Raw genomic sequence first — 57,671 nt, 5'->3', positions numbered from 1 at the left:
AAAATGGATCTTTCAGCACTTCTCCCTATAATTCGACAGTAATTACTCTCACTTTTTCATTATATCCTACTATTTCCAAAAGTGTAAGTAAAAAATTGTAAAATGGAGGGGAATGTTCAGAAAAGTTTCAGAACTATAGAAGCTCTTTACGCAGTTCTGCTGCGGATTTTGGTGAAAGGTAGCCGTATGGAATGTCGAATACGGTTTTGGCTCCAGACTGTCCTTCACGAGCAAATTTATAAGCTGCTCTAGCATAAGCAACAAGCACGCTAGCCGTGAATTCAGGGTTGCTGTCAAGCTTCAAACCGAACTCGATAATTTGAGTGCTGTTCTCGCCTGTTTTGCCACTGCGAAGCACCATACCACCATGAGGCATTGTGGAATGCTCGGCTTTCAATGTTGCTTCATCAATGAAATGAACCGTCGTATTATAATCGGAGAAATAGTTCGGCATCGTACGGATTTCCTCAGCAATCGCGTCTTGATCAGCACCCTCTTCTGCTACGATGTAGCAATCACGGACGTGCTTCTCACGCGTTGTAAGCTCTGGATTTTCACCGTTACGAACTCGTGCTACTGCCTCTTCACTAGGAATGGTGTATTGAACGCCGTTCTTAACACCTTTCACGCGGCGAATTGCATCTGAATGGCCTTGGCTTACACCTTTGCCCCAGAATGTATATTCCTTGCCTTCTGGCAATATTGCCTCAGCAAGCAGACGATTCAATGAGAACAAGCCTGGGTCCCAGCCTGTGGATATTACACTTACTTTATTGCTCGTTTTGGCAACTGCATCTACCTGATCAAAAAATTCAGGAATACGCGCATGCGTATCGAAGCTGTCAACCGTATGGAACAAGCGGGCAAAAGCTGGAACCTGCTCTGGCAAATCTGTTGCTGAGCCGCCGCAAAGAATCATAACGTCGATATCATCGACAAAGCGCTCAGCATCTTCAATTTTATATGCTTTTGTTTCAGACGGAATAGATGCTGGGTCTCTGCGAGTAAAGATCGCATCCAATCTCATATCCGCACTTTGTTTAATTGCAAGCTCTACGCCGCGTCCAAGATTGCCGTAACCAACAATACCGATGCGAATCTGTTCTGTCATGACGCCGCCACCTCTTCTTGTTTTATAAATATATTAGATCCAGCCTCTAGCTTCCATTGCTGCTGCGATCCGTTTGATCGAAATCATATAAGCAGCTGTACGAAGGTCAGTGTCATGTTCCTTAGCAAGATCACGAACAGCTACGTAAGAAAGAATCATATTCGTCTCAAGCTTCTCAAGAACCTCTGCTTCGCTCCAGTAGTAGTTAGCCAAGTTTTGTACCCACTCGAAGTACGAAACCGTAACGCCGCCTGCATTTGCAAGTACGTCTGGAATAACTGTGATGCCGTGGCTCCAAAGTACGCGATCCGCTTCTGGTGTTGTTGGTCCGTTTGCAGCTTCTGCAACGATTTTCGCTTTAATGCGATCTGCATTTTTAGCAGTAATTACGTTTTCTAGAGCAGCTGGCACCAAAACATCAACATCAAGCTCAAGCAAATCTTCATTAGAAATATAGTACTTCTCGCCATACTCACGGATGGAAGTCGTATCCTTTAGTATGGAGATCTGTTCGATATCCAATCCATTCGGATCGTAAATTCCGCCCCTGGAGTCGCTGACTGCTACAACTTTAATGCCTGCTTCGCTAAGCAAACGAGCAGCAATGCGACCAGCGTTGCCGTAACCTTGAATCGCTGCAGTAGCCGTTTCAATAGGAATATTCTTATCTTGAAGTGCTGCCAAGATTGTGTACACACAGCCTTGTGCTGTTGCTTCATTACGACCTTGGGATCCGCCAAGAATAAGCGGTTTACCTGTAATAACGCCAGGTGAGTTAACGCCTTTTAGTCTGCTGTACGTATCCATCATCCAACCCATGATTTGTGGAGTCGTGTATACGTCCGGTGCAGGAATATCTTTGTCAGGACCTACAAAATCAGCGATAGCTTCCATGAAAGCACGGCTAACACGCTCTAGCTCGCCTTTGCTAAGAAGATGTGGATCACAAATAACTCCGCCCTTGCCGCCGCCGTACGGAAGGCCAACAACGCCACATTTAAAGCTCATCCACATGGAAAGTGCTTTTACTTCATCAAGCGTTACATCGGGGTGAAAGCGAATGCCGCCCTTAGTCGGTCCAATCGCGTCATTATGCTGGGAACGGTAACCTTCGAACACTCGAATTGAGCCATCATCCATACGAACTGGGAAGTTAACCGACAGCACGCGCTTCGGCTGCTTCAAGATGTCTGTAACATGCTTAGGCAATTGTAGATGGGCCGCTGCAGTATCGATTTGCTGTTGTGCGATTTGGTACGGATTTAACGTTTCTTCTACTATACTCACTGTCATTTTAAGTTCAGTCCTTCTTCGTAGAGTCCGACTCCCATTCCATGGATTAGCCGCTTTTTTGATTTTACCTTTTTCATCACTATTTTAAAAGAAAAATTTCGTTATTTAGTGCAAAAATTCTACATTTTTATCCATTGTCATGTTAGGTTTCACGTGATGGGAGTTACCATAACACACACTGTTCTTTAATAATCCTTTTTATGTAAAAAATAAAAGAGTTTCGCACTAAGTTAGTCTAACTTAGTACGAAACCCTCACATGATACATTTTTATACAATTCGAATTCGATCTCATAAACTAGCAACCGCAATTATGAATCACAAGAATTAACCATTCGTCTCCACTGTCTTCACGGACGATTTGCTTCGTGATTTGCTCTCGATGCTGATCCATATCAGCCCAGCGGCCATGCAACCTGCGCCGCACATTTGCAGCAGCGCGATCTTCTCATCGAACATCACATACCCAGCTACAACAGCCGCCGCCGGAACCGCATAACGGAAAAAGTTAGAGCGCGTTGCGCCAACCTTGAACATACATGCATTCCAAACTACAAAAGCGACAACAGTGCAAATCAATACATTATAGCCAATGGATAAATAATGCCCCGCCTGAAGAGCCGACCAGTCCGTTTGCCCCCAAGCCCCAAAGGTGAGCGGCAGCATAAACAACGATCCAAAAGCTATCGTCCACGTACTTACACGCAGAGCAGAGTATTGCTTCATTAGCGACATGGAGCTTAGATTAAATAACGGACCGACAATGCTGACTCCAAGCGCCATTAAGTTGCCGATCATATCGTCAGATGAGAGACTGAAGCTTTCACCGCCGCCCAGTATGACGAAACATACTCCAACAATGGATATCGCTCCGCCAACAATGAGTCTCTTCGTGATGGTTTCGCGCATGAATAAAGGGGCAAACAATGCAGCGAAGATCGGCCACGGCGCTACGTTCAGCAGCGACGCATTGGCTAAGGTCGTATATTTAATCGAGTACATTACCGTAATTTCGAGCAGTGTAATGCCAACTAGCCCAATGAGAGCAAGCTTCGGCACGATTCGCCACGGAATGCCCACACTGCCCTCTCTTAGCTTAAGAATGAGAAAGAAAAACGGAATAGCCAATCCAAATCTCAAAAACGAGAAAACGATGGGATTAAACGACTCCATAGCTAACCGCGATATGCCGAAGTTCGCTCCCCACACAACAGCGATTAGTATAAGACCGCCGTAATTCATCCATCTGCTATTCATGCTCTCCGCCCCATCTATTCACATTTGCCGCCTCATCTGGAAATATCTCATCCAGCATAGCATGGGAATCATTAGAAAAACGCTATCTCTTTTGTTTATTTCTTATGCATTTTAAACTCGAGGAACAACTCGTTATAGTGGGCCAGCATTCTTTTGCCGAGGTTGTCGTAAACCTCAAGCCTTTCAGTCAGCTCTTCATCTGGGTAAAAACGCTCATCGGTCGCAATCTCCTCAGGCAGCAACGCCAGCGCCGCCTCATTCGGAGTCGAGTAACCGACATATTCCGCATTCTGAGCAGCCACTTCAGGGTCCAGCATGAAGTTGATAAATTGATGCGCACCTTCGATATTTTTGGCCGTCTTCGGAATAACCATATTATCAAACCAAAGATTCGAGCCTTCCTCTGGCACGATATAATCAAGCTTATCGTTCTCATCCATAATTTCCGATGCATCACCCGACCAAACAAGACCGACTGCCGCTTCTTCGTTTGCAAGCAGCATCTTGATTTCGTCTCCGACAATCGCCTTCACGTTAGGCGTCATCTGGAGCAGCTTCGCTTTCGCCTCCTGCAAATGAGCCTCTTCCGTATCATTCAGCGAATAACCTAAAGAGTTAAGCCCCATGCCCATAACCTCGCGAGCACCGTCCAGTAGCAGGATCTGGTTGCGCAGGCTTTTATCCCATAGATCATTCCAACTGGAGAAGGTCAGGTCCCCGACTAGCTCTGGATTGAACACAATTCCGACAGTCCCCCAAAAATAAGGAATGGAATAAGCGTTGCCTTGATCAAATGATAAATTCATGAAACGCGGATCGATATATTTTAAATTCGGGAGTTTCGAATGATCGAGCTTTAAGAGCAAACCATCCTCTTTCATCTTGCTAATCGCATACTCAGAGGGAATGCTCACATCAAACGTCGTACCGCCTTGTCCAATCTTGGTCATCATCGCTTCATTCGAATCGAAGGTTTGGTAAATGACCTTAATGCCCGTCTCATCTTCAAAGCGGCCAAGCAGCTCGGGATCAACATAATCGCCCCAGTTGTAAATCGTCAGTGTATTGCTTCCGCTGTAGCCTTCACTATCATTCAAATACGAAGTCAGGTAGATGAGGCCAAATGAAACAACAAACACGATTACGAACATACGCACCAGCTGTGTCATTAGTGCCCCTCCTTGCTTGACGGCTTCATATTTCGTTGATTAATGAAGTAATAACCAACAACCAGAATGATCGTAAATAAGAAAATAAGTGTCGACAACGCATTAATCGATAGCGACACACCTTGGCGCGCCCGTGAATAGATCTCAACAGACAGCGTCGAGAAGCCGTTGCCGGTTACAAAAAACGTTACCGCAAAGTCATCTAGCGAATACGTCAGCGCCATGAAGAACCCTGCGAATATGCCCGGTCTGATGAATGGAAGCACGACGCGCGTCAGCACCTGCCACGAGCTGGCACCAAGATCATGCGCCGCATCAATCAACGTTGAGCTCATTTCCTGCAGCTTCGGCAGAACCATAATAACGACAATCGGAACACTGAACGCAATATGCGACAGCAAGACGGACACAAAGCCCAGCTTGATGCCAATCATCGTAAATAGGATAAGAAAGGACGCACCGATAATAACATCGGGACTTACGATCAAAACATTATTGAGCGTCAAAAGCGATTGTTTCGGTCGATTGCTGCGAATGTGATGAATAGCTATCGCACCAATAACACCAAGAATCGTCGAAATTGCAGCGGACAGCAGCGCAATAACGAACGTGTTCAGGACAATAATGAGTAAACGCGTATCCGCAAAAACCTCTTTGTAATAATCAAGGGTGAAGCTCTCGAAATTACGCATCGAGCCGCCGCTATTGAACGAATAAAACATTAAATAGAAAATAGGCGCATAGAGTACTGCAAACACGAGTACGAGATAGATGTTCGACCATTTATTTTTTCCGCGCATCTGCCGCACCTCGCTTTCGATTGCCAGTTAACAGCATCATCGCCGCCATTGCTAGAATCAAGAACACAGCAATCGTCGAACCCATACCCCAGTCCTGCGTCACGAGAAAATGCTGCTCGATTGCTGTACCTAGCGTAATAACCCGATTGCCGGCAATAAGCCTCGTAATCATGAACAGAGATAATGCAGGTATAAATACAGCCATACAGCCGGACTTCACACCACTGATCGTTAGCGGAAAAATAACACGCCGGAACGTCGTCCACGCAGATGCGCCAAGGTCACGCGCCGCATACACAAGCGTCGGATTCATTTCCTCCAATGCATTGAAGATCGGCAAAATCATGAATGGGATAAAGATATATACGGATACAAAGATAAAGCTAAAGTCCGTAAACAAAATTTGCTGTTTCGGAATGCCGATCGCTTCCAGTACGGAATTTGCAAAGCCGTATGTACCGAACAAGCCAATAAACGCATATGCCTTTAGCAGCAAATTGATCCAGCTAGGCAGTATAATAAGCAGCAGCCAGAGCTGTTTATGCTTAGTTTTTGTCAATAAATAAGCAGCCGGATACGCGACAAACAATGATATTGCGGTTATCAGAAACGCGTACCAGAAGGAGCTAAGCGTCATTTTCATATAAACCGGCGTAAAGAACTTCACATAATTGTCCAGCGTGAAGTTGCCCTCTACATCAAAGAAGGAGTAATAGGCAATTAACACGATCGGCGCTATAACAAATAACACAATCCAAGCCATATACGGTATGAGATAAAAACTACGTGATTTATTCGACATCTGCGGCCTCGCTGTATGCTTCAAGACGCTTATCGAATTCTTCTTCCGTTTCACCTAGTCTCATAACATGGATGGCTTCTGGGTCAAAGGTTAATCCGATCTGCTCCCCTACTGTAGCTTTGCGAGTGGAATGGACAAGCCACTCATTGCCTGATTCATCGTAACAGCAAATCTCGTAATGTACGCCGCGGAACAATTGTGAATCTACACGTACTTGCAGCTTACCGTTCTCTGAAGAAGTTATTTCCAAATCCTCTGGCCTGATTACAATATCAACAGCCTCATTTGGCGTGAGCCCTTGATCGACGCATTCAAATGAACGACCAGCGAACTCCACCTCGAAGTCACGTGCCATTCGGCCGGGTACAATATTGGATTCACCAATAAAATCCGCAACAAAGCGATTGATCGGCTCATCGTAAATATCTGTTGGCGTTCCGCTTTGTTGAATTTTTCCTTCATTAATAACAAAAATTTCGTCAGACATCGCCAGCGCTTCCTCTTGGTCATGCGTAACAAATATAAATGTGATGCCAAGTCGGCGCTGCAGCTCGCGCAGCTCGTACTGCATTTCCGTACGAAGCTTAAGGTCAAGTGCGGATAACGGCTCGTCCAGCAAAATAATTTCCGGTTCGTTCACGATCGCCCGCGCGATGGCAACACGCTGCCGCTGACCGCCGGACATCTCCGAAATCTCCCGTGATTCGTAACCGTCCAAGTTTACGAAACGAAGAGCATCCTTCACTTTATTCGTCACATCCGCATTTTTCATCTTCTTGATTCGCAGGCCAAAGGCAACATTCTCGAACACATTAAGATGAGGAAAAAGAGCGTAATCCTGGAAAACCGTATTCACTTGACGTTCATTCGCAGGAACCCGGTTTATCACTTTATTATGGAAATAGATTTGACCCTCTGATGGTTCAGTGAAGCCAGCTATTAGCCGGAGCACCGTCGTCTTGCCGCAGCCGGACGGACCAAGCAGCGTATAAAATTTGCCTCGCTCTATTGTAAAGCTGACATCTTTGAGGACAGCAGCAGCATTATGAGCATATTGTTTTGTCACATGTTCAAAACGAATAATCGTTTGGTCTTGCATATCGCATTCCCCTTTGCAGTTTTAGAAGAAACAATAGTGATTATACAGCATCCCCGAAAATCAGCAATACTAAAAGGAAAAATGATGTCAACAATGCTCATGACGCAACCTGTTTTTCAATTCATTGAATATGAAAGCGCTATACATTACGATTAATTCAGGTTCAGTTAGTGAACATTATTATAAATTGGAGGTTTAAGCATGAGTAAACTGACATCCGAGCAACCGGTATCCGGCGGAGTTAAAGTTTCCGTACAACGATTTGGTCGTTTTCTAAGCGGCATGGTCATGCCGAATATTGGCGCTTTTATTGCATGGGGACTCATTACGGCACTATTTATTCCAACAGGCTGGTTTCCGAACGAAAGCCTAGCAACACTTGTTGGACCGATGATTACCTACTTGCTCCCTATACTCATCGGCTATACCGGTGGTCAAATGATTCACGGCGTACGCGGAGGCGTAGTCGGCGCAATAGTCACACTCGGAGTTATTGCTGGGGCGGACATTCCAATGTTCCTCGGAGCCATGATCGTTGGCCCGCTAGCCGCATGGGTGCTGAAGAAATTCGATCAATCTATTGAAGGAAAGATTCCTTCGGGCTTTGAAATGCTCATCAACAATTTCTCGTCCGGCATTATTGGCGGCGGTCTTGCACTGATTGCCTTCAAAGGAATCGGGCCGGTCGTAGCCGCATTAAGCAAAGTACTCGCTTCAGGTGTGGAGTGGCTGATCAACACAGGTTTCCTGCCGCTTGCGAACATTTTGATCGAGCCAGCTAAAGTACTGTTTCTCAACAACGCGATTAACCACGGCATACTAGGTCCGCTCGCGCTGGATCAAGCATCACAAGCCGGCAAATCCATCATTTACATGCTGGAATCCAACCCAGGACCTGGCCTTGGCATTTTGCTTGCTTATTGGGTATTCGGAAAAGGAATGGTTAAGCAATCGGCGCCAGGCGCTGTTGTCATTCATTTCTTCGGCGGTATTCACGAGATTTACTTCCCGTATATTCTAATGAATCCGCGTTTGATTATCGCAGCTATCGCTGGGGGTGTCGCTGGTACATTCACCTTCTCCATCTTCGGAGCTGGTCTTGTCGCCGCGCCATCACCAGGCAGCATTATCGCCTATATCACCATGACGCCAAAAGGCGGACTACTAGCCATGCTAAGCGGTGTAGTCGTCGCAACAATCGTTTCATTCCTTGTCTCTGCCGTACTTCTGAAAACAAGCAAGCAGGCAGAAGATAACGACAACGAGCTTGAGCTCGCTGCACAAAAAGTTCAGCAAATGAAAGCTGAATCCAAAGGCAATGCTGCTTCACCTGCCGCAGAACAAGTACAGCTAACGAAAGAGCAAGTGAACAAAATTGTATTTTCCTGCGATGCGGGTATGGGCTCAAGCGCGATGGGCGCTTCCATATTGCGCAAAAAAATAAATGCAGCCGAGCTGCCGATTACCGTTATCAACACGGCCATCAACGATATTCCAGGCGATGCCGACATCGTTATCACCCATAAAACATTGACTGACCGCGCACGCCTAAAGGCGCCAAACGCAGAGCATATTTCCATTGATAATTTCCTTAAAAGTCCAGAGTATGACTTGCTCGTACAAAGACTAAGTTCATGACTTCATACTTAACGCTGACAGTTTACTGTCGGCGTTAAGTCCATTCTTCTGCTAAGGAGGATAGCCTATCAAAGCCTCAACTAGGCAACGTCGAATTATCGAACTGCTGCTGAGTCAAAAGCAAGAAATTACCGCAGCCGATATCGCGTCCATTGTCGGTACGAGCACAAGGACGATCCATCGCGAGCTTGTCGATATCGAATCGTTACTTGCCGCAAACGGCATTGCACTTCACAAAATAGCAGGGCTTGGTATTCAAGTAGAAGCAGACTCGGATACTCTTGAGCGATTCAAACAATCGTTTGAGCCATCTGATTACTTTGAATATTCGGCTGAAGAACGAAAAATCGTTATTCTCTGCAGGCTGCTTGAGCATGACGAGCCGATAAAGCTGTTTGCACTCGCCCATGAGCTGCGCGTAACGATGCCGACCATCAGCCATGATCTCGATGAGCTGGAGGAACTGATCAATAAACATGGGATGACCCTTGTTCGCAGAAGAGGGTATGGCGTTGAAATTATTGGATCTGAAGAAGATAAGCGTCATTCGATTAGCTTGCTTGCCATAAATCATCTCGACGATTCCGATCTATTCGGTCAATTCAAGAACCTTACAGTCTCAAACCCGATCACAGCACAGCTGCTCGACATGATCGGCAAAGAAAACTTTAAGCGGCTCGAGCATGCGCTATGGGAACTAAATGACGAATGGCCACACACGTTGTCCGAATCTAACTATACAAGATTGCTTATTAAGCTGTCGGTTGCGTTAACCCGAATAGAGAACAACTGCTTTGTCTCAGCAAGCGAATATCGTCATTCTGATGAAATCATTCCATTGCTGCGAAGCTTGCTGGGTGTGCTCAATCTACAGCTCCCAATAGAAGAAAAAACATATCTTTCACAATTGCTGAATAGCGAAGCTTTTCTAGATAACGGTCTGTTGATTCATCATGAAGATATGCCGACCATTGAAGGCGTCAAACTGCTCATCCGTTATGTCGAGGATCAGCTTAACATGTCGCTCATGGAGGATCGGTCGCTAGAGGAAGGACTTATTCAGCATATAAAGCCAGCCTTTCAGCGCATTAAGGATGGTATCGCCATCCGCAATCCGATGTTAGTGCCGATCAAAAAAGATTACGCTATATTGTTTTCCATTGTTCAAAGCGCTGTACAACAGGTTTATCCGCTTCTACAAGTGCCTGACGAGGAGATCGGTTATATCGTTATGCATTTTGGAGCTTCCCTTGAGCGGTTAAAGCCTTTTCCAAGAAAAATAAGAGCTGTTCTCGTTTGCACGAGCGGCATCGGTTCATCCAAGCTTTTAGCTGTCAAAATTGCTAATGTACTGCCGCAAATCGACTTGATCGGTCATTATTCATGGTATGAAGCGACAAGGCTTCCGCCGAGCCGCTATGATTTGATCATTTCAACTGTTGACTTGCCGTTAGAGCCCGACCGCTATATTAAGCTGAGTCCTCTGCTCACGTCGGAAGAAACAAATAAGCTTCGCAGCTATATAGAGGGCACTACCTTGAAGAAGGCCGCTCCCTCCCTATCTGCAAATGAAGAGACGGCAGGCCAGTCACCTCTGGATCGCTTGCTTCAGCTTCAGCTGTATTCCGGCATCGTTCTTCAGCTGCTTGACGGCTTCCATGTGCATGATTTAACGCTGTTGCCAGATCAAGATCGATTGGAACACCAGCTGCCGAGCATGCTTTCCTTAATCGGAAAGCCATATATCGATGCAAATCGCGAAAAAATAGCCGATCAGCTGCTCGCAAGAGAGCTGCAAGGAAGTCTGGTCATACCAGATACCGAGCTTGCCCTGCTTCATACACGCAGTGAATGGATTAAAGAGCCACTGCTTGCTTTATATCGATATGATCGAACTTTGCAGCTAGGCGAGGATGAAGATGCGCAGGCCAAGCACCTGTTGATGATGCTCGGCCCTCTCAAGCTTGATTCCTATAGCCTTGAGCTGCTAAGTGAAATTAGCGCAATGCTGCTGCTGCCGGATCTGCTTGCTTTATTAGCGCATGGCGATGCGGCAAGCATTAAGCTGTTTATTTCAAAGAAGCTGGAACAATATATAAAAACCAAATTGGATTGGAGAGAATAATCATGACCATTCTATCTACAGAGAAAGTAAAATTAAACGTTAACCTTAAGGACAAATACGAAGCGATCCGCATGGTTGGACAAATGCTTGTTGACGCAGGGCATGCTCCGCAGTCGTATATCGACAAAATGATTGAGCGTGAGGAGTCTCTATCCACTTATATCGGCGGAGGGCTTGCCATGCCTCATGGCACGAATGAATCGAAAGCACTTATTAAATCCACAGGCATGGCCATTATTACCGTACCGGCTGGCGTAGACTTCGGCGGCGAAGAGCCTGCTCAATTAATTATCGGCCTAGCGGCTGTAGGCGACGATCACCTTGATATTTTGACCAATGTTGCTGTACTCGTGTCTGAGGAAGAAGATATGCAGCGCATCTTGAACGCTTCATCGGAGCAAGAATTGATTTCTATCTTTGAATCGGGGATGGAATCATGAAGGCCGTTCACTTCGGCGCAGGCAACATAGGCAGAGGTTTTATCGGCTTACTGCTGCATAACGCAGGCTACGAGGTATGTTTTGTTGATGTAAATGATTCGCTTGTCTCGCAGCTGCAGGAAAAAGGGCAATATGCGGTTAAGATTGCAAACGAGCAAGGCGACACGTATCTAGTTGACCATATAACTGCTATTGACGGTAAAAATATAGATTTAGTCGCTAAGACTATCGCAGAAGCGGATATCGTCACAACCGCTGTTGGCGTATCAGTACTGAAGCATATCGCCGCTGCGGTTGCTAAAGGAATTGAGCTTAGAATCGAGAGCGGCAAAGCCGCTCTTCCGGTTATTGCGTGCGAGAATGCCCTTGGCGGCAGCACGATTTTGAAGCAATTCGTTTATGGCCATCTATCTGCGGATGTACAGGAGAAAGCCGATCAGCATATCGTTTTCCCTGACGCCGCCGTTGACCGTATCGTTCCGCTGCAGCAAAATGAAGACCCTCTTGAAGTTATGGTCGAGCCTTTCTATGAGTGGACTGTAGAGCGTTCCCCATTGCTTAATTCGCTTAAGGAAATTGACGGAGTACACTACGTCGATCAACTGGAGCCGTATATCGAGCGCAAGCTGTTCACTGTTAATACAGGGCATTGCGTTGCAGCGTATCACGGTTTCCTTAAAGGCTGCGAGACGATTCAAGAAGCGATGAACAACAAAGAGATATTGGCAGAGGTACGAGGCGCATTGCAGGAATCAGGAGCTGCGCTTATCAAAACGTATCAATTCGATGAGAAAGAGCATTCGCTTTATGTTGAGCAAATTTTGGAGCGCTTTGTTAATCCTCACTTGGTAGATGAGGTTGTTCGAATCGGCCGCTCGCCTATTCGCAAGATTTCTCCGAATGACCGTCTAGTTAGACCGGCCTCATTAGCTTATAAATACGGCATGCCTGCCATTCATTTGACCACGGCTATGGCAGCGGCTTTACATTTTAATGCTGTAGATGATCCCGAAGCTGCCGAGCTGCAAGCTTCCATTAAAGAACTAGGCCTTCATTCTACGATAACAAAATATACAGGTTTAGATGAGCAGCATCCGCTTCATATACAAGCGGCAGAGCAATACCGCAAGCTGGAGCAATCCCTCCAATCTGCGGCGAAAGGAGTCTGAAGTTAATGACATTAGCACTTAAAGGGATAGCAGCATCACCGGGTATCGCCATTGCCCCGGTCTTCCATCTCGCATCCGAGCGTTTCATACCGACTGAGCAATCTGTGCAAGACAGTGCGTTGGAAATAGAAACGTTCCGCCGTGCTGTTGCAAGCACCCGTGAAGAGGTTGAAGCGATTCGCACAAAAACAGAGGAGCGCCTCGGAGCAGACAAAGCCGAAATATTCGAAGGTCATCTGATGATTTTGGAAGATCCTGATTTCATTGAAGCGATTGAGCAGAAAATAGCCGAAGAATCCATAGATGCTCAATTTGCGCTCCATGAGATAGCTAAACATTTTATCGACCTTCTGCAATCGATGGCTGATGAACTGCTAAGAGGACGCGCCGTTGATATTGAGGACGTATCCGGACGCATCATGAGTCATTTGCGCGGCGTTCCACATACTGACCTAGCCAATCTGTCGGAGGAGTGTATTATCGTTGCGCGCGATCTGACGCCTTCAGATACCGCTCAGCTTAATTTGAACTTCGTACGCGGTTTTGTCACAGAGATAGGCAGCCGCACCTCGCATTCTGCCATTATGGCGCGGTCATTGGAAATACCAGCAATCGTAGGGATTGGCCAAGCGATTCACGATATGAAAGAGCAAGCCGTCATTATCGTTGATGCGGCTGAAGGCATTGTCCTAATTGAGCCTACGGAAGAAGAGCTGGCAGCCTATCAAGAAAAGAAACAAAAGGATGATCTGCGCAGAGCGGAATTAAGCAAGCTGAAGGATAAGCTCACTTTCTCCAAGGATGGCAAGCAAGTAGAGCTGGCAGCCAACATCGGCAGCTTGGAAGATATTCAGCGGGCAATCGACAACGGCGCCGAAGGAATTGGACTTTTTCGTACCGAATTTCTATATATGGGGCGCAGCTCCCTCCCAACGGAGGAGGAGCAGTTCACCAGCTACAAATATGCACTTGAGAAAATGAGCCCTAAGCCAGTCGTCATCAGGACGCTTGATATAGGCGGAGACAAGGAGCTCCCCTACATGGAGCTGCCAAAGGAAAGCAACCCATTCTTAGGACAGCGCGCGCTGCGCCTATGTCTCGATAGACAAGACTTGTTCCGTACGCAGCTGCGGGCGCTTCTCCGCGCCAGCCGTTACGGCAATTTGAAAATCATGTTCCCGATGATTGCCGTATTAGAGGAGCTCCTCGAGGCAAAGAAGCTGCTTGAGGAAGAAAAGCAGAAGCTCATCGCCGAAGGCGTACAGCTTGCCGAGCATATCGAAATTGGCATGATGGTCGAAATTCCAGCCGCGGCAGTCGCTGCCGATCTTTTCGCTCCTGAAGTTGATTTCTTTAGCATCGGCACTAATGATTTGATTCAATATACAATGGCGGCAGACCGTATGAACGAAACGGTATCGTACCTATACCAGCCATGGCATCCATCCTTGCTTCGCCTCATCAGCTTCGTTATTCAAGCGGCTGAGAAGGAAGGCAAATGGGTGGGCATGTGCGGCGAGATGGCAGGCGATCAGACGGCAATCCCCTTGCTGCTCGGCCTTGGCCTGCATGAATTCAGCATGAGCGCAGGTTCGATTCTGCAAGCAAGAGAGCTGATCGGACAGCTTGACCAGTCCGAATGGTCGGTTCATGCCAATCAAGCTCTGACTATGCGGAGCACTCAGGAAATTACACAATTCGTAGAACGTACAAGAAACGGAGTGATACATCATGATTAGCAAAACTTACACTATCATCAATCCGACGGGCTTTCATGTACGCCCAACTAAAACCTTCGTCCAAACAGCAAACACCTTTCCTTGTAAAATCAGCGTCATCGCCAAAGGGAAAAAAGTAAACGGCAAAAGCTCGCTTAGCATGCTGACACTTGGTATTGCGATGAATGAAGAAGTGACTTTGGAAATTGACGGCGAACAGGAAGAGCAAGCGCTCGAGACGCTTGGTCAATTGCTCACTGAAATTCACGAATAGCAGATAATTAACGGCTGGCCGAATGAGAAGAGATCATCTTAAATGATCCCTTCCAAAATGGTCAGCCGTTTTTATATGACTCTGCTGAGTTAGTCCGGCTCACCTCACTTCCTTGCGCTACATTTGCATACAAAAAAAAGACGCTCTCATCCACTTTTCATCGTGTTTGAGAGCGTCTTTGCATATTGGGCTGTGTCACGGATTATCCGAGACTAGCCCTTTTTTAAATTAAACAGATGCCGGAACTGCTGGTTCCAACTGATCGTCCTTCGTTTTCCGATGGGACAAAGTAAAGTACAGATAAGAAAGCACTGCGAACAGAATAGCAATGCCCGCCATAATTGCAACATATCCAGCCATCGAGCTGAAATCTCCGCTTGAGATAATATCTCTAAAGCCTTTGACCGAGTAAGTCATTGGCAGGAACGGCGATACTTTTTGCAACCATCCAGGTACAAGCTCGATAGGGAATGTGCCCGCAGAGCTCGTTAATTGGAAAATAAGCAAAATAACTGCGATAAATCGTCCCGGATTGCCCATTGAAGCAACTAGGAATTGAATAATCATCATAAACGTAATGCTGGTTAGTATGGAGTACATGACGAACAAGCCCATGCTTTGCACTTCCAGCTTCAGCACATAAATAAGAGCAGCATCCGCAATCAATGCCTGAATGGTGCCGATTAGCGCTAAAGTGAGTGCTTTACTCAAAAACCAGCTCCAGCCGTTAACTGGACGAACAGCCGGTTCACGAACCGAATATACAATCGTTAATAGCATAGCTCCTACATATAATCCAAGCGATAGGAAATACGGCGCAAGACCCGTACCGTAGTTATCTACCTTCGTTACTTTTTCTACATCAAGTTTCACTGGATCGGAGAACATATCCACCATCGTATCGGTCAGCTTTAGATCAGACGTCTTATCCGACGCTTCATTCAGCTTGCCTGACAGCTCCTGAGTGCCATCCTCCAATTTCAACAAACCTGAAGCTACTTGCTGCGCACCATCCTCCAGTTCTACCGACCCATTAACAAATGGCGTAATGCTTGAGGACAACTGGGAAAGTCCGGACGTAAGCGTTGCTGCCCCGCTGTTCAGCTGTTTGGCACCTGCCGCAAGCTTTGTTCCGCCGGCACTTGCTTCAGCAAGCTTCGAGCCGAACTGATTCATGCCGGTTGAAAATTTCTTCGCACCAGCGACTACTTGCTCTGCGCCTGCACCAAGTTGCTTGCCGCCGGCCGCTGCTTCCTCGACTTTTTTATCGAAGGTTCCTAGTCCATCAGATACTTTGACTAGGCCGTCACTCAGCTTAGACGCCCCGTCTCTTAGCTGTTTCTGTCCTTCTGAAGACTTCTCCAGACCCGCCGCAAGCTCTCGGCTCGCTTTGAGCAAAGACGCAAAGCTTTCGCTCTCCGCCAGCTCGGGATTCGCCTGACCCAGCTGCGCCAGCCCATTCGCCAGCTGCGACGCTCCTGCCTTCAGCTGCTCCTCGCCCGCAGCTGATTCCTTAAGACCGCCTGCTAGCTGCCCCGCAGCCTGCTGCGCGTCCGACGCGCCTCCCGCCAGCTGTCCGCTCGCTCCGGCTAATTGCGACAAGCCGTCGCTAAGCTTCACCGCTCCGGCTCCAAGCGAGCCCGCGCCGTCACCGAGCGATGCTGCTCCCGCACCAAGCTCCTTCTGCGCTGCCAGCAGCTGCGCCAGGCCGCTAGATAGGTCAGACGTGCCCGTGCTAAGCTCGGCACTGCCTTTGCCAAGCGCCTTGCCGCCATCGTTCAGCTTAGCGACTCCCTCTTTGAGCGTAAGCGATCCGCTGACCAGCTTCGCTAAGTTCTTCTCGATGAGTACGGCTCCGTCCTTCGCCTTCGTCGTCCCATCAGCAATTTCACCTGCACCGTCGCTCGCTTTGCTTATGCCGTTCACGAGCTCCTCCATTTGCTCAAACACAGTGCGCGTATAAGCCGACGTCACTTCTTTGTTAAGCTCCATTTTCATGGTGTCGACTGCTTTGCTGCCAATCTGAGAAGCTAAAAAGTTATAGCTCTCATTAGCTAAATACGTAAGCTTAGCCGGCGTTGGCTTATCTGAAGTTAAAGTGGTTGTTTTCTCCGAGAAATCAGAAGGAATCTCAATGGCCAAATAGTAGCTATGATCTTCCATTCCCGCCTCGGCTTCCTCTTTACTTACGAAATGCCATTCTAATTTTTCATTTCCCTTTAGCTCTGCCTCAAAATCATCGCCAATATGCATCATCTCGCCGTTAAATTCATACCCTTTATCCGCATTAACGACAGCTACCGGCATCTTATCCAAATTTCCGTACGGGTCCCAAAACGCCCCCAGAAACATCGATGAGTACATAACGGGAATCATCAGCACGCCAATTACCGATATCAACAACATTTTGTTGCGGCCGATTCCGGACAATTCTTTACCAAACTGCTTTAAACCTTTGAACTTCAAATCGTCCACTCTCCCAGTTACTGATTGACCAGTTCTCTCATTCGGTCATTTCTTTGTGTAAAAAAAGGCATCCAGGTTATTCCGGAGCCAATCCTACTTGCATATAGAATCGCAATTTTTCCGCTACTTGCTGTTTGTTCAGCGGTTCATGCGTTTTTTTCCATTCTACCGTAAGCGCCATATACAAGCGGAGCATAACAAACGCAGTCATTTCTGGATCACAAGGCTTAATCTCGCCCTTATCGATCGCCAGCTGGATTTGATGTTGAATATAACCAACGACTGCCTTCTCTATTTGCTGTATACCCTCCAGCGCCATGGGCGTACCAATCTCGCGTACCTCATGCGATAGCTTAAGTGCAAGCTCATGTTCCTCGCGAAAATCGAGCAGCTGCTCGAGCGCAGCGTTCAAATTATCGAAGAATAATCGATTAGGATCAACAACTTTTTCTGCAACCTGCTTCATTTCAATAATAAGCTTCTTCATAATTTCGTGGAACAACTCTTCTTTATTCGTAAAGAACGTGTAGATAGTCCCTTTGCCTACATTCGCAATTTTCGCTACCTGATCCATGGTCGTCGCCTTATACCCAAACAATGCAAACGACTTCCCCGCAGCATTCACAATCTGCTGTCGTCGATCAATGGCCATTCCTTCACCTCCGAGCATTTCATTCCTTTATCACTTTAAAAACTGACCAAAAAACTAAAATGGTCATTTCGACTTCCGTTATCATAGCACGCTCCAATTCCGATTGCAATACCCGATTCATACAATAGCAATATGGCTCAGGGCATAACGACAAAAAAATGACTTTACTCGTCAAAAAGCGCTATACTATATGTACGGTTTTAATTAATTTCTGCACAGCAGATTAAAAGGAGTGTTCCCCTTATGTCATACAAAGAAATCACGTCCATTGAAGAATGGAACAACGTCTATGAAGCTTCAGCTACTCGTCCACTTGTTATATTCAAGCACAGCACCACTTGCCCGGTCAGCGCTAATGCTTACCAAGAATTCAATCAATATCTTGATGGGAAACCAAGAGAAGATGTGGAATACGTGCTTGTAAAAGTTATCGAATCGCGTCCGGTTTCCAACCAAATCGCTGAAGATACTTCCGTTAAGCATGAGTCCCCGCAAATTATTTTTATCGAGAAAAAAGAAAAAGTGTGGACGACGTCCCACTGGTCGATTACTAAAGCTCATATTACAGCTGTACTCGACTAATTTTTTTATCAATTTTATTAAAAAAGCTTCCAGCCTTATGCCTCAGCGCATAACGGTTGGGAGCTTTTTTTCAGACTATTCCTCCGGATCTAGCTTACATTCTGCCAGCGTCAGCATTCGAGTACGATACTTCCATTTGTGTCCGATAAAGATGGCAAGGAAAAGGGGAATGCCAATGTAGGAGGCGAAGATATAAGCCCAATCAATACGGCCATCCTTGAGCGCGCCGATAAACTGACCGCCAATCACAACAATACAGAGCAGCATAGCTAGGATCGGACCAATCGGAAACCATTTCGCCAAATAGGCCAGATCCTCAAGCTTGTGGCCTTGTGATACATAAGCTCTGCGAAAGCGATAATGGCTAATTGCAATGCCAAGCCAAACGATAAAGCCAGACATCCCCGAAGCATTCAGCAGCCACACGTAGACGACGCCGTCACCGAAGAAGGAAGCTAAGAAAGCGAGCATGCCAAGAGCCCCCGTCGCAAGGAGCGCCGCTACAGGAACCCCGCGCACGTTCAGCTTAGCCAGAAAACGAGGGGCCTTCCCCTCCTTCGCCAGCACCCAAAGCATCCGCGTAGAGGCATACATACCGGAATTGCCTGCTGACAATACCGAGGTCAAAATGACCGCATTCATAATTGAAGCCGCTACGGCAAGACCTGCTCTCTCGAAAATGATCGTAAATGGACTCGTCGAAATGTCCCCGCTCGCGAGCTGCGCATTTGAATAAGGGATCAACATGCCAATTAGCAATATCGCCAATATGTAGAACAAGAGGATTCTCCAAAAAATAGAACGGATGGCACGCGGGATATTCTCTCTAGGATTCTCACTCTCGCCAGCCGTGACTCCAATTAGCTCCGTTCCTTGAAAAGAGAAGCCCGCAGCCATAAATACGCCTAACGTAGCTAGAAAACCAGCAGGAAACGGATTGTCCGTCAGATTGCTTATGCCCACCGCTTTCCCATTCCAAATGCCGATCACCATCATCAAGCCGATAGCGATAAACACGATTACCGTTACAATTTTGATCATGGCAAGCCAGTATTCCGATTCGCCGTAACCCTTAACAGACAGAAGGTTAAGGCTAAGCATTAACAATAGAAATAGACCGCTCCACAAAATAGACGGACTGTTCGGAAACCAAAACTTCATAATAAGCGTGGCTGCAGACAGCTCCGCCGCAATCGTTATCGCCCAGTTGTACCAATAGTTCCAGCCAAGCGCAAAGCCAAGCGAAGGATCAACAAAACGTGCTGCATAGGTGCTGAACGTTCCAGATACAGGCATATAGGTAGCCATTTCCCCTAAGCTTGTCATCAGAAAATATACCATAATGCCAATCAGCGAATAAGCAAGCACCGCTCCTCCCGGCCCAGCAGAGTGAATGGCACCGCCACTCGCAAGGAACAAACCCGTACCAATAGAACCTCCAAGCGATATCATTGTCATATGCCGAGCCTTCAAACCTCTGCGCAGCGTGTTCGAATCCTCTCGTTGCTCACTCAATGTCACGTTCCTCCTTTCCATCTCCTCAGTTTGTTGAATTTCCCGTTTTTTATCCATCCGATAAAAAATTTAGTAAGACGATTGATTGAAGTATAGTAAGATAAGCCTCTCTATATAAACGCAGCAAAAGTTTGTGAATAAGCCGCTAATAAAACAGATGATTATCCAGTATCACACAACGCTAAAATACGACAAATGGACTATCATATTTTCCATTTTTTAATATATAATGAGTAGGTGTGAATTCCACGCAACGATGAGAGGAATGGTAAAATGTTTGGTAAATTAGCAGCAGATGCCCTTGGAATAAGTGATATTGGCGCGATCATCAAGCCCGCAGATTTCAGCAAAGCCGATTCTGACGATTACGTCATGCATGAGGATAACGAGAAAATTTATTTTCTCATTAAGTCAAAAACCGACGAATATTGCTTCACAAACCTTGCACTCATTCATTTGGACGGCAAAAGCGCACTAAGCAAAAAACGGACATTGAAGCGTTACTCTTATAGCGCGAACCAAATTTCACAGGTTGCATTGGAAACGGCAGGCACGGTCGACCTTGACGTTGAAATCAAGTTCTCGATTGGCTCAATCCCCTTTTCAATTGATGTAAATAAGAAGCATATCGAAGAGCTGAAAGACCTTTATAAAGCACTTATCAAAATCTCAGAAATTACACGCGAGAACGAAATCTCGCTTGAATATGCAAGACGGAGCCTGGATCTCGCATCCACAACGTTGCAGCAAATCCATAAAGGCGACTTCAACGTCGTCGAACAATTCGACGGACTGAACAAATCCGCGTTCAACTGGCTTGTAAATACGCATAAGCAATATCGCATCAAGGATTTTGGCGCTATTTTTGAGCGCTATATCAACAACTAGTTAAGAGACCAATTTCATACGATACGAAAAAAGACGAAGAACGTCCTTCTGCTCATGGCAAAGGGACGTTCTTTTTTTGTCCAAATATAAGGAGGGAACACATCATGCACACTTTTGAACATATGCACACGCTTTTTATTGAGAAACATTTAGAAAAGAGAAGCGGTGAACGCAAAGCGAGATTATTAAGAGGACACAGCTATGGCGAGAAGCTCCTTCTTCAAAATGTATGGTGGCCGGTATTCGGCAATTTTGATTACCTGCACCCAGAATATGAAGTCTATGATCGGAACCGCAAATCGTATTTTCTTGATTTTGCGTTTCTCCCGCCTTTTGGGCGTTTTGATATAGAATGCGACGGTTTTCAGTCTCATGTCAAAGACATGGATCGCGAGAAATTCAGCTACTCACTAAATCGTGACACTTTCTTAACTGCATTAGGCTGGAAAATGATCCATTTTTCTTTTGACGATATTAAAGATCGACCAGAAATATGCCGCTCTTTGCTTCAGCTCGTTATCGGACCTTATTTATTGCATAAAGTAAATATAAATCCCGTTTCAAAAATTGAAAAAGATTTGCTCCTGCTCGCATGGCAGCTCGGTCGCCCTATTCGTCCAATTGATGTTTGCAACGCGTGGAAGCTCAACTTCCGCACAGCCCGTAAGCTCCTTGCCGGACTAGCTGACAAAGGTTGGCTCCAATCCGTATCCAAAGGGAGAACCATCAGATATTATGAGCTGAAAAAAGACACGCTTGAGCTCTTATTCTAATAGGGCGTAGTGAGGGAATCATGATCAGTATTGCATTTCACCAGTAAACAGCTAATCGGAATTGTGAATTATGGTAGTGATTGCTTTAGTTGATTATGATAGTTAACCGCAATAGTGCATCGCGCTAGTGATTGCGTTTGTTAATTACTCTAATTAACTGCAATAGCGCATCGCGCTAGTGATTGTGCTATTTAATCACCCTTGTGAATTAAGCTATCCTGTAGAAATGCAGGATAGCGGCTGGATTAGCTCAATTCGGAGCATCTATGTTGTATTTATACCATATAGCATCTCATTTACAAGCTTGCAATACCGAATTACGAGCTAGTTCCTGCAGAAATACAGGATAGAGAGGTTTTACCCCTAAATTAGTGTAAGTTACTGCAAATGTGCAGGATAGCCGCATCAATACAACTAGTTAGCCAAATAGACTATAGTAATCAACCGTCAGCAACAACGCGCAACAATCACGGTACGGGATAGCGAGAAAATTCATTTAAAACTAAGGACCAAAGTCCAAAAGCATAAACTCACCCAATAAAAAATCTATAAGTCATTCCTTTTTGGTTCAAATCTAGCAGCCCGTACTCACCTTTAATAAAGAAGCATGCTATTTAACCTACATCTTATGTAAATCCATAGCTGCCTGCAGTGCCAGCCCGCTCCCTAACGAGCAAAGACATCAAAACCTAAAGACCAAAGTGCCAGAACCTAAAGCCCACCAACTAAAATAAATCTACAAATCATACTGCTCTTGATCCAAAACAAACAGCCTGCTCTCACCTTATACAAGGGAGCAAGCTGTTTGATCTACATCCCATAAACATCCATAGCCGCCTGCAGTGCCCGGCCTGCAACCAACTGATGACCGTGTCGCAGCAGAACGGCTTCCAGCGCGCCGAGCGTAAGCAGCACGTTGCGCTTGCTGCAGCTGTAGCCCATCGTGCCGATGCGCCATATTTTCCCCTTCAAGGGACCGAAGGAGCTGGCGATCTCGATGCCGTAATGATCAAGCAGCATCGAACGTACAGATTCTCCGTCTATGCCAGCCGGAATTTCAATACAAGTAACGACGGTCATTTTGCAGGCGGGGTCGCCGTAGAGACGCAAGCCCATTGCTTCCAAACCAGCAATCAACGCTCCTTCATGCTCACGATGCCGTGCAAAACGCGCCTCAAGCCCCTCTTCCAGCACAAGCCGCAGCCCTTCACGAAGCGCATAAAGCATGGACGTCGCTTCCGTATGATGATTCAGCCGAGCCGGACTCCAATAATCCTGCAGCTGACTCAAATCCAAGTAGTTGCTTTGTATCGGGCGCAGCAGCGGGTCATGCTCGTCGTCAGCGAGAAGCAGCCCTCTTTCAACCTTTTTGCGGCTGAGCAACTTCATCTCTGCACGTTTATTGTACGTAATCGGCGCCATGCCTGCCGGTACGGATAAACACTTCTGCGTGCCGCCAATTACCGCATCGATGAGCAGGCGGTCAGTTGCTACCTCAATACCGCCAATTGTCGCAACAGCGTCCACAACGAAGAGCGCATTCGCTTCCCTGCACGCTTGCCCGATGCCTTCGAGCGGCTGCATTCTTCCCGTTGATGTCTCGCCATGCACAAGAGCTACGACATCAGGCTTGTGCTCCTTTATGGCATTAACTATTTCCTCCGTTAAAAATACACTGCCCCAATCTTTCTCCAGCGTTACAACCTCAGCTCCGCAGCGCTTCGCAATCTCGGTCAGCAAATGGCCGAAGCGTCCATAAATCGGCACAAGCACCTTATCGCCAGGCTCGATCAAGCCTACAAGAACAGCCTCTATCCCCGACCTCGACGTCCCATCCACAGGGAATGCCCATTCATTATCGGTCTTAAATAATTGGCGCAGCATCTCCATTGTTTCATTCATTAATGCCGTAAACTCTGGGTCAAATTGTCCCAATATCGGATACGACATCGCCCGCAGCACCCGCGGATCCACCTCGACTGGGCCTGGTGTCATAATCGTACGCGGTGACGGCGCCAAATCTTTGTATAGCTTCATAGCTCTTCCCCCTCATAGCCTAGTCGATACAGCAGCTCTGTCAGCACGAGTACACCAACCGCAAGCTCACGAGGCTCTGTATACTCCTCCGGTGAATGCGATATGCCTCGTCTACTTGGAACAAATAACATCGCAGTCGGACAAATATGCTCAAACATTTGTGCATCATGCCCCGCTCCGCTAACCATTCGTTTCGAAGAAATGCCCATTTCACCACAAATATGATCCATATGCTGTTTAAGCACGTCATTCATCGGAACCGGTTCTTCCCTAAACCACTCCGTCCCATGAATCTGCAGCTGCCTCTCACCAGCCAATGCCGCAAAACGCTGTACGACCCAGCGGCAAAAGCTATCGAGAGCCTGTTCATTGGCATGACGCGCATCTACAGTAAATACAACCTTTCCCGGAACGACATTCGGTACATTCGGAAACACCTGCAGCCTGCCAGCGGTCGCCACTAATGGCGATCCTAGCCGCATAGCCTCTTGACGCAGTGCCCCAATCATCGCACTAACCCCTTCAAGCGCATCCCTGCGCATATGCATCGGAGTTGTTCCCGCATGATTCGATTCGCCAATGACTTCAAACTTCAGTCTCCGCTGGCCAGCAATTGTTTCCACTACACCGATAGCGACGCCTTCCCGCTCCAGCACCGCCCCTTGCTCGATATGGATCTCAATAAACGCACCAATATCATGTCGGCGGCTATCCCTGCCCGTTCCTTCGCCAAAGCCGCATTGCTGCATTGCATCCGCAAAAAATACATCTTGAGCATCCTGCAAATGTACAATTTGCTCAAAGTTTCGTTTGCCGGCGATGCTGCCCGATCCCCAGTAAGCCATCGGAAATCGGCTGCCCTCCTCTTCGCAGAGGGATACAAGCTCCAGCGTTCGCTTCGGCTTGCCGAATTGCTTTTGCAAATAATCAAGTGCCAGCAAACCCGCCGCAATGCCGTAGGCTCCGTCATAATGACCGCCTTGAATAACCGTATCAATATGTGAGCCTGTTATAATAGAAGGCGCATCCCGATCATCGCCTTGTAATTTCCCGAATAAGTTGCCAACGTTATCAAACTCCGTCGTTAGACCGCAGCTCTCCATTTTGAGCGCAAGCGCCTGCTGCGTCTCCAGCCATCCCTCGGTATAAAGCAGCCGCGTTATGCCGCCTTCTTCATCCGGGCTATATGTTGCCAGCCAATTTAATAATTGCACAACCTGCGTCTCGAAATACGATAATAGCCGTTCCTTCTCTCTCGGATGGGAAAGTACACTTCGCATCATAGCTGCTCCTCCTTCCATTAACTTAAGCCTAGCGCCTAACCCACTCGCCTTGCATAATCTCGCTTAACCCTTCCGATTCTTCATAGACAAGGCGGCCTCTTACAAAGGTAGCCTTTATTTTGCAATGAAGCTCTTCACCGACATACGGACTATGCTTATGACGTTGATACAGCTGCTCTGCTTCCAGCGTATAAGACTTGTTCAAATCAATCAGCACAAGGTCAGCGTCTGCACCGATGCGTATTTCACCCTTCGAATCTTGCAGTCCAAATCGCCTTGCCGGCCCGCTTGCCAGCAGCTCGCTGATCAGCGTGAGCGGCAGCCCCCGCTTCACATGGCCTTCTCCCACAACGAGCTCTACCGAGCTTTGCGCTCCGGCGATACCGCCCCAAGCCTCGAAGAAGTTGTCCGCCTCCTTCATCGAGGCTGGACAAGGCGAATGATCCGACGAAATCATATCCACTCGCCCTTCGGCAACAGCATTCCACAGCTTCGCCCGCTCCTTGGCATCTCGCAGCGGCGGAGAGCATTTCGCCACCGCTCCCTTATGATCCAAATCAGCCGCCGTTAAAGCTAAATAATGCGGACAGGTTTCAACCGTAACGTTCATCCCGCGCTCACGCGCAGCCGTAATCAGATTAATGCCCGCTTCGCTGCTAATATGAACAAAATGAAGCGCACAGCCCGTTTGCTCCGCATAAAAGAGTGCCCGATTGATAGCCTCCAGCTCAGCAATAATAGGCCGCGAGGCCACATAGTCAGCAGGCGTCAATCGTCCTTCCGCCCGCATCGCTTGACCAAGCTTAGCTACAATCGGCTCACTCTCGGCATGAAGAGCTAGCACCTTGCCTAGACCCGCGATGATCTTCATGCCTTCGAGCAGCGTATAATCATCCACCTCTCGAAACGCATCCTCACTCGGATCACCCGGCGATGACATGAATGCTTTAAAACCAACCACTCCAGCTTCATCCAAAGGCGCAAGCTCATGCAGCTTGCCAGGTACTAAACCGCCCCAGATGGCATAATCCACATAGGAACGCCCCTCTGCAGCCGCCAGCTTCTGGTGCATAGCATCCACAGTGACTGTAGGCGGAATGCCATTTAGCGGCATATCCACATAGGTGGTACAGCCGCCAGCAGCGAGAGCAGCAGACCCCGTCTCAAAGCCTTCCCACTCTCCCAAGCCCGGCTCATTCAAATGGACGTGTACATCAATCATGCCAGCCATAATCGTTAAGCCCGCTGCATCCACTACCAAATTCGCCTCTATATCATCGAGATTCTCGCCAAGCACAACAATACTTCCCGCTTTGATTCCTATGCCCAGCATTCGCACCTCATCCTTCAATACGACGCTGCCGTTTTTGATCAATACATCCAGCTTCTCTCGTCCGACCATCTCACCCTCCGCCTTTCATTGCCCAGTCACTTTCATGCCGTTTAAGAGCCGAATCTGCCAAATCGCGAAGCAGCTGCGCTGCTAATGAAATAAACCGCGGACAACGAGGTCCGCGGCCCTATTAACTACCTATTTGTGTAAAACTAATCATCTTCAGGAGTTGAGCATGTTTTAGCCGCAATCTATTACTTTTTCAGCTCTGTTTCTATTTCAGTTCCGTAACTATTAAGCTTGCATCTACCTCTTTCAGCAGGCTCAGATCATGATAGGTAGCTGGAGCAGGAATCGATTTGATGTTGCCGACCGATTTCAGATACTCGCCGACAGCAGGCCCATTGCTTCCATTCACGTAGGTATCGCCAACTTCCATCGAATACACATTCCGTGACATGATTTGAGTCAGCTCTTCCTCACTAAGGTGCAGCTCAGGCGCTAATGTTTTAATCGCTTCCTCACGGTTGTCATTGATATAATCCGTTGCTTTCTTCAAAGCGCGCAGGACAGCTTTTAAAGTGTTCGGGTTTTTCTTAAGGAAATCATCTGAAACTTGGATCGTCGTATGCACGCTCATCCAATTCACATCACCTTGCTTGTCAGGAAGCTCGCTCTTCGTGCCGCTGAAGAGGAACTTGCCGCCGCCTTGAATCGCCTTCGTAATGAACGGCTCCCAAGCAGCCAGCGCATCGATGTCACCCTTCTCCAAAGCGACAACCGCGTCGCTCGGTGCAAGATTTACATATTTGATTTTGCTTGCATCTACACCAAGCTCTTTAGCCATGTTATTGATTGCAATCGTAACGTCAGCACCGCTTGGAATACCAATCGTTTTGCCTTCAAGATCCTTCGCGCTCTTCAGCTCAAGCTTACTTGAACCTACAACCGCTTGCGTGCCAGCAATTTGTGCGAGCGGCGCAATGATTTTGACCGGAATGTCAGTTGATTTCAAAATAATATCCATAAAATTCGTTTGAATACTTACAGGTGCGCTGCCGCCAGCAACCATCGGTCCGATATCCGGCCCGCTCTCGATCAGTTGACTCGTTACATTAAGCCCTTCTTCCTTGAAATAACCAAGCTTGTCGGCAATAATTTGCTGCGATGAGATTTGTGCATCACGAACACCAACTAGCGTTAGATCTTTCATCTCAAGCTCAGTGGATGCCGGCGCATTTGCATTTGCATTTGCATTTGCTGGTGCCTTCTCGTTGCCGCCGCACGCAGCAAGCACAAAAGTTAACGACGTAAGGACAATTGCAGATTTAAACCATTTTCCCGATTTTTTCATTGATATTCCCTCCACTTATCTCTTTTTAGTTGTACTGCTTCAGCTTCGTATGTAGCGTTACTTCTCGATGGCATCTCGAAGTCCGCCTTTACGCCAAGCCATTACCCTCTTCTCAACCAGCTTCAGCAGGTAAGAAAACAAGCTATATTCTAGGCCAATCAGAATGATGGCAATGAACATATTCGATATTTTAAAATAATTTCTCGCATCTACGATGATGTAGCCAAGCCCTGATTTGGCCCCCATCATCTCGGAGACGATGAGCGCCGAGAAGGATAAGCCCAGACTCACCTGCGCGCCAACGAGGAAATTCGGAATGGCTGACGGCAGCATCACTCTCGTGAAAATTTGCCGCTCCGTCGCACCCAAGCTGAGCGCAGATCGGATCAGCGTGGAAGGCACCGACTTAAAGCCGTCCAGCGTGTACACCAGTACCGGGATAAACGTCGTCCACGCAATAAGCAGAACCTTCGGAAACTCGCCGATCCCGAACCAGATAATAAACAAGGGCAGCAGCGCCAAGGTCGGAATCGGGCCAACTAAGTTAAGAATGGGCGAAAACCATCGTTCAACCGTTTTGAACTTGCTCATGATGACGCCAACCCCTACCGCCACCGCACTTCCGATAACAAAGCCAAGCGCAATTCGAATCGTACTAGAGATCAAGCTGTCTGTAATAATCCCCGTCTTCGCGAGCTCCCAGCCCTCCGATAGCAGCACGGTCGGTGCAGGAAGAAAGTTCGGATTAAAAAACTTTGCCGTTTCATTCACTCTAGAGAACAGTTCCCAAAAAACGAAAAACATTATGGATGGGAGGATGTTATATTTCTGAAAAAACTGATTCATTGCCGATGGCCGTTTGCCTCGCGCCTGCTTGCTTATTACCGTCGTCCCCGTCCGTGAAGCCTGCATGCTTCCTGTGTCCTTCACGGTAGATAATTTGGCTCCGTTCATTATGACCCCACCTTTGCTTGCGCTAGCTCCAGATGCTCCTCATCCATAAGAACCCGTTCAATGCGGCTCATCATTTCGCCAAAACCAGCAGAATGGGAAGATCGCGGATGTTTGATTCCGACCTCAAAAATTTCTGCAATTTCACCATGCTTCATCACGACAACACGATCCGCGAGATAAACCGCTTCGCTTATGCTGTGTGTCACGAACAGGATTGTTGGTTTGAGCTGACTGCAAATCTTTTGCAGCTCTACTCGCATCGTCTCTCGCGTCAGTACGTCCAGTGCGCCAAACGGCTCATCCATTAGCAAAATGTCCGGCTTGCTCGCAAGCGCCCTTGCAATGCCTACCCGCTGCTTCATGCCCCCCGACAATTCACCAGGATAATGTCCGGCGTATTGTTCCAGCCCTACCAGCTTCAGAAACTCCATTGCGGTTTCCTTCGCCTGTGCTTTTGGCATCTTCTGCACTTCTGGGCCGAAGGCAATGTTGTCCTTTATGGTCATCCAAGGGAATAAGGCATGATCCTGAAATACCATTCCTCTCGACTTGGAAGGCCCCTTAATTTCTTCTCCATCTACGGTAATCGCACCATCATCAGGCAGAAGGTAACCCGCAATCATATTTAACAGCGTCGATTTGCCGCATCCGCTATGGCCAAGTATGCAAATAAACTCATGCGAGTTAACTGTAAGATCTACATTTTTCAAAATCGTTCTGCTTCCAAAGCTTTTCCCAACCTGATTCACCACTAATTTCATTTGTACCAACCCCAATCCCTTGTTGTTGTCAGGTTATATAACACAAAATTGTTTTGTAGCTACATCATAATCCGAATCCATGTCATTGTCATTGTGCATAGTAGCTAAAAATATCCCATATTCCTTGCATAATCCGCACAATCATATATTTACACCCCACTGCATAGATGATATATTGTGTCATATAATCTAACATAAAAAGCATTGGCGGTGTGGTTATGCTCCTAAAAGAACTCTTATCTCTCCCGGTATATGCGAATGCAAAAATACTTGCCGGACATGACGGCATGACAAATAGCGTCCAATCGGTCAACATCATGGACGCTCCAGATATTATTAACTATTTGAAACCGCAGGAATTGCTTCTCACGACCGGTTATGCGATGAAGGATCAACCAGAGGCTCTGCTCTCACTCGTCAAAAGCATGGCTGAATTCGGATGTGCCGGTCTAGCGATTAAGACCAAACGTTTTTTGCAGGAGGTGCCAAGCGATGTGCTTCAGTGTGCGGAAAAGCTGCATTTTCCGATTATAGAGCTGTCTCTGGCGCATTCGCTGGGTGATATATGCAACGACTCGCTTAGCCATATTTTAGAGAAGCGCACGGATGAGCTGCATTATGCATTGACGACACATAAACAGTTTTCACAAATGATTATGCAGGGCAAAAGCACCGTCGATGTCATTGAAGCATTGTCGCTTCTCATCGACTCCCCGGTTATGCTGATCAATCCACAAGGCGGACTTCTACATCGTTCAAACGCTATGACAACGGATTTGTATCTTGCATTGTCGTCCGATCTTCAAGCAGAGCTGATCTCACCCTCGCTGCACAGCTCTTATAGCATCCCATTTACTTCTCCAACTTTCATTGGCGCACCTTTTACAGCTGTTGAGCTGTACCCGATTGTTACCTTTCAGCTAGAAGGATTGTTGGTCGCTTTGACGAGCGACAGCAGCAAACACTTCAGCAACTTAACGAAACATGCAATGGAACAAGCCGCCAACGTCATCGGACTCGAGCTTATCAAGAAGCAAGCGGTCAAAGAGCGGTCGCGGCGTTATAAAAATGAGTTTTTCTCCGACTTTGTTGACGGCCTCATTACCTCTGAGCAAGAGCTTATTCATCGCAGCAAAAACTATGATTTGTTGAATCATCCCGTTTACGTCAGCATTGTCGCTAAGCGCGATACCTCTTTTGATTCTTTTCGTCCGCCGAGCGCACTCGAATCTGATGGCCGCTTTATATCCGAGCGCGACCGCCATTACAATGTGCTGAAAAGCGAGTTTTCGAAGCTTGATTTACGTTTTGTACTTTTTACGAAAAATGAATACTTCTGCTTCCTTATCGCGCTTAAGGCAAATCAAGATGCTGCCAAAGGCACCGAAGATAAGTTTTTAGGGCAGCTGAAGCAAATGGTGCTTTGCCTAAGCGAGCAGCACGGCATCCCCATCTCGATCGGCATCGGGAATCCGGTATCACAGCTTACACAAGTCCCTTTATCCTATAAGGAAGCGATCGAAGCGCTGCAAACAGGTTACGACGCGCGAAAGAAGCAGTTTGTCCAACCTTACCGCGCCAAAGATTTCAGCAACTTGCTGCGGATGATCCCAAAGGAGGAGCTCAAGGAATATTACGAGGAGACGTTCAAGGATTTATTAAGCATTGAAGGCAAGGAGCGCAGCGATTTAATGAAAACGCTCAGCACCTTCTACGATACGCATTGTCAGCTTGCCGAAACGGCAAAGCAGCTGTTCGTGCATCGCAACACCGTCACCTATCGCCTCGAAAAATGCGAAAGGCTCACCGGCCGCGATTTGCGAGATCCCGTGGAGAGCCTTCGCTTCCGCACCGCATTTTCGATGCAGTTGATGTTCATGACAGACTAAGTGCAAACTTGAGCACTCGACTCGTATTACTTTCCACGCTGTAAGGGCATATTTGTGCTTACCAGCAAGATTTCGAGCTGATCTTATGTCAATTGCACCTAATATGCATATATATGTGCTTATTAGGTGCTAACTCTGGCACTTAGGTGCTGTTAGAGCATCCGCGCCCTTAAAGCGGTTAGTCGAGCTTGCCCACTCACACCGCTCTACCTAACCCCGCGCTTCGCCTTTTTACAGTTCAGCTTGTAGGTTTTTCCGTATGCCTTGCCGTAGCGTACGATTTTACGAAGCATCGATTGGTCATCAAGCAGTAAGAACGGGCATGGATCAGGCAGCGTATTAACTTCAAGTATCCATGGCTTAAGTTCGCGATCAAGCGCAAGATCAACACCTAATTCCTTAATGCCGGGATAAGTCTGGTGGAGCTTCATTGCGGTGAGAACGCCAAGCTTATCCATCCCATTCAACATACGCCGCCTCACTGGCGCACTCATATAACGCCTCAGCAAATACCCCGTTGGATAAATCGTTCCTCCCTGACTGCCATTCGTTACAATTTTTCGAGGATGTGCTACTCTGCCCAAAGTTCCCGTCGCCTCCCAACCCCCGTGCGGCGACTGCTGCACCACGAGCCTTATATCAAACGGACGCCCCTTATGCCTCAGCAAGCGAATCCCTTTTTGCACTAGGTAAGCCTTCCTTTTCGAATCTCTCAAAATAGACTGATAAGCCGCTTTATAGGTGGAAAAAGCCAACCTTTTCTCTCCAAGCTGGTACGAATAGGGCCGAAAGCCCTCCTCGTCAAGCACTACCCTCATCACACCTCTCCCCTGTCCACCTCTGATCGGCTTTACATACACCATCCCCCACTGTTTTAACATTTTAAGCAGGCTCTTCCTTGTCATCATCTCCGCTTCCGGCAAATGATTCTTTAACACCGAGTCACGTCTCATCACTTCCGATTTGGCCCACTTATCCGCAACCGTACGACGATGTTTTTTCATAAACGATATAGCAGCCACCCTCTCTCTCACAATATACTACTGCCTCATGATTCACTCTTATTAGCATACGAAGCTTGAACGAAATGGATGTAGGCGTTTGTCCCCATAATCAGAACCTAGAGGCGCAAACAACATATGCTTAATTAACGCATTCATTCGAGATATTTGTCCTACAGGAGGCTCAACACCAAATGTCACCATTAGCTCTGCTTCATCCGCATATCAAGCGAATCGTCCAGCATCACCCCTGGTACAACACCCTTCTTCAACAGGATGGAATAGATCCGCAAGTTTGCCAGTTGTCTGATCTTCCGCTCATCACGTCGGACATTTTGGAGCAGCATTATTTTACAGGGAGAGCTCGAGAAGAGGAAGGTTTGTCCGTTTACAGAACCTCAGGCACTTCATCAGGCGTTCGCAAGGCGATTTATTATTCAAAGGAAGATGACGAGAGTTATATCGATGCAAAAACAGCCTGCTTTCAGGATTGGCTGACCGCCAGCGCCAGTGCAGCCAGCACTGCCGTTGAGCCTCCCATCCCTATTCGCAGAGCATTAGCCGACATGGGTACAGGGCATGCAGCAAACACAGCGCTGACCATCTTTGAGCGGCTTGGCCTAGCGGCAGACTCCCTGTCGTTCTCGCTCCCGATTGAAGAGCATATTGCGAGGCTGGAATCTTATCGACCAGAGCTTCTTTATACGATGCCGTCGATTTTGGATGCTATCGTCTCTCACGCGAAGGAACCAAAGCAGTTTGGCATCAAAAAAATAATAGTAGTCGGCGAAATCGCACCGCTCCAGTGGCAGCACAACATGGCCGAACGGTTCGGAATCGAGCCGCAGCATATTTTAGACACGTATGGCTCGATTGAAGTAGGAGCAATCGCCTCCTATTCACATGAGCTTGGGCTATATGTCATCGCTGATGGCATTTATGCCGAGGCAATACCGGCGGAGCAAATCGACGACAGCTTTGAACCGCTGAAAGAGAACGAAGCCGTTCTCGTATTAACCTCTTTTGTACGTTCTTTGTTCCCAGCTATGAGGTACGTCACCTACGATGTCGTGCGTGATTTTCAAACCATCTGCATAGACGGCAAGCAGCTGCAATGCTTCAGCTGTATCTCCAAGCGAATCGGCACGGATTTGAAGCATGGGGAAAAAATCAGCCTATACGATATCGAAAATGTCGTACACCAATACATCCATGACGCACAGCTTCGAGTAAGACTCCGTGAGAATAAGCTGCTTGTTCATATTCAAAGCAAATCGCTGAAAGATGAAATGCTTGTCCATATTAAGCATGCTATCGAGCATAAAATTGGGGACATTGGACAAATGATTCAAAATCGCATGCTTGAGGGCATTTCGGTAACACGCGCAGCGGAAAATGAACAACTTGAACGCGGGACGGTGAAATCCAAAAAAATTTATTTTTAAGGGGTGTTAGCCTTTGGAGAGAAATTTGTTGTCCATCATCGGGAATACGCCGCTCGTTCAGCTCTCGAAGCTGTTTGCGAACGATCGCGGCATTAAAGTATTCGCAAAGCTTGAATTGCTAAACCCAGGAGGCAGCGCCAAAGACCGATCCGCCGCCCGTATTATTAATAAAGCATGGGATGAAGGCTTGATCGGGCCCGGCTCCGTCATCATTGAGTCCAGCTCAGGGAATATGGCGATTAGTCTCGCTGCCATCAGCTCCTACCTCGGCATGAAATTCGTAAGCGTCATTGATCCGAAGGCGACGCAGCAAAATATCCGCATCATGCGTGCTTATGGCGCAGAGATCGAACTGGTTGAAGAGCCTGATATTGTGACAGGTGAGTTTCTGCCCGCAAGGTTAAATCGAGTACAGCAATTATTAGAGCGCATTCCCAATAGCTTCTGGCCGAATCAATATGCGAATAAAAACAACTATTTGTCTCACAATGAGGGTACGATGCACGAAATTGTTGAAGAGCTGGGCCATGTCGATTTTGTTGTCGGCGGCGTCAGCACCTGCGGCACCATGTTAGGCTGCTCGCAATATGTGCGCGAGCATAAGCTATCCACGAAAGTGATAGCTGTCGATGCGGCAGGTAGCGTTATTTTCGGAGGAGTGAACGGCAACCGCCGCTTCCCGGGACTTGGAACAGGTATCATACCGCCCTTTGCCCAGACGAGGTTTATGGATCAAGCTATAAAGGTAGCCGATAAAGATATGGTCGATGGCTGCAGACTGCTCGTTGTGCAGGAATCGATTTTGGCAGGACCTTCCTCTGGCGCGATTATCCATGCCTTAAAATCGATCGAGCACGAGCTGCCCGATGATGCCATATGCGTCGTTATTATACATGATCGCGGAGAGCGATACATGGATACCGTATTCAACGATGAGTGGGTAAAGCAGCAATTCGGCTGAATCCGCTCTGAAATTTAGCACACTCCCTAATCCAAAAACGAGAGGAACATGACCGTGCTATATCTCGGCGATGAACATATTCGCACTATCGGATTGCACTGGGAAGAGCTTGTTGACAGCATAGAGGTTGCGGTGCAAATTATCGATTCAGGCGATTATGCACAGCCGATAAAGCCCTACCTGCGTTATCGCAATCCAGCTAATCGCATCATAGCTATGCCTGCTTACATCGGCGGGTCGGTAAAGACTGCCGGTATGAAGTGGATCGCCAGCTTCCCAGGCAATATCGACGCCGGTTTGCCAAGGGCACACAGCGTCACACTGCTCAACAACGCAGAAACAGGCATTCCTTACGCCATGCTGGGCACCCCGCTGCCGAGTGCTGCCCGGACAGCTGCAGTCAGCGGTTTATTCATCCGCCATTATCTAAAAACACGCACCGCATCAAAAAGCTTAAAGATTGGAATCATCGGCTTCGGACCTGTAGGCCGGCTTCATTATGATATGTGCTGTCGCCTATTCGGAGAGCATTTAGAGGATATACAGGTGTATGATATACGCGGATGCGAGCTGGATAACCCTGACCTCGCTGCTGTGGACGCTGCTCTGCGCCACCGTACGCGTCTCGCCAGCAGCTGGCAGCAGTTATATAACGAGTGCAATCTCATTATTAATTGCACAGTAAGCTCTCAGCGTTATATCGATACTCCTCCCGCTGAAGGCACTCTTCTGCTCGATGTTTCTTTACGGGATTATACAGCTGCAGCTATAAGCAGCATTAACGCGATTATCGTCGACGATTGGAATGAGGTTTGCCGCGAAAATACTGACATTGAGCTGCTGCATCTTGAGAGCGGCTTAACAGAAGCACAAACCAGCTCCCTAACCGATGTGATCTGCCGCGAAGCGCTTGCCAGCATCTCCGATTCGGAGCCTATATTATTTTGTCCGATGGGTATGGCCGTGTTTGATATGGCGATAGCCGATTATTTCGTCCAGCGAGCGCAAGCGCTTGGAATCGGACTACAGCTTAAGTAATGCTCCCAGCGGCAAGATGGCTATATGCCGCTTCACGGGTATACAAAAAAGGATGACACCAGCGGCACGCATGGCATCATCCTTTTTTTCGTTGGTGCTATGATGTGATAGGAGGCAAGCCTGCTCGATTAAGCAGATTGACCAAGTCGATTGACTGGAAATGAATATACCCTCGAACGTTCTCCAGCCTCAGCCGCTTCTTCGCTAGCTTTCTTCGCATTGGTCAGCTCCATAAACCAAGCCTCGTCCCATGTATCTAAAGCTAAGTCAATTGCATTTTGAAAAACCTGCGCATCATTTATAGTAATTTCGGATACGTTTTTGAGCCATGATGAACGAACGGCTACAGTTTTCCCTATAACCTCTACGTTATCCGACTTTACAACGCTCACGGTTACAAATCCTTGCAAAATATCGATGGTTTCGACAAAACCATGAATGAGCTCGCCATCTTTTGTTTTACCTTGTACCCAATCGCTTATGTTGAATTTCATCTCCAAACACCACCTATCCCTAATAGTAAGAATACCCGTTTAACTGTAACTTTTTTTGGTACACTTGCTTTAAAAAAGTAGACGCTTCTTTTATGATTAAGCTACGTCCTATTGGTGACTTCCATACTGTAAGTTTAATGATTACAGTTACCTTTGTCAAGTTGTTCATGAGAAATGGACGTTATGGCTTTAACGCCCAGCTTCCCACTACAATAATATGCGGTTTAGCTCCAGCCCCAGAAGAAACCGTCTCTCTCCCAAGCGGCCTTTCCCTTATGAAGCTTACGGAACATTTTTTTCACTTCTTTGTCGATTGAAGCGTTGCCGTGCTCATTCACATATATAAACGATTCGCCAAAATGGCTTTTTATATGCTCAACTGCGGCGCTTTGATGCAAAATCCCTTTTTCCTTCAATTCGTTCAGCATCCATTCTGCAACCTCATTAGCAGTATAAGACATCGCTCTCACTCCTCCATTAAATAAACGCTGTAACTATAGCACACTTCGTCCTCCCTCTACAATATAAGGAGTCGCTGTGCGCATTGACAGTGTATTGTCCATTCCTCTATATTATATTTATCACAATTTAATTTTGTTAAACTTAGAACATTAGCTCATTGCCTTTTAAACAAACAAATTCACCTTCCCACGGAGGACAACAACATGGACAGCAACGAAATTTTAAAACTGGACAATCAAATATGCTTCGCTTTTTATGCCTGCTCTCGAGAGATCACTAAGCTTTATCGCCCAATGCTCGAGAAGATCGACCTTACCTACACGCAATACGTTACAATGCTCGCCCTATGGGAGCAGGACCATGTTACGGTAACCGCGCTTGGCAATAAGCTTTATCTCGACTCAGGCACGTTGACCCCGCTTCTTAAGAAGCTGGAAGCTGCAGGACATATTACGCGTACGCGTGACCGCAACGATGAACGCAGCGTATTGGTGGAACTCACAGCGCAAGGCCGAGCATTAAAGGAACAAGCCGTCGATATTCCTCATCAGCTCGCATGCAAGCTTGACGGCACACCTGAAGAAGGTGCTGCATTGCTGGAACAAATGCATCAGTTCCTAGACCGAATACAGCAAGGATCAGCTAGAGCATAACGGAAAAAGACAGCTGCCCATTACTTATTCTGAAGTTCTGAAGGGAGCAAGCCATGACATCATCTACGGTTAGGCCATTTGGCCAAACGAGTTTGCAGTTATCTCCGCTTGGCCTTGGCTGCTGGCAATTCAGTAATGGCAAAGGGCTCGTCGGAAAGTTTTGGCCCGCTCTGAAGGGCGAAATCATTAATGATATCGTAAAAACAAGCTACGAAGGCGGCATTAACTGGTTTGACACCGCTGAAATTTACGGAAACGGCCAATCCGAGCAGCTGCTCGCCAGCGCTTTGCGCGAAGCCCTGCCAGCAGAGGATAAGGTCTATATTGCGACCAAGTGGTGGCCGGCAATGCGTACCGCCAGCAACATTGGCCGTACAATTGATGTGAGAATTAAACAGCTTGAGGGGCGTACAATCGACCTTTATCAAGTCCATCAGCCCTTCTCCTTCTCTTCAGTGAGCAGTGAGATGAAGGAAATGGCGAAGCTGGCCGCTGCCGGAAAAATCAAAAATATAGGTGTAAGCAATTTCTCCGCTAAACAAATGCGCGAGGCCGATCGCGTTCTGCGAGAGCATGGCTTGCAGCTCGCCTCCAATCAAGTAAAATACAGCCTACTTGACCGCCGCATCGAGAAAAATGGCATTCTCCAGACGGCGCAAGAACTTGGTTGTGCAATCATTGCTTATTCTCCACTTGAACAGGGTATATTAAGCGGGAAGTTTCATCATGATCCTTCTTTGATCAAAGCAATTAGCGGCCCGCGCAAATGGAGCTCCGCTTTTCAAACAAACGGCCTAAAACGCTCTAAGCCGCTTATTGATTCGCTTGAGCAGGTAGCTGCTCGTTATGAGGCTACCGCAACACAAATCGCGTTAAATTGGCTCATCCACGCTCATGGAGATACTGTATTCGCGATTCCCGGAGCATCAAAAATTCACCACGCCGAGCAAAACGTGAAAGCTATGCGTTTTAAGCTGACAATAGATGAAATTAACGAAATTAGCGAAGCTTCAGCACTTGCAGCTCGCTAATCCAGCCTCTCGATTCAAAGCAAGGAATGCAGGGTATAAGTACATGTAACCTCATTCTAGCTTAGATACGAGAGGAGAACTCCCCTATGACGACAGCCATTGGAGTATTTGACAAAGAAGAAGGTGTCTTGGAAGCGATCAAACGGTTTCAAGCAGCGAGAACAAATAGACATAATCTTAGAATCGTTCTGAAGAACAAGGAATCGGCTCCGCTTCTTGTTTCCGATTCAAGCATCCCTATTGAGGAAGTTTATGAAATTCGAGAAGCGCAAGAGGTGAACCAATCCGGAACAATTACTCCGCTTAGCGCCGCTCCATTTGCAGCAGGTTCAGGTTATACCGCCGGAAGCACTGGCCTAAACGGCGGCCCTACCGGCATTGCCGCAGGCGCCGTGAAGCTCGATAATGAGCCTGATACTAAAGACGTACTCCACGATATTGGCATAGAAGACAAATTCATCGAACCGTGCAAAGAAGCTGTCGATCAAGGCTACTACTTGCTAGTGGCTGACACTGATAACGAAGCCGCAGCAGGAGCCCTGCTACTTCAGTCGGGTGCATATAAAGTTCTTTATTAAAAGCAAGCCAGAGGCTGTCCCTAGCAAATAGGGGCGGCCTCTTATTCATTTACAGACCAATAAAAACAGCCTCTGGGCACAAGCTAACTCACCTCTATTTATTTCATTTGACACCTCTATATAGATTGAGTACAATTAAATTACAAAAAATATAAAATCGGTTGATGGAGGTTGTTCCTATGTCCTTATACAATATTGAAGTAAAGACCATTAGAGGCGAAAATCAGACTCTAGCCCCTTATAAAGGCAAGGTCATGCTCATCGTAAATACAGCTACCAAATGCGGCTTCGCCCCGCAATTCAAAGGTCTTCAAAAACTTCATGACACCTACAATAAACAAGGCTTTTCTGTACTAGGCTTCCCCTCATCGCAATTCGCCAATCAAGAGCTTAGCGACGACAGCAAGGTTGCAGAAGCGTGCGAAATCAATTTCGGAGTATCGTTCCCTTTATTCTCCAAAGTGGATGTAAACGGCAGCACTGCGCACCCTTTATTCCAGCACCTGACGAATGAAGCACGCGGCTTCCTCGGCACAAGGTCGATCAAATGGAATTTCACCAAATTTCTTGTCGACCAGAACGGCAAGGTATTAAAGCGCTTCGGATCAAAGGATACGCCTGAGAAAATCGAACGATATGTACAGAAGCTGCTGTAAAGTTCTGCTTAGGTCTTAACCGCTTCAGTTAATATATCCCGCAAATAAAGAAGCCTTCTTCCCCACTCAGAGCGTGGATAAGAAAGCTTCTTTTTTAATTGCCGCAATATTCGCGTTACTGCTGCGAGCATGAAAAAACAATCGGATGATCACTTCTTTTAGCGATTAACCACTACCTTTGTCAGCCGTGCAGGAGAGCATGTTTTCGGCACGAATAACTCTAGTAATTAATAAGCGAGGTGATGACAATGGCGTTGTTAAAAACCAAAGAAGCCGCTCAGCTTCTTGCTGTCAGTGAAACAACAGTCAGACGTTGGATATCCCAGTTCCCCTCTTCTTTCGGCAAGGATACGCTCGGTCACTATACCTTTGATGAGACGGCTCTTCATAACCTGCAGCTGATTAAGCAAGAATTGGAGGAAGGGATCAGCCTGCAAGACATTAATCTTTCTCCCATTCCACAAGATCTGCAGGCATCTGTACCTGTATACGAGGATCGCGAGGAACTGCTCCACCGACTGAGCCGTTTGGAAGCTTCCCTGTCTCAGAAAGCGGATGAAGTCGTCACTTACCAGCTGCTCAGCCACCGGCAGGAGCTCGACGAGCTTAGGCTCGTTCTGACTCAGCTAACCGCAAGCATGGACGCACTGCAATACCCTCAGCAGCATATCGCCGCCGCATCGCTCCCAGCAAAGGATCGTACCAAACGACGCAAGCTGATCAGCATCCTATTCCCTTTCCTATAACGACTATTCCTCTAGCTCTCGTAATGTCATGACGGGCAGCCAAGATAAAGAAGACGAGTACAACTTGGCTGCTCCAATATAAAACTTTTTAACTTATCGATCCTCATCCACTTACCTTTTCTAAAATATAAATAGCTTCATCGACGCTCATTTCCCTTTCGACCCGCTTCTCCATATCCTTCAAGCGTACTAAGCCTGCCTTCCATTCCGCCTCTCCCACCAGAAGAGCGTAACGTATACCGCTGTTCGCTACCGAAGCAAGTATATTTTTCAGCTTTCGTCCGCTAGAATCGAGCTTCACTCGAATGCCGCTCGCACGCAAATCCGCTGCGGTTTGCAGCAGTTCTGCCGCCGTTACGCTTACGGGAATGAGCACTACGTTAACCGAAGCCTTCGCTGCAGCTGCGTAACGTTCTTCAAGCAAAGCCATAATTGACTCCATCCCAAACGACAAGCCGACCGCTGCATACTCAGCATCATCCCTGCCTATAAGCTGTCCAATAATGGCATCATACCGACCGCCGCCGCCAAGGCTCGATGCGAAGCCGTTCGAAGCATCAAATATTTCATAAACCGTACCTGTGTAGAAAGATAACCCGCGTGAGAGAAAAGGGTCAAACACACAAACAGACTCTAATCCAAGCTTGCACAAAATATCACGAACCTCGATTACTTCCTGCGCCCCAGCACTATATTGCAGGTCATATTTATCTATCAACGTCTCTAGTGTAGGCTCCTCCAGCTCAATCAACTCTAAAATCGCAGCAATGACCCCGCCAGCCAAACCCTTCTCAGCAAGCTCCGCCTTCACACTGTCTATTCCGATTTTTGCGAGCTTATCCAAAGTCAGCATAACCGACAACGAATCCGCCCCCTCGACGCCAATTGCTGTAAGCATTTCGCCAAGAAACCGCCTATTATTCCATTTTAATTGGATATCCAGCTCCAGGGTGTGAAACACATCGACAGCCAGCTGCATCAATTCCACCTCAGCTTCCGGCCCCTTCACCCCAACAACATCCACATCACATTGCAAAAATTCTCGCAGCCGCCCGCGTTTAACGGGACCGTCACGGAACACCTTCCCCATTTCATATCGCTTGAAAGGCAATTCAATACTCGGATTTAATGCCATCACCTTGGCAAAAGGGATCGTCAAATCATAGCGCAAGCCTAATCGTCGTTTTCGCTGATCTGTAAGCTGGTACATTTCCTTAACAATCTCATCGCCGCCTGCATATTTGGATGTCAAGAAAGCAAGATCAGTCAGCTCGGTAGACACCATCTCATCAAAGTCATATAGCTCAAACTTTTCCCGCAGAGTCTCCTGAATCTTTCTTCTAAGCGCTTGCTCCCTGCCGTAATAATCATAGGTTCCCTTTACATTTTGCATCACGATCATTCCTCTCACTACGTTATTGGAATAAAAAAAACGCGCAGGACCTCTTGGTCCTGCGCGCATCGTATGCTGCAGGGAGGCCAACGCGAGAAGCGCTAGCCCACCCTGAATGTTGATCAGGGGTGCTAACGCTTGGTGAAATGATGAAGCTGATTCAATTGGAATGTGTACATAAGACCCAATCCCTTCGACTGAATTAATGTGATTATAGCGAATCAGCGCTTGTCGCGCAAGACCTTAAGCTTATTAGAGACTTTCAACACAATGATAACTCCAATGGATTCGCATTTAAATCACGCAATATGATATTATACAAGTTGGATATAAAAGGTGAATGCTGCGCGAACCGGATCGTCTCAAGGTCATTTGCATTCGCAAATTTAAGGAGGATATTGAAATGCTGTTTAAGAACAAACGTCTTGGGATCATGCTTCTTCTTGCACTAACTCTGATTATTGTAGCATCAGGCTGCGGCGCAAACGGGAGTAATGAGAAAACAGGATCAGGCAGTGGCAACACAAGCACAACTCCCCCTACTGAAGCACCTGCTGAGGAAGGCCCTGAGCTTCTTGGCTCGGACAAGCATCCTGTTGTAACGATTGAACTTAGCAATGACAAAATCATTAAGCTTGAGCTTTACCCAGAGGTTGCACCTAATACCGTAAACAACTTTATTTCTCTTATTAATAAAGGCTTCTATGATGGCGTTATTTTTCACCGCGTGATTCCAGGGTTTATGATTCAAGGCGGAGATCCAGAAGGTACTGGCACCGGTGGTCCAGGATACAGCATTCCAGGCGAATTTAACAGCAATGGTTTCGAGAACAAGCTGAAGCATACTCGCGGTGTTATCTCCATGGCTCGTACGAATGATCCAGATTCTGGGGGCTCGCAATTTTTCATCATGCATGCTGATGCACCTTCACTCGATAATGAATACGCAGCTTTCGGAAAAGTAACCGAAGGCATCGAAGCGGTCGATGAGGTTGCCAATCAGAAGGTCGGCCCAGGCGATATGCCGGAAACACCGATTTCGATGAAAAAAGTAACTGTAGACACGCTCGGCATGACGTTCGAAGAACCAGTTAAGACGAAATAAGAGAAGGGCTGAGCCCTTCTCTTTTTTTATTACCTAGAATATAATATATTCATTAATCAATTAATGTTTATAGTAATAACCCGATGTTAACCTAGGAGGATTTTCTACTTGAGAAAACAAACCATTATTTTGTTAACGGTATGCATAATGACATTTATGAGCGCTTGCAGTGGAAATAACGCCGGAAATGCAGCTCCACCAGCGGAGAGCAATCAGCCATCCGCAGCTAGCCATACTTCAAACCAACCAAAAACGGAAGCGGTTACAGTGGAGGAGCCTCTATTCACTAACGCCTCCGTTCATGATCCGTCGATTATCAAAGTTCGTGATACCTTCTATATTTTCGGCTCGCATCTCGCTGCGGCGAAGTCGAAGGATCTCATGGCCTGGGAGCAGCTGAACTCCAGTGTCTATGAAGGGAATCCCATCATACCGGATGTACTGACAGAGATGAGCGAGGAGCTAGCTTGGGCCGAGACTGATACGTTCTGGGCAGGCGATGTCATCCAATTGCCGGACGGCAAATTTTATATGTATTACAGCATGTGCAAAGGCGACTCGCCTCGGTCGGTGCTTGGATATGCGGTTGCCGATCAGGTTGAAGGGCCTTATAAAAATAAAGGCACGATTCTCAAATCGGGCATGTGGAATGAGTTGAGCGAGGATGGAACGTTGTATGACGCGGCAGTACATCCAAACGTAGTCGATCCAAATTTGTTTTATGATAAAGACGGCATTCTATGGATGGTTTATGGCTCATACTCCGGCGGTATTTTTATTATGAAAATGAATCCAAAAACAGGTCTGCCCTTTCCCGATCAAGGCTACGGCAAACGACTGCTCGGCAACAATCACAGCCGCATCGAGGCGCCTTATATGATGTACAACAAAGAAACGGACTATTACTATTTATACCTTTCCTATGGCGGACTAGACTCCACAGGCGGATACAACATTCGTGTGGCACGCTCAAAAAATCCCGACGGCCCGTTCCTCGATTCAGAGGGCAAGGAAATGATCGACGCATTTGGCGCCTTCGGAACGCTGTTTGATGATGCTTCTATTGTGCCTTATGGAGTGAAGCTCATGGGAAATTTCCAAATGGACAATGTCGACGGAGAAATTGCTAATATTGGGACGGGTTATACTTCACCTGGCCATAACTCCACTTACAACGAGCCTGACACGGGTAAAATGTTTATTATTTTCCACACTCGTTTTCCATCTCGCGGAGAAAGCCACGAGATAAGAGTCCATCAAATGCTTATGAACACGGAAGGCTGGCCTGTTGTCGCGCCTCATCGTTATGCAGGCGAAACCGCAGAGAAAGTGAAGACCGAGCAAATCATCGGCGAATACAAATACGTGAACCATGGCAAAGACATTACGGCTGATGTAAAACCAGCAACACTGCTTTCTCTCAACAAAGACGGCACAATCTCCGGAAGCACAAGCGGCTCATGGAAAAGCACCGGCGCTGTTACTATCGATCTTACAATTGATGGTTCGCTGTATCACGGCGTCTTACTCCGTCAGTGGAATGAAGGCACACTCAGCTATGTGATGACATTCAGCGCACTATCCAAAGAAGGAGCTGCCGTTTGGGGCAGCCACGTCTCCAAAGAGTAGCTTTTATATTACTTGGCCTAGTCACTAACCTGATTCTTTGGCCTGATCCCCGTTAATCATCATCTCCGTCGGGTGGTGGGTAGAGGCGCATGGTGTATTAGGATATAGCGTAGAAAAAAGGCGGTTCTTAAAGGTTCTAATCAACCTTTAAAAACCACTCTTTTTCTGTTTAAGCCATTATTTGTTTTTAAGCATATTCATAATAACCGTAATCGCGTCTGCCCGCGTTGCTGTAGCTTTTGGCGCAAAGATATTGCCCGTACGGCCCTGAATGATGCCTTTATCGCTAACCGCTTTAACCGCACCCTTCGCCCATGCCGGGATATCCTTGTTATCAGCAAAGCTGGTTGTCGCATTCGGATCTAACGTTAATCCAGCACCGCTTGCAATCATTGATACCATTTCCATACGCAAAATGTTTGCGCCCGGACGGAAGGTTCCATCTGGATAGCCGCTAATAATGTCCGCTTTGACCGCTTGTGCAACAGCTTCCTTTGCCCAAGCCGCAATTTTATCATTATCAGCAAAGGCAAGCGCCGAACCTGCACCATCCGCTTTCAACGCGCCCATCAGCATAACGGAAAATTCCGCACGTGTTACGGTTTTATTCGGTTTAAACGTACCGTCTTCATATCCCTTCACAATTCCGGATGCGACCGCCTCTTTAATAGCGGCCTCTGCCCAGTGCTTTGATATATCTGTAAAAGAAGGCACTTCTTCAACTTTCTTGTCTACAGCGAATACAGCAAACTTAGTAAAATGATCAGATTGTACAGTAATAAAGTTATCCTTTACCGTACCACCCATCTCTACCCATTGCTTCTTCACCTCATCGTAATAGAATACGGACGCCGTCTGACCACTCTTGATCAAAGAGGTATCAAACTTAAAGGTCAGCGTGACTGGAACGAAGAAATTAGCTGATATCGACTTGAGCATTTCAAAAATAGAAGACACTCGCTTGCTCGATGGCTCAACAATGCCGCCCGTTTCAGTCAGTTTCTCAATAGAAAGCAGCATTTGCTCCTTCGTCGCTCCTGCTGGAATAGATACAGTAACGCTATCATCCAAGCCAAGCGTACCTGCGCTGCCCGCACCAATCGAGACCTGTCCTTTATTTGGTACATTGCCACCCGAACCACCTGTACCACCTTCTACTGGAGGAGTTGGAGTTGGAGTTGGAGTTGGAGTTGGAGTTGGAGTCGGTGTAGGTGTTTCAGGCGTTTCAGGCACATCAATCTTAATATCTTGCGTCCCTACCGTTTCAAACCAGTTCTTCACTGTAGCAAAATCATTCGAGAATGCCAGCGAAAGCATAAGCATGATGCGTGCATGCTGCGGGTTTAAATTATCTCCGGCAATAATGCCGTTTCCGCCGCCAGTGATCGTTCCAGAACCCGTTCTAGTCGTCGATACGAATGTAACGCCATGATCCTTAATCGCTGCGGACCGCGCCGCGCTCATCTTCGACGAAATACCAGCCGCCCCAGTGCCGGCTGTTACAATCCCTTTGGCTCCATCAGCTACTAAAGCACGAATGGCACCGCCGCCGGCTTCTTGGTAGCTATAAACGATTTCAACGATAGGCAAATTGTCCTTCGAAATATTTTTCAATGCAAACGGCGTTTTCCAATCCGCTAGTCCAGCTTTGAGCGCCCTAGCATTCAGACGATACATACGTACCGCTGCATCATCAACGTAACCAAGCACGCCGAACATCGGTGTCTCAAACGTATCCGTCCGGTGCGAATTGCTCTTTGTTACTTCGCGTGCCGCATGAATGACATCGTTTAGCATAACGACCGTGCCGAACCACTTTGTTTTGCCGCTCCCCGCCACCTTAATTGCTTGATACAGGTTGGCCGGAGCATCCGTTCCAACGACATCCCAAGGCCGCATTGAACCCGTGACAACTACCGGCTTCTCGCTTTGAACAGTTAGATCGAGAAAATAAGCAATTTCCTCCATCGTGTCCGTACCTGTCGTAACAACTGCACTATCATAAATTTCAAGCGCAGCATCCACCGCAAGGGAGAGATCATACAGGTCCTTCATACTGTAGCCGCTCGAGCCCTTGTTGCCGAATTGATAAGTAGAGACATCCGCTATTTTATTTTTCCCAGGCAGCTGAGCTACCATATCCGCCATTTTATACGTTCCTGCAGCATAGCTTTGGAAATTAGTAGGATCATTATTACTCGCTTTACCAGCAATCGTCCCGCCAGTCGCCACTACAATGACATTTGGCAATGGAGAAGCTTTATGCTCCTCGGATAATGCCGGGATATCAAAGGTAGGCAGCTGAGGTGCTGCAGTCTCGGCACGAACTGAGCCGGCATAGCCAGTCAGTATCGTACTGAGGAGAGCCATAATGAGGAGGGGAATGAAAACTTTCTTTGCTGTAGTTGATTCACTTCTTATGGTCATAACCGTACTCCTCCCCCTAATTATGGCGTCACTGGTGCTGTTTCAGGCGTTGTTTCTGTAACAGCCGGAACTTCTGCTTCCGGTGTAGGAACAACAACGACAGGTTCCGTTACAACAGGCTCTTCGATTGGTTCTTCAACCGTCGTGCTTAGTACCGTATTTTCATCAACTGAAATTTCTACATCCTGTGTGCCAAAAGTCGTGAACCAGTTTCTAATCTTGTTTACATCGTTTGTAAATGCTAGGGACAGCAACAACATCATACGAGCATGCGCCGCATTCAAGTTGTCTCCGCCAATAACACTTCCGCTGCCGCTATCATAGATAGAGCCTGAGCCTGTTCTTGTTGTCGATACAAATACGACACCTTTATCCTTAATGGCCGCGGAACGTGCAGCACTTAGCTTCGACGAAATGCCGCCAGCGCCTGTTCCTGCGGTTACAATTCCCTTCGCTCCGTCTTCCACCAAGCCGCGAATAGCGCCGCCGCCCGCCTCTTGATAGCTGTATACGATTTCTACTATCGGAAGACTATCTTTGGAGATGGTTTTCAAATCGAATGGTGAAGCCCATGCTGGTGTGCCTGCTTTTGCCGCTCTAGCAGGAGCACGGTAAATACGAACAGCCGGGTCATCCACATAACCTAGTGCACCAAACATCGGAGCATCAAAAGTATCGGTACGGTGTGAATTTGACTTCGTAACTTCACGCGCCGCATAAATGACATCATTCAACATGACCACTGTTCCAAACCATTTTGTTTTACCGCTGCCAGCTAGTTTAATAGCTTGATAGAGATTAGCAGGCGCATCCGTTCCAATAACATCCCATGGACGCATAGAGCCTGTAACAACAACCGGTTTTTCACTGCGAACGGTTAGATCGAGGAAATACGCGATTTCTTCCATCGTATCCGTACCCGTCGTTACAACTGCACTATCATAAATCTTAAGAGCTTCGTCTACCGCAAGCGATAGATCATAAAGATCTCTAATACTATAGCCGCTCGAACCCTTGTTACCGAATTGGTAGGTAGAAACATCAGCTATTTTATTTTTCCCAGGCAGCTGAGCAACCATATCTGCCATTTTATAAGTACCAGCCGCATAGCTCTGGAAGTTAGTAGGATCATTATTGCTTGCTTTACCCGCAATCGTTCCTCCTGTTGCAACAACAATAACATTAGGAAGACTTGAAGCTTGATGTTCAGCGGATAGGGCCGGAATATCAAATGTCGGCAATTGCGGCGCTTCCTCCGCGCGTACAAAATCCGTTTTTGTCAGTACCCCTACCATCGCTGCAAGCAATGAAAGTACAAGCAGTGGAATTAAAATCTTTTTCGCTATCTCGCTCTTTACAACTCGTGTCATGTTTAACTCCTCCTATGCGATATAATTCTCTCTTTCTTCTACATCAGTCTATTTCATGTTATATAAGTTAACAAATCATTAAAGTAGACAAAAAAGCGTAACCATCGAGGTATAACTCTACTTTTCACTCATTTGTGCTCATATCCTTACTAAATTGAAGAAAACATATGTTAGTTTTATTTACATGAATTAACGAGATTACTAGATTAATGCTCAGTATAAAAAAGGATTCTATAAATCAGTTTCAGTGTAAAAATTAGTAAGATAGACACTGTTTTTTATTCTCTATTTGTATTTAGGAGGGACATATGTCACTTATAATGGGGACACCTATGTAGCCAAATGGTGGACGATGGGAGAAAGACCTGATCAAGGAGGCGTCTGGAAAAAAAGCTAAACAACCCATGCAGCCGAATAGGGGCAGCTTCGTTATTTTAGCGAAGCTGCCCCTATTTTCTTTGTCTAAAATGGATCATTAAATCTCCCTGTTGACACTTATAGTACGCAATGCTATGGTGGACGTCAGAAGGCATTCTGCTATCGACGCGGGGTGCCTATCTGTATATTTATTTGGTAAGGGAGGACACAACGAATATGATTCAAGTAAAAGAATTTATTGATACGGATTCTGTTTTTGCTGAAAAAAGGGCAAATGAGTTTTTGGCAGAACTGAGCGACGATCAAGTCATTAATATTTGCTACGGCTCCATGATCAAAACAGCCACTTCAGGCAACACTTATCAGCGCAGCACTATACTTGTCGTTTATAAGCAAAGCAAAGAGAAGGAATAAAGAAAGCGGGTGATCCCATCATTAAGCCTCGTCAAGATAATCTAGAACATCATGAGACGCAGGGGAATGAGGACAAGGACATTCGAAACACAAAAAGAGATAAGTGGGAAATATTTTTCCGTATCCTTTCCTCCACGGCAGCATTTGGTTTGGTAGCTATCGCTATCGGCTATGTCACCTATTCATTTTTCATAAAATAGAGGCTGCTGTCTTGGAACCGTTATCACTTATTTTTAAGGTGGAGGTTTGCCATGAAATATTTTACTTATAATCGATGGTGTTTATTAAAGAGCGGAATATTCACAAAACCTTAGTCCCCCCTTCCCTGTAACAACGGCAAAGAAGCAAGCAGCCGTCGCCTAATCATGGCGCCAGCTGCTTGCTTCTTTGCGTTTTTTTCACTATTGCCTCTCAGCTCTTGTTACGCTTGTTCTTGTACCACAGGAAGTTTTTTGCGGAAATGCCCTTCGCTTGGACGTTCAAGTCCAAGATGGTCACGAAGGGTATCTCCCGTGTAATCTTCACGAAACAGTCCGCGCTGCTGCAAAATCGGTACGACATAATGAACAAAATCGTCGAGTCCTCCAGGAAGAACCGGAGCCATGATATTGAAGCCATCGCAGCCATAGTCCTCAAACCACAGCTCGATAAGGTCAGCCAACTGTTCGGGCGTACCAACAAACTGCAAATGTCCCCTCGCTCCTAGCATTCTGCTTCCAAGCTCTCGCATCGACAGCTTATCTTTGCGCGCCATATCCATAATAAGCTGAACACGGCTCTTCATGCCGTTGGATGCTTCAACAGGATCAGGAATGTCCGGCAGTTGATCATCAAGCGAATAGCTGCTTAGATCTACGCCGAGGAATCCTGATAAGAAGCCGACAATATGCGCAGCAGGAATAAGCCCCTGCAGCTCTTGGTAACGCTGCTTCGCTTCCTCTTCCGTCGCACCAAGAATCGGGGAGAGACCTGGCATGATTTTTAGACTGCCGCGTTCCCTCCCATACTCTCCAAGCTTGCTGTTCACACTCTCATAAAAGATTTTTGCCGCTTCCAGCGATTGCTGAGCCGTAAATATAACCTCGCCAATGCTGGCCGCAAAGTCTTGACCTGGACCTGATGAGCCTGCCTGAATTAGCACCGGATAACCTTGAGGAGATCTCGGCACATTCAGCGGTCCTTTCGTGGAGTACCATTCTCCGCTGTAATCAACTGGCCTTACTTTAGACTCATCGGCAAACTGACCCGACACCCGGTCAAGCACAAGCGCGCCATCCTCCCAGCTATCCCATAAGCGGGTTGTGGCATCCACAAATTCACGAGCCATCTTGTAACGCAGGCCGTGCTCGGGATGTTTTGGCTGCCCGTAATTATGAGCTTCCAGATCAAGCTGCGAGGTTACAATATTCCAGCCTGCTCGCCCGCCGCTAATATGATCAAGCGAAGAAAACTTTCGTGCGACATTAAAAGGGGTGTTGTATGTGGTTGAGACGGTTGCAGTCAGCCCAATCTTCTCCGTAACAGCCGATAATGCGGACAATAGCGTAAGAGGCTCCAGCATGCCCGCTACCGCTTGCCCCACATTAGTGGCATACAGCAAATCTGCGAAGAAGAGCATGTCGAACTTGCCGCGCTCCGCGGTTTGCGCAAGCTTCTGATAAAACTTCACATCAAACATTCCTTCAACACCCGACTCCGGATGACGCCAGCCTGCATGATGATGGCCTGTATAATAAATAAATGCTCCGAGATGGAGCTGCTCCTGCCGTTTCCCCATAATCCGTTAACCGCCTCTCCAAACGATTCATTTTGTCATCCTTTATACGTATCTCGCCAGCGAAGCCATTTGGTTTCTAGCAGCCGAATGGCCGAATCCGACAACTTGCCAAATACAGCGAACAAAATAATGCCTACAAAAACAATTTCCGTTTGCGAGTATGCTCTTGCATCCTGAATCATATAACCGATACCTGCACTCGTCCCCATCATTTCTGCAACAACAAGCAGCAGCCATGAAGCGCCAAGCGATAGCCGTACGCCCAATAAAATATTCGGCAAGGCCGCTGGTATAATAAGCTTTGTTACCTGCTGAAGCTTCGTATATTGGAAAATACGCGAAACCTCATACAGCTTCACATCCGTATTTCGAATACCAAGAAAGGTGTTCACATAAACCGGGAAAAAAGCGCCAAGTCCAATAAGCAGCACCTTTGAAAACTCTCCGATCCCGAACCACAAAATAAACAATGGAATAACGGAAAGCAGCGGCACCGTTCTCAGCATTTGCAGCGAAGGATCAAGCGTCCTCTCCATCACTTTGCCAAGACCCGCCGATAAACCGAGCAGCAGCCCGAGCGCTCCGCCAAGTAGAAACCCAAAACCAGCGCGATAAATGCTAATACCGAGATGCTTCCCCATCTCTCCCGATTCACACAATGACACAAAGCTCTTCACAATATTTGACGGGGCCGGCAGCAGTGTTTCAGACAACAAACCAAGCCCGCTGACCGCCTGCCAGACAATCACAATGAAAGCCGGAACAATCCAGCCATGAAGCGGCTTTGGAATAACGCTTAACCAGTCCCGACCAGCTGCCTTTGCGCCCATTTCACGCGAAGCGGTTCGTTCGCTCATTACTTGTTGCCTCCTTTGTAGCTATCCTGCCAATTTAACAGCCTCTTCTCAAGCAGCTTAACAAGCGAATCCGTCAGCTTACCGACTGCAGCAAAAATAATAATGCCTACAAATACAACCGAAGTAATCATGAGATAACGCGCATCATTAATCAGAAAGCCAATCCCTGAGCTCGAACCCATCATTTCCGCTACAACAAGCCCAAGCCATGCCACGCCGATAGAAAGTCGCACGCCGAGAAAGATATTAGGAAGCGATGCCGGAAGAACAAGCTTCGCAATCATTTGCCAGCGGCTAAACTGCAGCACACGAGCAACGTCAAACAGTTTGCCATCTACGGAACGAATACCAAGAAAGGTATTGACGTACAGGGGGAAAAAAGCACCTTTTGCAATCAATAACACTTTAGATGTCTCATCAAAGCCAAACCACAAAATAAACAACGGAGCTACGGCCAAATGGGGCAAAGTACGAAGCATTTGCAAGGAAGGATCAATGAGCCTTTCCGTCTTATAGGAGAACCCTACCCATAATCCCGCAGCTAAACCTAATCCTCCGCCCAGCAAAAATCCAAGCAGCGCACGCCGAGCTGAAATACCGAGATGATAAACCAGCTCACCAGATAAAGTTAAATGAACGAATTCCTCCACAATTAAGCCTGGTGTTGGCAGCAGCGTTGGATTAAGCTTCCCCATCATTCCGGCAATTTGCCAGATAGCTAATAAGCCGACTGGAAGCAGCAAACTGAGCAGCAGATTAACCGTTTGAATAGAGAGACGGCTCCTCGGCCGCCTCTTCATTACTTTGATGGGCTTATGCAATGCGCTTTCTGAGCCAGCTCCAACCATAAGAAACGCCCCATTCCTCTTGTTCAGTGTATTATTTCAACGCTTCTTCAATAAATTGGTTATCAAATACGGTGGACACGTCGATTTTCTTGCGAATGACTTTAATGTCGAACTGGAAGTCTGCCGTCTTTTGCTGCTCTGCAATAATTTCATCCGATACAGGGATATTAATTGTCCTGGAGCGATTGAAGATTGCTTCAATTAATGCCGCAGGCACCTTGCGCTCTGCCGCATAACGCTCGGTTGATTCGGCACGATTATCATTTTCCCAAGCAAGCGCTTTGTTCCATACTTTCAGATACAGGGTAACGAGCTCAGGATAATCATCAGCAAATTGTTTTCTAACAATGTTGAAGGAAGGAGAAAGCACGCCCAGCTGTTCGCCGTCCGCAAGCACCTTCGCTTTATCCTGCAGCGTGTTCAGCGTAATGTTCGGCTCCCATGTCGCCCATGCATCAACCTTCCCCGTCTCAAAAGCAGGCTGCGCTTCATCCGGCTGCAGTTGAATAATTTCCAAATCCGATGCTTTAAGCCCCGCACCTTCAAGGCCGCGGTAAAGGAAGTTAAATGCGTTGCTCCCCTTGGCAACAGCTACCTTCTTGCCTTTTAAGTCAGCAACCGTTTGAAACGGGCTATCTTTAGGCACGATGATCGCGACATTGTTTTTGCCTTCGAGCGCCTGAGAAATGACTGTGAATTTAATGTCCGCAGCTTGTGCTGCAATAATCGGCATATTGCCAAGTCCAGCGAAATCAAGACGGTTAGAAGCAATTGCCTCTGTCATTGGAGGGCCGCTCTGAAATTCCGCGTACTCCACTTTCACGCCAAGCTTGCCAAATTCATCTTCAAACCATTTCTCCTCAATCGCTTTGCCCATTAAGCCGCCGCTGCCCTGATATCCAATCTTTACAGTAACTCCGTCATAGCTCTTTGCTGCTTTGTTGCCCGCGTTGCCAGTTTCTTTCTTGTCTGGATTTCCATTTCCAGAAGCCGCGCAGCCGCTAATAAATACCGCTAATACAATAATTGCTGCCGTAAGAAGGCGTAATCTGTTCATCTTCATTCTCTCCCCGACGATCTTTATTTTTGGTGAAAAATAGTTTATTAAATATCCGCGCCTTGATCGATTTCCGGCCCCTCAACCTTCTCAAACTCACCCAGCACCTTGTGCCGCATCTCTTGAAAAGCATGGCCTGCTCGTTTCCGAGGATACAGCAAATCAATCGGCAATATTTTTCGAATATGACCCGGACGCGGATTCATAATGACGACTCGCTCGCCCAGAAATACCGCCTCATCCAAATCATGTGTCACAAACAACATCGTCGTTTTGTTTTTCTGCCAAATATCAAGCAGCACCTCTTGCATATGCGACCGAGTAAAAGCATCCAATGCGCCAAACGGCTCATCCAGCAGCAATATATCAGGACTGCGAAGCAGCGCTCTTGCAATAGCTACACGCTGCGCCATGCCTCCAGATAACTCACGAGGATAAGACTGTTCGAAGCCCTTCAGCCTTACAAGCTCGATGAGCTCATCTACTCGTTTACGAACCTCCGGCTTACGAAGCGATAAATTTGCGGCTATATTTTTCTCCACCGTCAACCAAGGGAATAGCCTCGGTTCTTGAAAAATAAATCCTTTTTCTATGCTCGGTCCTTCAATCGGTTTTCCATTCAGCAATACCGTTCCTTCATAACCGGTATCGAGCCCTGCTACAATTTTGAGCAATGTGCTTTTGCCGCAGCCGCTCGGTCCAATAATCGTAATAAATTCCCCTTGTTTCACCTGAAGCCCAATGCGATCAAGCGCAATGACATCTCCCGAGGGTGTTGCAAATGTCTTATTAAGTTCATGTACTACGAGCATCTCCGCCGCCATAAGCTGCCCCTCCAATTCAATATTGCATTATTAATACCCGATTACTTGGTATTATGGTAAAATAAAAAGACTTAACGCGTATAATAACTAACGTTAAATCTCCAGTGGTCTGGTCGATTCGCCATATGTCAAACCAATCTACAATTTGAATGTTCATTCGGTTTGTTATGTTGCTTATTTTGCGGCATCATTTCAACTTTGTCAACATTTTTTTCGCATGCCTAAAAAAGCTATTTTTTGATCTCAAATAATCGAATAATCGCCTCAACATTCATCTCCACCTTCACCTCATAATCGGGCGGACGCTGGAGTGTCAGGCCTTGTATAAGGCTTACAAAATAAAAAGCAAGCTGCAAGGGATCTTCATCAATGATGATTCCCCTACGTATGCCGTCATTCATAATATCAGCGACAGGGCCTAGGTTTACTGTAAAACGGTCCGTGATCGCCTTCTTAATGTCTGGCGGAGTAGACTCGGATAACCTTGCCGTATGCATAAGAATCGTAAACGCCCAGTTTGTCTCCAATGAGAGCCAAGAGGTAAGCATTACCCTAAGCTTAGCGATCGGTTCCATATCCATGGCCGCTAAATCGGTTACATACTTCCCATAATTCGTCTGCCCCGAGCGCAGCACCTCGCTGAATATCTCTTCTTTCGAAGCATAGTAGTGATAGACATTACCCACACTAACCTTTGCTTCTTTCGCTATATCTTGAATGCTCGTTAATTGAAAACCATTAATCGCCATAACCTTCAGCGCACAGTCGAGAATATGCTGCATCTTTTTTTCACGCATCATTTTATCTTTTTCTACATTTCTAGGTGACAAGCTAAGTCCTCCTTACAATAAATCACACTTAACCTGCATTATACATGCAAATACGTTTTGCGGTCATTTTAGCAATAAAAAAAGAAGGCAACCTTGTCCTCACGACAAGACTGCCTCCTGCACCATTTAAGCGCTAATAATGCTCTATTTTACACCTATCCGCATACGGTAGCTGAACATGACATCAAGTGTTCTTCCCGCAAAATAACGCTCGACACTGCTGCGATAGCTCTGCAATTGCTCTTCCAGCGCCTTCGAGCCAAGCTTGAAGACCGCTTGAATGCCTCCCTGGCTTATAGCCAGGCCAATATAACGCTCTGCGTCGCAGCGCTCCATGTTATGGAACACGATTTCTTTGGAGAAACGGAAGAGACCACTGTTATGAATTTGAGTTAAATGCTGTTCCTTATTTCGTTTGCTCGCTTGATCCTTCTCTGGGATATGAGCAGCAATAATCTCTTCAGAACGATCCATAAGCTGCTTATATTCTAATTCGACGGCCCAGTGCAGCGTTGGAGGCCAATCGCAATCATAGGCGGCAAACACACCTTCCGGCTTCAGAACGCGGGCGAATTCAGAGAGCGTGCTGACGGGCTCCATCCAATGAAACGACTGCGAGCAGGTTACAATATCAACACAGTCAGCATCTAGAGCAAGCTGGTCAGAATACCCTTTGATGAAGGAAATTGACTGATCCTCGGGGAGCTTAGACAAATGAGCCAGCGCTTTGCTTCTCATATCGTCATTTGGCTCAAAACCTATAATTCGCTCCGCATTCCCGAGCCATATAAAGGAGGACAGCCCCGTTCCGCATCCAACATCCGCCACAACGCTTGGCACTCTCCCCAAATAACTTGTCAAAATATTTACAACTGCGGCAGGAGCTTTCGGACGATGCTGGTCGTAATCGTTTTGAAAGCCTGAGAAACGGTCTACATTATTTTGCGAGCGGTTTTCCAAAGTCATTGTACAGCCTCCATTCCAGCGATAGGGAATTTTGCTACTTATTACTCACTACTCATAATAATAGCATTGTATTCACTATCAAAAGCAAACAAAAATGAAGCGGCATCAGCTAAATATTGTGCATCTACGTATAAAGTGCCTTTTTCAACAATAACCGTATGCTTCGCATTTACTTTTAGTGAAAGCTTCCAGTTGTTTTTGGTAAGCTGCACTTCCTTGGCCGCAGCATTCCACTTTATGTTCGCTCCCCATGCACCAAAGACAGCTCTCACAGGAAGATATGTTTTTTCTCCGCTCTTAAAAGGCTTTTGCACAGCAGTGAATTTCACTTGCTTGTTATCCAGCCATACTTGAATATCTTTGCTCGCCGGCAGCAGCTCCGTACCTGCAATCAGCTCTTCTTTCGTACGAATAGGATTGAGAGCCTTAGGGTTCACCGCCAGCACCTTAACGCTATTGTTTAACGTGTCGGCTACGTACAGTTTTCCGCTCAAATACAGCAAGGAAGACGGTTGATTGAACTGCGCTTGTTCAACCTCTCCAACTTTATCGCCAGGCGCGCCTTGACCTGCAATTGAAATGACTTTTCCATCCGCTTGCAGAGCACGAATTCGGTTATTCAAGCTGTCTGCAACAAACAAAACCCCATCGACAAATGCCAGCCCGCGCGGCCGATTAAACCGTGCTTCAGCGCTTATGCCATTCCCATAGCCGCCTGCCATATAACCGGTAAGCGCATCGACAGCTGTCGGTTTTCCAGCTACCGTCTTGACCTTGCCATCAAAAATATAACGAATAAGATGATTGCCGCTGTCAGCTACATATAAACCGCCCTTATCATCGAATACAAGCCCCATCGGTTCATTGAATAAAGCTTGCACTGCGCTTCCATCCTTGTATCCGCCCGTTTCACCAGCAACTCCAGCAAAGGTAGATGTTACGCCTTCGGGAGTAATGACACGAATGACATGGTTTAGGGAGTCTGCTACATAAACATTGTCTTTGCTGTCTATTGCTAGTCCCGTTGGGGAGTTAAACTGCGCATCGCCAAATTTGCCGTCTTTATTTCCTGGCTTGCCATTGCCCGCAGCCGTGTATACTCGATCGTTTACAATTCTGCGCACAACGTGATTGTCGGTGTCACTTACATAAATGACACCCTTGCTGTTCACTACAGCAGAAGACGGTTGATTGAACGTTGAATTGGCAATCGTCCCATCGAAATAGCCCGCTTCCGTCTTTGTCGTAACAGGAGTAAGCTTCCCATTTTGCCATTTGCTAATCTGATTGCTGCCCGAGCCTACAACAATGATGCTCCCATCAGGGGCAGAAGCCAGCCCCCAAGGTTGG

52 protein-coding genes and 1 pseudogene (1 of these 53 running past the window's edge) are annotated in these 57,671 nt (G+C 47.0%); 23 read left to right on the top strand and 30 right to left on the bottom strand.

The window, feature by feature from the left end:
- Positions 1-133: 133 nt before the first annotated feature.
- From AC1DOV_RS01185 to AC1DOV_RS01155, 7 genes are all read right to left on the bottom strand, one after another.
- Positions 134-1,111, bottom strand: a complete 978-nt coding sequence (locus AC1DOV_RS01185) for a diaminopimelate dehydrogenase (protein WP_477548939.1) — start codon at positions 1,109-1,111, stop codon at positions 134-136.
- Positions 1,112-1,144: 33 nt separating this feature from the next.
- Positions 1,145-2,404 carry a Glu/Leu/Phe/Val family dehydrogenase gene (locus tag AC1DOV_RS01180; RefSeq protein WP_076268474.1) on the bottom strand — a complete coding sequence of 420 codons (1,260 nt, stop codon included), beginning with the start codon at positions 2,402-2,404 and terminating at the stop codon, positions 1,145-1,147.
- Between the two features lie 326 nt (positions 2,405-2,730).
- Positions 2,731-3,660 carry a DMT family transporter gene (locus AC1DOV_RS01175; protein ID WP_477548938.1) on the bottom strand — a complete coding sequence of 310 codons (930 nt, stop codon included), beginning with the start codon at positions 3,658-3,660 and terminating at the stop codon, positions 2,731-2,733.
- Positions 3,661-3,755: 95 nt separating this feature from the next.
- Positions 3,756-4,829 (bottom strand): ABC transporter substrate-binding protein, encoded by a 1,074-nt coding sequence (locus tag AC1DOV_RS01170; RefSeq protein WP_477548937.1) that lies wholly within the window; start codon positions 4,827-4,829, stop codon positions 3,756-3,758.
- A complete protein-coding gene (locus AC1DOV_RS01165; protein WP_076268477.1) occupies positions 4,829-5,629 on the bottom strand; it encodes an ABC transporter permease in 801 nt (266 codons plus the stop codon). The genes AC1DOV_RS01170 and AC1DOV_RS01165 overlap by 1 nt, the downstream gene beginning before the upstream one ends.
- Positions 5,613-6,431 carry an ABC transporter permease gene (locus AC1DOV_RS01160; protein WP_477548936.1) on the bottom strand — a complete coding sequence of 273 codons (819 nt, stop codon included), beginning with the start codon at positions 6,429-6,431 and terminating at the stop codon, positions 5,613-5,615. The genes AC1DOV_RS01165 and AC1DOV_RS01160 overlap by 17 nt, the downstream gene beginning before the upstream one ends.
- Positions 6,421-7,530: an ABC transporter ATP-binding protein gene (locus AC1DOV_RS01155; protein ID WP_076268479.1), complete on the bottom strand. Its 1,110-nt coding sequence runs from the start codon at positions 7,528-7,530 to the stop codon at positions 6,421-6,423. Before AC1DOV_RS01155 ends, AC1DOV_RS01160 begins: the two co-directional genes overlap by 11 nt.
- Positions 7,531-7,731: 201 nt before the next feature.
- On the opposite strand from AC1DOV_RS01155, the gene AC1DOV_RS01150 reads away from it, so the two are divergent.
- From AC1DOV_RS01150 to AC1DOV_RS01120, 7 genes and pseudogenes are all read left to right on the top strand, one after another.
- Positions 7,732-9,168 (top strand): PTS mannitol transporter subunit IIBC, encoded by a 1,437-nt coding sequence (locus AC1DOV_RS01150; RefSeq protein ID WP_477548935.1) that lies wholly within the window; start codon positions 7,732-7,734, stop codon positions 9,166-9,168.
- A gap of 67 nt (positions 9,169-9,235) precedes the next feature.
- Positions 9,236-9,409: pseudogene (locus AC1DOV_RS01145) on the top strand (HTH domain-containing protein); the annotation flags it as partial.
- A gap of 183 nt (positions 9,410-9,592) precedes the next feature.
- On the top strand, positions 9,593-11,293 hold the full coding sequence (locus AC1DOV_RS01140) for a BglG family transcription antiterminator (protein ID WP_477548934.1): 1,701 nt from the start codon (positions 9,593-9,595) through the stop codon (positions 11,291-11,293).
- Between the two features lie 2 nt (positions 11,294-11,295).
- Positions 11,296-11,733, top strand: coding sequence for a PTS mannitol transporter subunit IIA (locus AC1DOV_RS01135; RefSeq protein ID WP_339206377.1), 438 nt, complete (start codon positions 11,296-11,298; stop codon positions 11,731-11,733).
- Positions 11,730-12,902, top strand: coding sequence for a mannitol-1-phosphate 5-dehydrogenase (locus AC1DOV_RS01130; RefSeq protein ID WP_477548933.1), 1,173 nt, complete (start codon positions 11,730-11,732; stop codon positions 12,900-12,902). Before AC1DOV_RS01135 ends, AC1DOV_RS01130 begins: the two co-directional genes overlap by 4 nt.
- Positions 12,903-12,907: 5 nt before the next feature.
- Positions 12,908-14,641 (top strand): phosphoenolpyruvate--protein phosphotransferase, encoded by a 1,734-nt coding sequence (ptsP, locus tag AC1DOV_RS01125; RefSeq protein ID WP_477548932.1) that lies wholly within the window; start codon positions 12,908-12,910, stop codon positions 14,639-14,641.
- Positions 14,634-14,894 carry an HPr family phosphocarrier protein gene (locus AC1DOV_RS01120; RefSeq protein ID WP_339206371.1) on the top strand — a complete coding sequence of 87 codons (261 nt, stop codon included), beginning with the start codon at positions 14,634-14,636 and terminating at the stop codon, positions 14,892-14,894. The genes ptsP and AC1DOV_RS01120 overlap by 8 nt, the downstream gene beginning before the upstream one ends.
- 228 nt (positions 14,895-15,122) lie before the next feature.
- On the opposite strand, the gene AC1DOV_RS01115 is transcribed toward AC1DOV_RS01120, so the two are convergent.
- Positions 15,123-17,360 (bottom strand): YhgE/Pip family protein, encoded by a 2,238-nt coding sequence (locus AC1DOV_RS01115; protein WP_477548931.1) that lies wholly within the window; start codon positions 17,358-17,360, stop codon positions 15,123-15,125.
- 76 nt (positions 17,361-17,436) lie between these two features.
- Positions 17,437-18,012 (bottom strand): TetR/AcrR family transcriptional regulator, encoded by a 576-nt coding sequence (locus tag AC1DOV_RS01110; protein WP_076268486.1) that lies wholly within the window; start codon positions 18,010-18,012, stop codon positions 17,437-17,439.
- 243 nt (positions 18,013-18,255) lie between these two features.
- Between AC1DOV_RS01110 and ytxJ the strand changes: the two genes are divergently transcribed.
- Positions 18,256-18,594, top strand: coding sequence for a bacillithiol system redox-active protein YtxJ (ytxJ, locus tag AC1DOV_RS01105; RefSeq protein ID WP_076268487.1), 339 nt, complete (start codon positions 18,256-18,258; stop codon positions 18,592-18,594).
- A 75-nt stretch (positions 18,595-18,669) separates the two neighbouring features.
- On the opposite strand, the gene AC1DOV_RS01100 is transcribed toward ytxJ, so the two are convergent.
- Positions 18,670-20,130, bottom strand: coding sequence for an amino acid permease (locus tag AC1DOV_RS01100; protein ID WP_477548930.1), 1,461 nt, complete (start codon positions 20,128-20,130; stop codon positions 18,670-18,672).
- A 252-nt stretch (positions 20,131-20,382) separates the two neighbouring features.
- On the opposite strand from AC1DOV_RS01100, the gene AC1DOV_RS01095 reads away from it, so the two are divergent.
- Complete coding sequence (locus AC1DOV_RS01095) at positions 20,383-20,997, top strand: PH domain-containing protein (RefSeq protein ID WP_339206364.1); 615 nt, start codon at positions 20,383-20,385, stop codon at positions 20,995-20,997.
- A 104-nt stretch (positions 20,998-21,101) separates the two neighbouring features.
- Complete coding sequence (locus tag AC1DOV_RS01090) at positions 21,102-21,770, top strand: PDDEXK family nuclease (protein ID WP_477548929.1); 669 nt, start codon at positions 21,102-21,104, stop codon at positions 21,768-21,770.
- Positions 21,771-22,580: 810 nt separating this feature from the next.
- Here the strand turns inward: AC1DOV_RS01090 and AC1DOV_RS01085 are convergent.
- The 6 genes from AC1DOV_RS01085 to AC1DOV_RS01060 all read right to left on the bottom strand — a co-directional run bounded on the left by AC1DOV_RS01085 (position 22,581) and on the right by AC1DOV_RS01060 (position 29,492).
- Positions 22,581-23,807: a pyridoxal-phosphate-dependent aminotransferase family protein gene (locus AC1DOV_RS01085; RefSeq protein ID WP_477548928.1), complete on the bottom strand. Its 1,227-nt coding sequence runs from the start codon at positions 23,805-23,807 to the stop codon at positions 22,581-22,583.
- Positions 23,804-25,090: an allantoate deiminase gene (gene allC / locus AC1DOV_RS01080; protein WP_477548927.1), complete on the bottom strand. Its 1,287-nt coding sequence runs from the start codon at positions 25,088-25,090 to the stop codon at positions 23,804-23,806. Before allC ends, AC1DOV_RS01085 begins: the two co-directional genes overlap by 4 nt.
- A 28-nt stretch (positions 25,091-25,118) precedes the next feature.
- Positions 25,119-26,492: an allantoinase gene (locus tag AC1DOV_RS01075; protein ID WP_477548926.1), complete on the bottom strand. Its 1,374-nt coding sequence runs from the start codon at positions 26,490-26,492 to the stop codon at positions 25,119-25,121.
- Between the two features lie 205 nt (positions 26,493-26,697).
- The gene (locus tag AC1DOV_RS01070) at positions 26,698-27,777 is read right to left on the bottom strand and encodes an ABC transporter substrate-binding protein (RefSeq protein WP_477548925.1); all 1,080 of its coding nucleotides are present in this window, start codon (positions 27,775-27,777) and stop codon (positions 26,698-26,700) included.
- Positions 27,778-27,834: 57 nt separating this feature from the next.
- Positions 27,835-28,689, bottom strand: coding sequence for an ABC transporter permease (locus AC1DOV_RS01065; protein ID WP_441878021.1), 855 nt, complete (start codon positions 28,687-28,689; stop codon positions 27,835-27,837).
- A 41-nt stretch (positions 28,690-28,730) separates the two neighbouring features.
- On the bottom strand, positions 28,731-29,492 hold the full coding sequence (locus AC1DOV_RS01060; RefSeq protein ID WP_339206353.1) for an ABC transporter ATP-binding protein: 762 nt from the start codon (positions 29,490-29,492) through the stop codon (positions 28,731-28,733).
- Between the two features lie 218 nt (positions 29,493-29,710).
- Between AC1DOV_RS01060 and AC1DOV_RS01055 the strand changes: the two genes are divergently transcribed.
- Positions 29,711-31,381 carry a PucR family transcriptional regulator gene (locus AC1DOV_RS01055; RefSeq protein WP_477510779.1) on the top strand — a complete coding sequence of 557 codons (1,671 nt, stop codon included), beginning with the start codon at positions 29,711-29,713 and terminating at the stop codon, positions 31,379-31,381.
- 206 nt (positions 31,382-31,587) lie between these two features.
- Here the strand turns inward: AC1DOV_RS01055 and AC1DOV_RS01050 are convergent, their stop codons facing one another.
- Entirely contained in the window at positions 31,588-32,385 is a 798-nt protein-coding gene (locus tag AC1DOV_RS01050; protein ID WP_477548924.1) for a YheC/YheD family protein, read from the bottom strand.
- 191 nt (positions 32,386-32,576) lie between these two features.
- Here AC1DOV_RS01050 and AC1DOV_RS01045 point away from each other — a divergent pair, with 191 nt between their 5' ends.
- Genes AC1DOV_RS01045 through AC1DOV_RS01035 form a run of 3 tightly spaced genes read left to right on the top strand, consistent with a single transcriptional unit; the run spans position 32,577 to position 35,826 of the window.
- Positions 32,577-33,827, top strand: a complete 1,251-nt coding sequence (locus tag AC1DOV_RS01045; RefSeq protein WP_477548923.1) for a phenylacetate--CoA ligase family protein — start codon at positions 32,577-32,579, stop codon at positions 33,825-33,827.
- Between the two features lie 13 nt (positions 33,828-33,840).
- A complete protein-coding gene (gene sbnA, locus AC1DOV_RS01040) occupies positions 33,841-34,788 on the top strand; it encodes a 2,3-diaminopropionate biosynthesis protein SbnA (protein WP_441877695.1) in 948 nt (315 codons plus the stop codon).
- Between the two features lie 48 nt (positions 34,789-34,836).
- Positions 34,837-35,826 carry a 2,3-diaminopropionate biosynthesis protein SbnB gene (locus AC1DOV_RS01035; RefSeq protein WP_441877693.1) on the top strand — a complete coding sequence of 330 codons (990 nt, stop codon included), beginning with the start codon at positions 34,837-34,839 and terminating at the stop codon, positions 35,824-35,826.
- 128 nt (positions 35,827-35,954) lie between these two features.
- Here AC1DOV_RS01035 and AC1DOV_RS01030 read toward each other — a convergent pair whose 3' ends face one another.
- Both AC1DOV_RS01030 and AC1DOV_RS01025 read right to left on the bottom strand, forming a co-directional pair.
- Complete coding sequence (locus tag AC1DOV_RS01030; protein ID WP_441877691.1) at positions 35,955-36,320, bottom strand: IDEAL domain-containing protein; 366 nt, start codon at positions 36,318-36,320, stop codon at positions 35,955-35,957.
- 224 nt (positions 36,321-36,544) lie between these two features.
- Positions 36,545-36,781 carry a DUF6953 family protein gene (locus tag AC1DOV_RS01025; RefSeq protein ID WP_441877689.1) on the bottom strand — a complete coding sequence of 79 codons (237 nt, stop codon included), beginning with the start codon at positions 36,779-36,781 and terminating at the stop codon, positions 36,545-36,547.
- A 204-nt stretch (positions 36,782-36,985) separates the two neighbouring features.
- Between AC1DOV_RS01025 and AC1DOV_RS01020 the strand changes: the two genes are divergently transcribed.
- The 5 genes from AC1DOV_RS01020 (at position 36,986) to AC1DOV_RS01000 (ending at position 40,446) form a co-directional block, all read left to right on the top strand.
- Complete coding sequence (locus AC1DOV_RS01020) at positions 36,986-37,435, top strand: MarR family winged helix-turn-helix transcriptional regulator (RefSeq protein ID WP_339206344.1); 450 nt, start codon at positions 36,986-36,988, stop codon at positions 37,433-37,435.
- A gap of 53 nt (positions 37,436-37,488) precedes the next feature.
- Positions 37,489-38,466, top strand: a complete 978-nt coding sequence (locus tag AC1DOV_RS01015) for an aldo/keto reductase (RefSeq protein ID WP_441877687.1) — start codon at positions 37,489-37,491, stop codon at positions 38,464-38,466.
- An 86-nt stretch (positions 38,467-38,552) separates the two neighbouring features.
- Positions 38,553-39,044: a hypothetical protein gene (locus AC1DOV_RS01010; protein WP_441877685.1), complete on the top strand. Its 492-nt coding sequence runs from the start codon at positions 38,553-38,555 to the stop codon at positions 39,042-39,044.
- 179 nt (positions 39,045-39,223) lie between these two features.
- Entirely contained in the window at positions 39,224-39,700 is a 477-nt protein-coding gene (locus AC1DOV_RS01005) for a glutathione peroxidase (RefSeq protein WP_339206340.1), read from the top strand.
- A gap of 248 nt (positions 39,701-39,948) precedes the next feature.
- On the top strand, positions 39,949-40,446 hold the full coding sequence (locus AC1DOV_RS01000; RefSeq protein WP_441877683.1) for a MerR family transcriptional regulator: 498 nt from the start codon (positions 39,949-39,951) through the stop codon (positions 40,444-40,446).
- Positions 40,447-40,549: 103 nt separating this feature from the next.
- On the opposite strand, the gene hisS is transcribed toward AC1DOV_RS01000, so the two are convergent.
- Positions 40,550-41,839 carry a histidine--tRNA ligase gene (gene hisS, locus AC1DOV_RS00995; protein ID WP_441878019.1) on the bottom strand — a complete coding sequence of 430 codons (1,290 nt, stop codon included), beginning with the start codon at positions 41,837-41,839 and terminating at the stop codon, positions 40,550-40,552.
- A 403-nt stretch (positions 41,840-42,242) separates the two neighbouring features.
- Between hisS and AC1DOV_RS00990 the strand changes: the two genes are divergently transcribed.
- Positions 42,243-42,944: a peptidylprolyl isomerase gene (locus AC1DOV_RS00990; RefSeq protein WP_441877681.1), complete on the top strand. Its 702-nt coding sequence runs from the start codon at positions 42,243-42,245 to the stop codon at positions 42,942-42,944.
- 147 nt (positions 42,945-43,091) lie between these two features.
- Entirely contained in the window at positions 43,092-44,573 is a 1,482-nt protein-coding gene (locus AC1DOV_RS00985) for an arabinan endo-1,5-alpha-L-arabinosidase AbnB (RefSeq protein WP_441878017.1), read from the top strand.
- A 177-nt stretch (positions 44,574-44,750) separates the two neighbouring features.
- Here AC1DOV_RS00985 and AC1DOV_RS00980 read toward each other — a convergent pair whose 3' ends face one another.
- Both AC1DOV_RS00980 and AC1DOV_RS00975 read right to left on the bottom strand, forming a co-directional pair.
- Positions 44,751-47,000 carry an asparaginase domain-containing protein gene (locus AC1DOV_RS00980; protein WP_477548922.1) on the bottom strand — a complete coding sequence of 750 codons (2,250 nt, stop codon included), beginning with the start codon at positions 46,998-47,000 and terminating at the stop codon, positions 44,751-44,753.
- Positions 47,001-47,020: 20 nt separating this feature from the next.
- Positions 47,021-48,370, bottom strand: a complete 1,350-nt coding sequence (locus AC1DOV_RS00975; protein ID WP_441877677.1) for an asparaginase — start codon at positions 48,368-48,370, stop codon at positions 47,021-47,023.
- A 289-nt stretch (positions 48,371-48,659) separates the two neighbouring features.
- On the opposite strand from AC1DOV_RS00975, the gene AC1DOV_RS00970 reads away from it, so the two are divergent.
- A complete protein-coding gene (locus tag AC1DOV_RS00970) occupies positions 48,660-48,767 on the top strand; it encodes a carbohydrate-binding protein (RefSeq protein ID WP_477510765.1) in 108 nt (35 codons plus the stop codon).
- 197 nt (positions 48,768-48,964) lie between these two features.
- Positions 48,965-49,162, top strand: a complete 198-nt coding sequence (locus AC1DOV_RS00965) for a sporulation protein Cse60 (protein WP_076268509.1) — start codon at positions 48,965-48,967, stop codon at positions 49,160-49,162.
- Positions 49,163-49,583: 421 nt separating this feature from the next.
- Here the strand turns inward: AC1DOV_RS00965 and AC1DOV_RS00960 are convergent, their stop codons facing one another.
- The 8 genes from AC1DOV_RS00960 to AC1DOV_RS00925 form a co-directional block, all read right to left on the bottom strand.
- Entirely contained in the window at positions 49,584-50,939 is a 1,356-nt protein-coding gene (locus AC1DOV_RS00960) for an LLM class flavin-dependent oxidoreductase (RefSeq protein ID WP_477527847.1), read from the bottom strand.
- 35 nt (positions 50,940-50,974) lie between these two features.
- The gene (locus tag AC1DOV_RS00955; RefSeq protein WP_430055801.1) at positions 50,975-51,796 is read right to left on the bottom strand and encodes an ABC transporter permease; all 822 of its coding nucleotides are present in this window, start codon (positions 51,794-51,796) and stop codon (positions 50,975-50,977) included.
- The gene (locus AC1DOV_RS00950) at positions 51,796-52,596 is read right to left on the bottom strand and encodes an ABC transporter permease (RefSeq protein ID WP_477510788.1); all 801 of its coding nucleotides are present in this window, start codon (positions 52,594-52,596) and stop codon (positions 51,796-51,798) included. Before AC1DOV_RS00950 ends, AC1DOV_RS00955 begins: the two co-directional genes overlap by 1 nt.
- 79 nt (positions 52,597-52,675) lie before the next feature.
- A complete protein-coding gene (locus AC1DOV_RS00945) occupies positions 52,676-53,701 on the bottom strand; it encodes an aliphatic sulfonate ABC transporter substrate-binding protein (RefSeq protein WP_477510763.1) in 1,026 nt (341 codons plus the stop codon).
- Positions 53,702-53,748: 47 nt separating this feature from the next.
- On the bottom strand, positions 53,749-54,525 hold the full coding sequence (locus AC1DOV_RS00940; protein WP_339206328.1) for an ABC transporter ATP-binding protein: 777 nt from the start codon (positions 54,523-54,525) through the stop codon (positions 53,749-53,751).
- A 230-nt stretch (positions 54,526-54,755) separates the two neighbouring features.
- Positions 54,756-55,355, bottom strand: a complete 600-nt coding sequence (locus tag AC1DOV_RS00935; RefSeq protein ID WP_477548921.1) for a TetR/AcrR family transcriptional regulator — start codon at positions 55,353-55,355, stop codon at positions 54,756-54,758.
- Between the two features lie 144 nt (positions 55,356-55,499).
- Complete coding sequence (locus AC1DOV_RS00930) at positions 55,500-56,321, bottom strand: class I SAM-dependent methyltransferase (protein ID WP_477510761.1); 822 nt, start codon at positions 56,319-56,321, stop codon at positions 55,500-55,502.
- Between the two features lie 41 nt (positions 56,322-56,362).
- Positions 56,363-57,671, bottom strand: partial view of a stalk domain-containing protein gene (locus AC1DOV_RS00925; RefSeq protein WP_477510760.1) — the 3' portion only. Its footprint extends 155 nt past the window's final position; 1,309 of the gene's 1,464 nt are visible here — the last part of the coding sequence; its start codon lies beyond the right edge, outside the window — the gene reads right to left on this strand; its stop codon occupies positions 56,363-56,365.

The organism is Paenibacillus sp. 01T47 (genome assembly GCF_056398245.1).
This window is presented reverse-complemented; position numbering and strand designations above follow the sequence as displayed.

Bases quoted from the DNA above. Each gene is read 5' to 3' on its own strand.
- AC1DOV_RS01185 (WP_477548939.1), bottom strand. From the start codon at position 1,111: ATGACAGAACAGATTCGCATCGGTATTGTTGGTTACGGCAATCTTGGA.
- AC1DOV_RS01180 (WP_076268474.1), bottom strand. From the start codon at position 2,404: ATGACAGTGAGTATAGTAGAAGAAACGTTAAATCCGTACCAAATCGCA.
- AC1DOV_RS01175 (WP_477548938.1), bottom strand. From the start codon at position 3,660: ATGAATAGCAGATGGATGAATTACGGCGGTCTTATACTAATCGCTGTT.
- AC1DOV_RS01170 (WP_477548937.1), bottom strand. From the start codon at position 4,829: ATGACACAGCTGGTGCGTATGTTCGTAATCGTGTTTGTTGTTTCATTT.
- AC1DOV_RS01165 (WP_076268477.1), bottom strand. From the start codon at position 5,629: ATGCGCGGAAAAAATAAATGGTCGAACATCTATCTCGTACTCGTGTTT.
- AC1DOV_RS01160 (WP_477548936.1), bottom strand. From the start codon at position 6,431: ATGTCGAATAAATCACGTAGTTTTTATCTCATACCGTATATGGCTTGG.
- AC1DOV_RS01155 (WP_076268479.1), bottom strand. From the start codon at position 7,530: ATGCAAGACCAAACGATTATTCGTTTTGAACATGTGACAAAACAATAT.
- AC1DOV_RS01150 (WP_477548935.1), top strand. From the start codon at position 7,732: ATGAGTAAACTGACATCCGAGCAACCGGTATCCGGCGGAGTTAAAGTT.
- AC1DOV_RS01140 (WP_477548934.1), top strand. From the start codon at position 9,593: ATGCCGACCATCAGCCATGATCTCGATGAGCTGGAGGAACTGATCAAT.
- AC1DOV_RS01135 (WP_339206377.1), top strand. From the start codon at position 11,296: ATGACCATTCTATCTACAGAGAAAGTAAAATTAAACGTTAACCTTAAG.
- AC1DOV_RS01130 (WP_477548933.1), top strand. From the start codon at position 11,730: ATGAAGGCCGTTCACTTCGGCGCAGGCAACATAGGCAGAGGTTTTATC.
- ptsP (WP_477548932.1), top strand. From the start codon at position 12,908: ATGACATTAGCACTTAAAGGGATAGCAGCATCACCGGGTATCGCCATT.
- AC1DOV_RS01120 (WP_339206371.1), top strand. From the start codon at position 14,634: ATGATTAGCAAAACTTACACTATCATCAATCCGACGGGCTTTCATGTA.
- AC1DOV_RS01110 (WP_076268486.1), bottom strand. From the start codon at position 18,012: ATGGCCATTGATCGACGACAGCAGATTGTGAATGCTGCGGGGAAGTCG.
- ytxJ (WP_076268487.1), top strand. From the start codon at position 18,256: ATGTCATACAAAGAAATCACGTCCATTGAAGAATGGAACAACGTCTAT.
- AC1DOV_RS01100 (WP_477548930.1), bottom strand. From the start codon at position 20,130: ATGGAAAGGAGGAACGTGACATTGAGTGAGCAACGAGAGGATTCGAAC.
- AC1DOV_RS01095 (WP_339206364.1), top strand. From the start codon at position 20,383: ATGTTTGGTAAATTAGCAGCAGATGCCCTTGGAATAAGTGATATTGGC.
- AC1DOV_RS01090 (WP_477548929.1), top strand. From the start codon at position 21,102: ATGCACACTTTTGAACATATGCACACGCTTTTTATTGAGAAACATTTA.
- AC1DOV_RS01085 (WP_477548928.1), bottom strand. From the start codon at position 23,807: ATGAAGCTATACAAAGATTTGGCGCCGTCACCGCGTACGATTATGACA.
- allC (WP_477548927.1), bottom strand. From the start codon at position 25,090: ATGATGCGAAGTGTACTTTCCCATCCGAGAGAGAAGGAACGGCTATTA.
- AC1DOV_RS01075 (WP_477548926.1), bottom strand. From the start codon at position 26,492: ATGGTCGGACGAGAGAAGCTGGATGTATTGATCAAAAACGGCAGCGTC.
- AC1DOV_RS01070 (WP_477548925.1), bottom strand. From the start codon at position 27,777: ATGAAAAAATCGGGAAAATGGTTTAAATCTGCAATTGTCCTTACGTCG.
- AC1DOV_RS01065 (WP_441878021.1), bottom strand. From the start codon at position 28,689: ATGCAGGCTTCACGGACGGGGACGACGGTAATAAGCAAGCAGGCGCGA.
- AC1DOV_RS01060 (WP_339206353.1), bottom strand. From the start codon at position 29,492: ATGAAATTAGTGGTGAATCAGGTTGGGAAAAGCTTTGGAAGCAGAACG.
- AC1DOV_RS01055 (WP_477510779.1), top strand. From the start codon at position 29,711: ATGCTCCTAAAAGAACTCTTATCTCTCCCGGTATATGCGAATGCAAAA.
- AC1DOV_RS01050 (WP_477548924.1), bottom strand. From the start codon at position 32,385: ATGAAAAAACATCGTCGTACGGTTGCGGATAAGTGGGCCAAATCGGAA.
- AC1DOV_RS01045 (WP_477548923.1), top strand. From the start codon at position 32,577: ATGTCACCATTAGCTCTGCTTCATCCGCATATCAAGCGAATCGTCCAG.
- AC1DOV_RS01035 (WP_441877693.1), top strand. From the start codon at position 34,837: ATGACCGTGCTATATCTCGGCGATGAACATATTCGCACTATCGGATTG.
- AC1DOV_RS01030 (WP_441877691.1), bottom strand. From the start codon at position 36,320: ATGAAATTCAACATAAGCGATTGGGTACAAGGTAAAACAAAAGATGGC.
- AC1DOV_RS01025 (WP_441877689.1), bottom strand. From the start codon at position 36,781: ATGTCTTATACTGCTAATGAGGTTGCAGAATGGATGCTGAACGAATTG.
- AC1DOV_RS01020 (WP_339206344.1), top strand. From the start codon at position 36,986: ATGGACAGCAACGAAATTTTAAAACTGGACAATCAAATATGCTTCGCT.
- AC1DOV_RS01015 (WP_441877687.1), top strand. From the start codon at position 37,489: ATGACATCATCTACGGTTAGGCCATTTGGCCAAACGAGTTTGCAGTTA.
- AC1DOV_RS01010 (WP_441877685.1), top strand. From the start codon at position 38,553: ATGACGACAGCCATTGGAGTATTTGACAAAGAAGAAGGTGTCTTGGAA.
- AC1DOV_RS01005 (WP_339206340.1), top strand. From the start codon at position 39,224: ATGTCCTTATACAATATTGAAGTAAAGACCATTAGAGGCGAAAATCAG.
- AC1DOV_RS01000 (WP_441877683.1), top strand. From the start codon at position 39,949: ATGGCGTTGTTAAAAACCAAAGAAGCCGCTCAGCTTCTTGCTGTCAGT.
- hisS (WP_441878019.1), bottom strand. From the start codon at position 41,839: ATGCAAAATGTAAAGGGAACCTATGATTATTACGGCAGGGAGCAAGCG.
- AC1DOV_RS00990 (WP_441877681.1), top strand. From the start codon at position 42,243: ATGCTGTTTAAGAACAAACGTCTTGGGATCATGCTTCTTCTTGCACTA.
- AC1DOV_RS00985 (WP_441878017.1), top strand. From the start codon at position 43,092: ATGACATTTATGAGCGCTTGCAGTGGAAATAACGCCGGAAATGCAGCT.
- AC1DOV_RS00980 (WP_477548922.1), bottom strand. From the start codon at position 47,000: ATGACCATAAGAAGTGAATCAACTACAGCAAAGAAAGTTTTCATTCCC.
- AC1DOV_RS00975 (WP_441877677.1), bottom strand. From the start codon at position 48,370: ATGACACGAGTTGTAAAGAGCGAGATAGCGAAAAAGATTTTAATTCCA.
- AC1DOV_RS00965 (WP_076268509.1), top strand. From the start codon at position 48,965: ATGATTCAAGTAAAAGAATTTATTGATACGGATTCTGTTTTTGCTGAA.
- AC1DOV_RS00960 (WP_477527847.1), bottom strand. From the start codon at position 50,939: ATGGGGAAACGGCAGGAGCAGCTCCATCTCGGAGCATTTATTTATTAT.
- AC1DOV_RS00955 (WP_430055801.1), bottom strand. From the start codon at position 51,796: ATGAGCGAACGAACCGCTTCGCGTGAAATGGGCGCAAAGGCAGCTGGT.
- AC1DOV_RS00950 (WP_477510788.1), bottom strand. From the start codon at position 52,596: ATGAAGAGGCGGCCGAGGAGCCGTCTCTCTATTCAAACGGTTAATCTG.
- AC1DOV_RS00945 (WP_477510763.1), bottom strand. From the start codon at position 53,701: ATGAACAGATTACGCCTTCTTACGGCAGCAATTATTGTATTAGCGGTA.
- AC1DOV_RS00940 (WP_339206328.1), bottom strand. From the start codon at position 54,525: ATGGCGGCGGAGATGCTCGTAGTACATGAACTTAATAAGACATTTGCA.
- AC1DOV_RS00930 (WP_477510761.1), bottom strand. From the start codon at position 56,321: ATGACTTTGGAAAACCGCTCGCAAAATAATGTAGACCGTTTCTCAGGC.